The 56,172-nt window shown below is 63.4% G+C and carries 54 protein-coding genes and 1 tRNA gene (2 of these 55 cut by a window edge); 35 read left to right on the top strand and 20 right to left on the bottom strand.

Going from position 1 to position 56,172, the window contains the following annotated elements:
• Both A3A9_RS0123335 and A3A9_RS0123330 read right to left on the bottom strand, forming a co-directional pair.
• Window positions 1–199, bottom strand: partial view of a hypothetical protein gene (locus A3A9_RS0123335; protein WP_245279105.1) — the start only. Its footprint begins 293 nt before the window's first position; the window shows 199 of its 492 coding nt (coding positions 1–199); the start codon lies at window positions 197–199; its stop codon lies beyond the left edge, outside the window.
• A gap of 19 nt (window positions 200–218) precedes the next feature.
• Entirely contained in the window at window positions 219–1,136 is a 918-nt protein-coding gene (locus tag A3A9_RS0123330; RefSeq protein WP_027060943.1) for a class I SAM-dependent DNA methyltransferase, read from the bottom strand.
• Window positions 1,137–1,241: 105 nt separating this feature from the next.
• On the opposite strand from A3A9_RS0123330, the gene A3A9_RS0123325 reads away from it, so the two are divergent.
• Complete coding sequence (locus A3A9_RS0123325; RefSeq protein WP_027060942.1) at window positions 1,242–2,249, top strand: ligase-associated DNA damage response exonuclease; 1,008 nt, start codon at window positions 1,242–1,244, stop codon at window positions 2,247–2,249.
• Window positions 2,250–2,253: 4 nt separating this feature from the next.
• Window positions 2,254–3,855, top strand: coding sequence for a cisplatin damage response ATP-dependent DNA ligase (locus tag A3A9_RS0123320; RefSeq protein WP_027060941.1), 1,602 nt, complete (start codon window positions 2,254–2,256; stop codon window positions 3,853–3,855).
• A 19-nt stretch (window positions 3,856–3,874) separates the two neighbouring features.
• Here the strand turns inward: A3A9_RS0123320 and A3A9_RS0123315 are convergent, their stop codons facing one another.
• Window positions 3,875–5,020: a hypothetical protein gene (locus A3A9_RS0123315; RefSeq protein ID WP_027060940.1), complete on the bottom strand. Its 1,146-nt coding sequence runs from the start codon at window positions 5,018–5,020 to the stop codon at window positions 3,875–3,877.
• A gap of 287 nt (window positions 5,021–5,307) precedes the next feature.
• On the opposite strand from A3A9_RS0123315, the gene A3A9_RS0123310 reads away from it, so the two are divergent.
• A tRNA-Thr gene (locus A3A9_RS0123310) sits at window positions 5,308–5,383 on the top strand.
• A 6-nt stretch (window positions 5,384–5,389) separates the two neighbouring features.
• Here A3A9_RS0123310 and A3A9_RS0123305 read toward each other — a convergent pair.
• Window positions 5,390–5,749, bottom strand: a complete 360-nt coding sequence (locus tag A3A9_RS0123305) for a hypothetical protein (protein WP_245279104.1) — start codon at window positions 5,747–5,749, stop codon at window positions 5,390–5,392.
• A gap of 230 nt (window positions 5,750–5,979) precedes the next feature.
• Between A3A9_RS0123305 and A3A9_RS0123300 the strand changes: the two genes are divergently transcribed.
• The 11 genes from A3A9_RS0123300 to A3A9_RS0123250 all read left to right on the top strand — a co-directional run bounded on the left by A3A9_RS0123300 (window position 5,980) and on the right by A3A9_RS0123250 (window position 15,747).
• Window positions 5,980–7,011 (top strand): YihY/virulence factor BrkB family protein, encoded by a 1,032-nt coding sequence (locus A3A9_RS0123300; protein WP_033838752.1) that lies wholly within the window; start codon window positions 5,980–5,982, stop codon window positions 7,009–7,011.
• Between the two features lie 77 nt (window positions 7,012–7,088).
• A complete protein-coding gene (locus A3A9_RS41850; protein WP_082222185.1) occupies window positions 7,089–8,132 on the top strand; it encodes a glycosyltransferase family 8 protein in 1,044 nt (347 codons plus the stop codon).
• A 92-nt stretch (window positions 8,133–8,224) separates the two neighbouring features.
• On the top strand, window positions 8,225–8,413 hold the full coding sequence (locus tag A3A9_RS0123290; RefSeq protein WP_027032923.1) for a YodC family protein: 189 nt from the start codon (window positions 8,225–8,227) through the stop codon (window positions 8,411–8,413).
• Window positions 8,414–8,526: 113 nt separating this feature from the next.
• A complete protein-coding gene (locus A3A9_RS0123285; protein ID WP_027060936.1) occupies window positions 8,527–8,979 on the top strand; it encodes an EF-hand domain-containing protein in 453 nt (150 codons plus the stop codon).
• Between the two features lie 45 nt (window positions 8,980–9,024).
• A complete protein-coding gene (locus tag A3A9_RS0123280; protein WP_082222184.1) occupies window positions 9,025–9,561 on the top strand; it encodes an RNA polymerase sigma factor in 537 nt (178 codons plus the stop codon).
• 119 nt (window positions 9,562–9,680) lie between these two features.
• Window positions 9,681–10,133 carry a hypothetical protein gene (locus A3A9_RS0123275; protein ID WP_027060934.1) on the top strand — a complete coding sequence of 151 codons (453 nt, stop codon included), beginning with the start codon at window positions 9,681–9,683 and terminating at the stop codon, window positions 10,131–10,133.
• On the top strand, window positions 10,130–10,585 hold the full coding sequence (locus A3A9_RS0123270) for a periplasmic heavy metal sensor (RefSeq protein ID WP_027060933.1): 456 nt from the start codon (window positions 10,130–10,132) through the stop codon (window positions 10,583–10,585). The genes A3A9_RS0123275 and A3A9_RS0123270 overlap by 4 nt, the downstream gene beginning before the upstream one ends.
• Window positions 10,586–10,694: 109 nt before the next feature.
• Window positions 10,695–10,973 (top strand): GCG_CRPN prefix-to-repeats domain-containing protein, encoded by a 279-nt coding sequence (locus tag A3A9_RS0123265; RefSeq protein WP_032926672.1) that lies wholly within the window; start codon window positions 10,695–10,697, stop codon window positions 10,971–10,973.
• Between the two features lie 112 nt (window positions 10,974–11,085).
• Window positions 11,086–12,582 (top strand): DUF1800 domain-containing protein, encoded by a 1,497-nt coding sequence (locus A3A9_RS0123260; RefSeq protein WP_051371088.1) that lies wholly within the window; start codon window positions 11,086–11,088, stop codon window positions 12,580–12,582.
• A gap of 49 nt (window positions 12,583–12,631) precedes the next feature.
• Window positions 12,632–13,870, top strand: a complete 1,239-nt coding sequence (locus tag A3A9_RS0123255) for a DUF1501 domain-containing protein (protein WP_027060931.1) — start codon at window positions 12,632–12,634, stop codon at window positions 13,868–13,870.
• Window positions 13,871–14,058: 188 nt separating this feature from the next.
• Window positions 14,059–15,747: a sulfatase-like hydrolase/transferase gene (locus tag A3A9_RS0123250; protein WP_245279103.1), complete on the top strand. Its 1,689-nt coding sequence runs from the start codon at window positions 14,059–14,061 to the stop codon at window positions 15,745–15,747.
• A gap of 100 nt (window positions 15,748–15,847) precedes the next feature.
• On the opposite strand, the gene A3A9_RS46510 is transcribed toward A3A9_RS0123250, so the two are convergent.
• From A3A9_RS46510 to A3A9_RS0123220, 7 genes are all read right to left on the bottom strand, one after another.
• Window positions 15,848–16,102 carry a GCG_CRPN prefix-to-repeats domain-containing protein gene (locus A3A9_RS46510; RefSeq protein ID WP_082222183.1) on the bottom strand — a complete coding sequence of 85 codons (255 nt, stop codon included), beginning with the start codon at window positions 16,100–16,102 and terminating at the stop codon, window positions 15,848–15,850.
• 158 nt (window positions 16,103–16,260) lie between these two features.
• Entirely contained in the window at window positions 16,261–19,668 is a 3,408-nt protein-coding gene (locus A3A9_RS0123245) for an acyl-[ACP]--phospholipid O-acyltransferase (RefSeq protein WP_027060929.1), read from the bottom strand.
• Window positions 19,669–19,927: 259 nt separating this feature from the next.
• Window positions 19,928–21,517, bottom strand: a complete 1,590-nt coding sequence (locus A3A9_RS0123240) for an indolepyruvate oxidoreductase subunit beta family protein (RefSeq protein ID WP_027060928.1) — start codon at window positions 21,515–21,517, stop codon at window positions 19,928–19,930.
• Window positions 21,510–23,663 (bottom strand): indolepyruvate ferredoxin oxidoreductase subunit alpha, encoded by a 2,154-nt coding sequence (locus A3A9_RS0123235; RefSeq protein WP_027060927.1) that lies wholly within the window; start codon window positions 23,661–23,663, stop codon window positions 21,510–21,512. Before A3A9_RS0123235 ends, A3A9_RS0123240 begins: the two co-directional genes overlap by 8 nt.
• A gap of 106 nt (window positions 23,664–23,769) precedes the next feature.
• Window positions 23,770–24,252 (bottom strand): MarR family winged helix-turn-helix transcriptional regulator, encoded by a 483-nt coding sequence (locus A3A9_RS0123230; RefSeq protein ID WP_027060926.1) that lies wholly within the window; start codon window positions 24,250–24,252, stop codon window positions 23,770–23,772.
• Window positions 24,252–25,826, bottom strand: coding sequence for a phytoene desaturase family protein (locus A3A9_RS0123225; RefSeq protein ID WP_027060925.1), 1,575 nt, complete (start codon window positions 25,824–25,826; stop codon window positions 24,252–24,254). Before A3A9_RS0123225 ends, A3A9_RS0123230 begins: the two co-directional genes overlap by 1 nt.
• 16 nt (window positions 25,827–25,842) lie before the next feature.
• A complete protein-coding gene (locus A3A9_RS0123220) occupies window positions 25,843–26,634 on the bottom strand; it encodes a cyclase family protein (RefSeq protein WP_027060924.1) in 792 nt (263 codons plus the stop codon).
• 119 nt (window positions 26,635–26,753) lie between these two features.
• Between A3A9_RS0123220 and A3A9_RS0123215 the strand changes: the two genes are divergently transcribed.
• The 13 genes from A3A9_RS0123215 (at window position 26,754) to A3A9_RS0123155 (ending at window position 40,611) form a co-directional block, all read left to right on the top strand.
• The gene (locus A3A9_RS0123215) at window positions 26,754–28,328 is read left to right on the top strand and encodes a phytoene desaturase family protein (protein WP_027060923.1); all 1,575 of its coding nucleotides are present in this window, start codon (window positions 26,754–26,756) and stop codon (window positions 28,326–28,328) included.
• A 110-nt stretch (window positions 28,329–28,438) separates the two neighbouring features.
• Window positions 28,439–29,968, top strand: a complete 1,530-nt coding sequence (locus A3A9_RS0123210) for an ABC transporter substrate-binding protein (protein WP_027060922.1) — start codon at window positions 28,439–28,441, stop codon at window positions 29,966–29,968.
• Between the two features lie 90 nt (window positions 29,969–30,058).
• A complete protein-coding gene (locus A3A9_RS0123205; RefSeq protein ID WP_027060921.1) occupies window positions 30,059–31,066 on the top strand; it encodes an ABC transporter permease in 1,008 nt (335 codons plus the stop codon).
• Window positions 31,032–31,907, top strand: a complete 876-nt coding sequence (locus A3A9_RS0123200; RefSeq protein ID WP_152536157.1) for an ABC transporter permease — start codon at window positions 31,032–31,034, stop codon at window positions 31,905–31,907. Before A3A9_RS0123205 ends, A3A9_RS0123200 begins: the two co-directional genes overlap by 35 nt.
• A complete protein-coding gene (locus tag A3A9_RS0123195) occupies window positions 31,904–32,782 on the top strand; it encodes an ABC transporter ATP-binding protein (RefSeq protein ID WP_027060919.1) in 879 nt (292 codons plus the stop codon). The genes A3A9_RS0123200 and A3A9_RS0123195 overlap by 4 nt, the downstream gene beginning before the upstream one ends.
• Window positions 32,775–33,611 (top strand): ATP-binding cassette domain-containing protein, encoded by an 837-nt coding sequence (locus A3A9_RS0123190; protein WP_027060918.1) that lies wholly within the window; start codon window positions 32,775–32,777, stop codon window positions 33,609–33,611. Before A3A9_RS0123195 ends, A3A9_RS0123190 begins: the two co-directional genes overlap by 8 nt.
• A gap of 78 nt (window positions 33,612–33,689) precedes the next feature.
• Entirely contained in the window at window positions 33,690–34,289 is a 600-nt protein-coding gene (locus A3A9_RS0123185) for a VOC family protein (RefSeq protein WP_027060917.1), read from the top strand.
• Between the two features lie 144 nt (window positions 34,290–34,433).
• Window positions 34,434–36,728, top strand: a complete 2,295-nt coding sequence (locus A3A9_RS0123180) for a bifunctional salicylyl-CoA 5-hydroxylase/oxidoreductase (RefSeq protein ID WP_027060916.1) — start codon at window positions 34,434–34,436, stop codon at window positions 36,726–36,728.
• On the top strand, window positions 36,725–37,498 hold the full coding sequence (locus A3A9_RS0123175; protein WP_027060915.1) for an SDR family NAD(P)-dependent oxidoreductase: 774 nt from the start codon (window positions 36,725–36,727) through the stop codon (window positions 37,496–37,498). The genes A3A9_RS0123180 and A3A9_RS0123175 overlap by 4 nt, the downstream gene beginning before the upstream one ends.
• Window positions 37,492–37,962 (top strand): MarR family winged helix-turn-helix transcriptional regulator, encoded by a 471-nt coding sequence (locus A3A9_RS0123170; RefSeq protein WP_027043615.1) that lies wholly within the window; start codon window positions 37,492–37,494, stop codon window positions 37,960–37,962. The genes A3A9_RS0123175 and A3A9_RS0123170 overlap by 7 nt, the downstream gene beginning before the upstream one ends.
• The gene (locus tag A3A9_RS0123165) at window positions 37,959–38,771 is read left to right on the top strand and encodes an enoyl-CoA hydratase family protein (protein WP_027060914.1); all 813 of its coding nucleotides are present in this window, start codon (window positions 37,959–37,961) and stop codon (window positions 38,769–38,771) included. The genes A3A9_RS0123170 and A3A9_RS0123165 overlap by 4 nt, the downstream gene beginning before the upstream one ends.
• A 231-nt stretch (window positions 38,772–39,002) precedes the next feature.
• Window positions 39,003–40,151: an acyl-CoA dehydrogenase family protein gene (locus tag A3A9_RS0123160; RefSeq protein WP_027060913.1), complete on the top strand. Its 1,149-nt coding sequence runs from the start codon at window positions 39,003–39,005 to the stop codon at window positions 40,149–40,151.
• Between the two features lie 64 nt (window positions 40,152–40,215).
• Entirely contained in the window at window positions 40,216–40,611 is a 396-nt protein-coding gene (locus A3A9_RS0123155; RefSeq protein ID WP_027060912.1) for a RidA family protein, read from the top strand.
• A 7-nt stretch (window positions 40,612–40,618) separates the two neighbouring features.
• Here the strand turns inward: A3A9_RS0123155 and A3A9_RS0123150 are convergent, their stop codons facing one another.
• Window positions 40,619–41,713 carry an LLM class flavin-dependent oxidoreductase gene (locus A3A9_RS0123150; protein ID WP_027060911.1) on the bottom strand — a complete coding sequence of 365 codons (1,095 nt, stop codon included), beginning with the start codon at window positions 41,711–41,713 and terminating at the stop codon, window positions 40,619–40,621.
• Between the two features lie 120 nt (window positions 41,714–41,833).
• Here A3A9_RS0123150 and A3A9_RS0123145 point away from each other — a divergent pair, with 120 nt between their 5' ends.
• Complete coding sequence (locus A3A9_RS0123145) at window positions 41,834–42,595, top strand: HpcH/HpaI aldolase family protein (RefSeq protein WP_027060910.1); 762 nt, start codon at window positions 41,834–41,836, stop codon at window positions 42,593–42,595.
• A 64-nt stretch (window positions 42,596–42,659) separates the two neighbouring features.
• Here the strand turns inward: A3A9_RS0123145 and A3A9_RS44870 are convergent, their stop codons facing one another.
• Window positions 42,660–42,887 (bottom strand): hypothetical protein, encoded by a 228-nt coding sequence (locus tag A3A9_RS44870; protein WP_027060909.1) that lies wholly within the window; start codon window positions 42,885–42,887, stop codon window positions 42,660–42,662.
• Between the two features lie 112 nt (window positions 42,888–42,999).
• Here A3A9_RS44870 and A3A9_RS0123135 point away from each other — a divergent pair, with 112 nt between their 5' ends.
• The 4 genes from A3A9_RS0123135 to A3A9_RS0123120 all read left to right on the top strand — a co-directional run bounded on the left by A3A9_RS0123135 (window position 43,000) and on the right by A3A9_RS0123120 (window position 46,432).
• Entirely contained in the window at window positions 43,000–43,797 is a 798-nt protein-coding gene (locus A3A9_RS0123135; protein WP_027060908.1) for an ABC transporter substrate-binding protein, read from the top strand.
• Between the two features lie 158 nt (window positions 43,798–43,955).
• A complete protein-coding gene (locus A3A9_RS0123130) occupies window positions 43,956–44,630 on the top strand; it encodes an amino acid ABC transporter permease (RefSeq protein ID WP_027060907.1) in 675 nt (224 codons plus the stop codon).
• Window positions 44,631–44,673: 43 nt separating this feature from the next.
• Entirely contained in the window at window positions 44,674–45,954 is a 1,281-nt protein-coding gene (locus tag A3A9_RS0123125) for a cysteine desulfurase-like protein (RefSeq protein ID WP_027060906.1), read from the top strand.
• Between the two features lies 1 nt (window position 45,955).
• Window positions 45,956–46,432, top strand: coding sequence for a GNAT family N-acetyltransferase (locus A3A9_RS0123120; RefSeq protein ID WP_051371086.1), 477 nt, complete (start codon window positions 45,956–45,958; stop codon window positions 46,430–46,432).
• Window positions 46,433–46,466: 34 nt separating this feature from the next.
• Here A3A9_RS0123120 and A3A9_RS0123115 read toward each other — a convergent pair whose 3' ends face one another.
• The 6 genes from A3A9_RS0123115 to A3A9_RS45295 form a co-directional block, all read right to left on the bottom strand.
• Entirely contained in the window at window positions 46,467–47,294 is an 828-nt protein-coding gene (locus A3A9_RS0123115; RefSeq protein WP_027060904.1) for a dipeptide ABC transporter ATP-binding protein, read from the bottom strand.
• A complete protein-coding gene (locus A3A9_RS39265) occupies window positions 47,291–48,142 on the bottom strand; it encodes an ABC transporter ATP-binding protein (RefSeq protein ID WP_082222191.1) in 852 nt (283 codons plus the stop codon). Before A3A9_RS39265 ends, A3A9_RS0123115 begins: the two co-directional genes overlap by 4 nt.
• Window positions 48,142–49,026 (bottom strand): ABC transporter permease subunit, encoded by an 885-nt coding sequence (locus A3A9_RS0123105; protein ID WP_027060903.1) that lies wholly within the window; start codon window positions 49,024–49,026, stop codon window positions 48,142–48,144. The genes A3A9_RS39265 and A3A9_RS0123105 overlap by 1 nt, the downstream gene beginning before the upstream one ends.
• 26 nt (window positions 49,027–49,052) lie before the next feature.
• Window positions 49,053–50,060 carry an ABC transporter permease subunit gene (locus A3A9_RS0123100; protein WP_027043625.1) on the bottom strand — a complete coding sequence of 336 codons (1,008 nt, stop codon included), beginning with the start codon at window positions 50,058–50,060 and terminating at the stop codon, window positions 49,053–49,055.
• Between the two features lie 45 nt (window positions 50,061–50,105).
• Window positions 50,106–51,704 carry an ABC transporter substrate-binding protein gene (locus tag A3A9_RS0123095; RefSeq protein ID WP_027060902.1) on the bottom strand — a complete coding sequence of 533 codons (1,599 nt, stop codon included), beginning with the start codon at window positions 51,702–51,704 and terminating at the stop codon, window positions 50,106–50,108.
• A gap of 166 nt (window positions 51,705–51,870) precedes the next feature.
• On the bottom strand, window positions 51,871–52,197 hold the full coding sequence (locus A3A9_RS45295; RefSeq protein WP_202596405.1) for a hypothetical protein: 327 nt from the start codon (window positions 52,195–52,197) through the stop codon (window positions 51,871–51,873).
• On the opposite strand from A3A9_RS45295, the gene A3A9_RS0123090 reads away from it, so the two are divergent.
• From A3A9_RS0123090 to A3A9_RS0123080, 3 genes are all read left to right on the top strand, one after another.
• On the top strand, window positions 52,158–54,173 hold the full coding sequence (locus A3A9_RS0123090; RefSeq protein ID WP_027060901.1) for a long-chain fatty acid--CoA ligase: 2,016 nt from the start codon (window positions 52,158–52,160) through the stop codon (window positions 54,171–54,173). The two genes, A3A9_RS45295 and A3A9_RS0123090, sit on opposite strands and share 40 nt — an antisense overlap.
• A gap of 50 nt (window positions 54,174–54,223) precedes the next feature.
• Complete coding sequence (locus tag A3A9_RS0123085) at window positions 54,224–54,901, top strand: class I SAM-dependent methyltransferase (RefSeq protein ID WP_082222190.1); 678 nt, start codon at window positions 54,224–54,226, stop codon at window positions 54,899–54,901.
• Between the two features lie 134 nt (window positions 54,902–55,035).
• Entirely contained in the window at window positions 55,036–56,037 is a 1,002-nt protein-coding gene (locus A3A9_RS0123080) for a serine hydrolase domain-containing protein (RefSeq protein ID WP_027060899.1), read from the top strand.
• A 42-nt stretch (window positions 56,038–56,079) separates the two neighbouring features.
• Here the strand turns inward: A3A9_RS0123080 and A3A9_RS0123075 are convergent, their stop codons facing one another.
• On the bottom strand, window positions 56,080–56,172 hold the 3' end of the coding sequence (locus tag A3A9_RS0123075; protein ID WP_027060898.1) for an HAD family hydrolase. It continues 630 nt past the right edge of the window; only the last 93 of its 723 coding nucleotides appear in the window; the start codon falls outside the window, past its right edge; its stop codon occupies window positions 56,080–56,082.

The raw sequence follows: 56,172 nt of genomic DNA, 5'->3' as shown, positions 1-56,172 counted from the left end.
ACATCGAATTGCCCACGCAGCCGGCGGTTGCCAGGCAAGAGGCCAAGATCATCATGTTCCAGCGCATCTGATATGCTCCCTCCTGATATCCCGCGCGCCCCGTTTTACCCGCGCACGCGAATCGGGCTTTTTCGCAGCAGATGCTTAGCAGAGACTGGCGGGACCATACCCCTTTTGGGGGCAGGAAGGATCGCCGCATTGGCCCGATTGTGAACGCTTCAGGCTGCGTGGACTTTGCCGGCCACAACGACCAGCCCGTCGACCGGTTCCCGACGATCCTGCCGGATCACGGTTGTTTCCAAGGATAGGATCGAAAACCCGTTGGCGGCCAGGATTTCACGCACATAGGCTTCCGAATGAGCGTAGCGGCGCGATGGCTGCAACAAGAAGTCGCCACTGCCACCCAACCTCTCGACGGAAAAGGCGAACAGACCATCCCCGGCAAGCAAGCCGGCAATCGTCTTCAAAATGCCGTCGAGCGCGCCGACATAGATGAAGACGTCGGCCACTGTCACCAGCTCGGCTTTCGGGCCGGCATAGGAAAAATCCCGCAGATCGGCCTTGCCCAGGAAATCGTAGACGCCCTTGGTCCGCGCCTGCTTCAGCATTCCAGTCGAAATGTCATAGCCTTCCAGCCGGTCGGCAATCGGCCGCAGCCTCTGCCCCATCAGGCCGGTGCCGCAGCCGAGATCGAGCGCCAGCGGGAAGCGACCTGGCCTTGCCGTTCGAATGGCTTGATCCAGCAACTCAGGCAGCCGGTAACCCAGCCTGTCGACCAGTGATTCATCGAAGCTCTCGGCATAGTGGTCGAACAGTGTCTCGACGAAAGCGCTGGGGAGCGCGTCGGACGCCGGCGCCTTGCCGATCAATTGCAGGTTCAGCGCAGCACCCTGACGATCCGTCGGATCGAGTTGCAGCGACACCGTCCATGCCTGCGCGGCCAGATCCGAAGCACCCGCCGCCTGCTGCATTTCGCCAAGGCGGAACCAGCCCATCGCCCATTGCGGGGTGAGTTCCAGAGCACTGAGCAGCAATTCCGCCGCCGCCGCGTGATCGCCATCGGCATGCAGCATCTCGGCATAGTCGGCGCGGCGATCGGCGTTCAAGTCACCGGACGAGGCCTGGAGCGGTTTCATGGCGATGGGTCCTGCCGGCGGATGGAGCCGACGGTGCTGTATGCGGGTGTCAGCAGTCTCTGACAACAGGCTTCCCGCCGCGGAATTATATCCTATCTTGGCATAATGCGCGCCAGCGACCTGCTTCATCCCCGGCCCGAGGGCCTCTATTGCCCGCCGGGCGACTTCTTCATCGACCCGGTGCGGCCGGTGAACCGGGCGCTGATCACGCACGGCCATTCCGACCATGCGCGTTCCGGCCACCGCTCGGTGCTGGCGACGCAGCAGACGCTCGACATTATGGGTCTGCGCTATGGCGAGGATTTTGCCGGGACGACTCAAGCAGCACGCCTCGGCGAGACCATCGCCCTCGACGGCGTCAGTGTCAGCTTCCATCCGGCCGGCCATGTGCTGGGCTCGGCGCAGATATCGGTCGAACATCAGGGCATGCGCATCGTCGCCTCCGGCGACTACAAGAGGCGCAGGGATGCGACCTGCGCGCCGTTCGAGCCGATCCGCTGTGACGTGTTCATCACCGAGGCGACCTTCGGCCTGCCGGTGTTTCGCCATCCACCGGATACGGAAGAGATCGCCCGCCTGCTGAAATCGGCGGCGCAGTTTCCCGAACGCTCGCATCTGGTCGGCGCCTATGCGCTGGGCAAGGCGCAGCGGGTGATGCGGCTGTTGCGCGACGCCGGCTATGACAAGCCGCTCTACATCCATGGCGCGCTGGCCAGGCTCAGCGAGTACTATCAGAGCCAGGGCATCGATCTGGGGATACTCGAACCAGCGACGGTGGAGGGCGGCAAGCAAGATTTCGCCGGCGCCATCGTGGTAGGCCCGCCATCAGCCTTCGCCGACCGCTGGGCGCGGCGCTTTCCCGACCCGATCTCGTGCTTCGCGTCGGGCTGGATGCGCATCCGCCAGCGCGCCAAGCAAGGCGGCGTCGAGCTGCCGCTGATCATCTCGGACCATGCCGACTGGGACGAACTCACGACCACCATCAAGGAGACCGGGGCCGAGGAGATCTGGGTGACGCATGGCCGCGAGGAAGCGCTGGTGCGCTGGTGCGAACTGGAAGGCATCGCAGCAAGGCCGCTGCATCTGGTGGGGTACGAGGACGAGGGCGATTGATGGCATGAACCGCTTCGCCGAACTTCTCGACCGGCTGGTGCTGACGCCGTCGCGCAACGGCAAACTGACGCTGCTGGTCGACTATTTCCGCTCCGTGGAAGATCCGGATCGCGGCCTGACGCTGGCCGCCATCACCGGCGATCTCAATATCGCCGCGGTCAAGCCGGCGATGCTGCGCACGCTGGTCACCGAGCGCATGGACCCGGTGCTGTTTGGCTATTCCTACGACTATGTCGGCGATCTCGCCGAGACGGTGTCGCTGGTCTGGCCGCAAACGCCGGGAAATATCCCGAACCGCGAGCCGACGCTCAGCGAGGTCGTCGCAAAACTGCAGGCGGCAAGCCGCTCCGACGGACCGAAGGTGCTGGCGGGGTTGCTTGACAGTGCCGGCATCTCGTCGCGCTTTGCCATCATCAAGCTGGTCACCGGCGGCCTGCGCATCGGTGTCTCGGCGCGGCTCGCCAAACAGGCGCTGGCGGATTTCGGCAAGGTCGATGTCGCCGAGATCGAGGAACTCTGGCACGGGCTGTCACCGCCCTATGCGGCGCTGTTCGCATGGCTGGAAGGCAAGGCCGACAAACCCCGGAATACGGCATTGGCGCTGTTCAGGCCGGTGATGCTGTCGAACCCGGTTGGCGACGGCGATCTCGAAAAACTCGATCCGGCGGATTATGCCGCCGAGTGGAAATGGGACGGCATCCGCGTCCAGGCGGTGGCGGAAGGTGACATCCGCCGTCTCTATTCGCGCACCGGCGACGACGTCTCCGGCGCCTTTCCCGACCTCGCCGACGCGATGAATTTTTCCGCAACGCTGGACGGCGAATTGCTCGTCGGCGATCCGCGAGAGGCGACAAGAAGCTTCTCCGACCTACAGCAGCGGCTGAATCGCAAGACGGTGACACCCAAGATGCAGCAGCAATATCCGGCCTTCATGCGCTGCTACGACCTGCTGCAGATCGGTGACGAGGATTTGCGCGCGCTCTCTTTCCGCGAGCGGCGTGGCCGCCTCGAAGCCTTCATGAAAACGCTCGACCCCGGCCGCTTCGACCTGTCGCCCTTCGTCACCTTCACGGGCTGGCAGGCGCTGGAGGCGCTGCGCCGCGCGCCACCGCATCCGATCATCGAAGGCGTGATGCTGAAGCGCTGGGATTCGCCCTACGTCGCCGGCCGGCCGAAAGGACCCTGGTTCAAGTGGAAGCGCGATCCGCACACGGTGGACGCCGTGCTGATGTATGCCCAGCGCGGCCACGGCAAGCGCTCGAGCTTTTACTCCGACTACACGTTCGGGGTCTGGTCCGGGCCTGAGGGCGAGGAGGAACTGGTGCCGGTCGGCAAGGCCTATTTCGGCTTCACCGACGAGGAGCTGAAGCAGATCGACAAATATGTCCGGGACAACACGGTCGAACGCTTTGGGCCGGTGCGTTCGGTACGGGCGGACCGCGACAATGGCCTGGTGCTGGAAGTCGCCTTTGAGGGGCTCAACCGCTCGACCCGGCACAAATCCGGCGTCGCCATGCGCTTTCCCCGCATTTCACGGCTGCGCTGGGACAAGCCGGCCAAAGAGGCCGACCGCATCGAGACGCTGCAGGCGCTGCTCGACCGCTAGACGCCCGAGGCGGACGTCCTTACGGCTCGATCGAGACGCGAATCTCGTAGATGTTGACCGCCTTGCCCTGCTTGTCGAAATCGGAATTGACGGCGATGGTTCCCGCCGAACCCGGATGCTTGTCTGGGAATTGCACGTCGAACAGATATTCGTTGCGCTGCTGGCCGACCGCGTAGCGCTTGCGGCCGCAATCGCCGAGTTCACCAAAATTGCAGTCGACGGAGATCTGCGTGTCCTTGCCGTCCTCGGCACGGGCGATGATATCGAACACGGCGTGCTTGCCGGCGAGCTTCTCCAGCACGCCCTGCCCGACATCGAAAGCGACCGCCGAACCGGAGGGGCCGGACTGGATGCGCAGGAACGGCCCGCCGTCGTCCTTCATCACCTCGGCCTTGGCATCCGACGGCGCGGCGACATGTGTCGGGTCGGTCGGTGAAAACACATTGATCCAGTCGCGCGACTGGTCCGCCGCACCGGGCTTGGCCGGCGCGTTGGCGCCGTCGGCCGGCGTGAAATCGTCGCCTTCGACGGTTGGCGGCGCCTCCGGCGGTGCCGTGTCGAGCTGCGCCGCTGTCTTGAACACGCCGGTCTGTATGGCGAAGAACACGCCGATGCCGATCGCCGCAAGCAGCGTCACCGTCAAGAAGATGGCGGTCAGCGGCAGGCGGCGTCCGCGAATGCGGCGCTCATCGCGATCGGGGGCCACTTCGCTCGCAACTCCCGTGGCGGCAGGCGTGGACATGTCGATCGCCGGCGCACCGGGGAGGGTCGCGTCCGGCATGATGTCGGGAACGACCGGCAGCACGCGCGAGCGCGCCGCGTCGGATGCGGGTTGCCCGGGTCCGTCGACAGCGACAGCGGGCGATGGCGTCTTCTGACCGATCTCGATCGCGGGCGCCGCAGTGGCCGAAGACCCGGCCGCCGGTGAATCGACCTGCGGGCCGCCATCCGGCACCGCCGGCAGGAACTCGGATTCGATTTCGGTGATTTTCTCCTGGATCGACTTGCGGCGCTTGATGGCGACTTCCACGGTCACACCGGGATTGGCCTGGAGCGCACGGTCGAGCGCGGCAAAGGCCGACCGATAGACCCTCTCGCGGAACGCGCGGTCCTCGGCATTGCCCTTCTCCATGGCGTTCCGGATCGCTTTTTCGATCGCGTCCAAGCGAAGTCCCTCTGCAAATTCCCCAACTTCCCTGATGGTTAGCGGTAGGCGACCAATCAATCAACGGGCGGGCGGCGCATTCTGCCTCGACGGGCCGTCCAAAGTCCATCTTGGCGATGTTCCGGCAAACAAAATCGGGCTACGTCGGCGATTCCAGCCCGCAGAGACGCGCAACCCCCCGGTTTCGATCGCGGCGAACGCTCATGCATGATTTGCCAAGTCGCATCTTGAATTCGTGGCCGGTTGAGTCTATCACCCAGCCCATCTTGGAGGCTCTGGCCTCCCGGGCCGCTTTAGCTCAGTTGGTAGAGCACCGCATTCGTAATGCGGGGGTCAGGTGTTCGAGTCACCTAAGCGGCACCAGAATTCTTAAGGCTTTGCCGACCCGAGTGATCCACCTTCCTCATCGATTGCCTCGGCGATGTATTCCCTGAGGTCACCGACCTCCTCTTGAATGTCCTCAGCCGCGATGCCTTGGTTCTTCGCATCGGCGATGCACTGGCTGGCCAGTTCCTGCGCGACGTCAACGCCAGCCGGGACCAGGGTCGGCTGTTCGACAACGTGTTCTTCGATCCAATCTCCGACGAAATGCGCGGCTCGGTTGACGATGAGGTCGGCGTCTTCGGAAAGGTCCGCCTCGGTCTTCAGATCATCCTTGGTCAACGCCTTCATGGGACTCACCTCAAAATGGACTTGGCTGCAACGTTCACGGGCCGCCAAAAGATGCATCGGGCTGGCGAAAAATCACCGTCTCTCGTGTCGGGCTCTCAATTCCGAGGGTGCCAACACTGCATCGCGGGGAACAGTTCGTCCTTTCGCAGCGTTACAGGGCACGCTTTGGATATCTTTCCGAGCAAGGAGCGGGGCTATGACGGGCGAGGCATCCAGCACTCCAGTCGAAATTGAGTAAGGAGCGCCGCGTGGCTTCGAAGGCGACAAGGAGCCCGCAGCCGACCGGCATGCGATCCTCGTTGATCGACGCAGAAGCGGTCAGTCGCGCCGCGTCAACGACGCAGGACGACAAGGCGACCCTGCGGTCGGAGCACGGAGATCGTGGGCGCGACGCGGCCTGGCCGTCACAAATCCCGGCACTCGGCTGGAAAGATATCTTCTGGCGGCTTTGGGAAGAATTCAACAAGGACCGCGTCCTGCTGGTCGCTGCCGGGGCCACCTTCTACCTGCTGTTGGCGCTGTTCCCAGCGCTCGCCGCATTCATCTCGATATACGGCTTTGTCGCGGATCCGGTCACGGTTGCCGACCATGTCGCCTATCTCAGCGGATTGCTGCCGTCGGGCGGGCTCGACCTCATTCGCGATCAGTTGCAGGCCCTGGCCAGGCAGAAATCCGGCACTCTCGGCACCGGTTTCTTTGTTGGCCTCGGCATAGCGCTGTGGAGCGCCAACAGCGGGATGAAGGCGCTTTTCGATGCCATGAACATCGCCTATGAGGAGCGCGAGAAACGCAGTTTCATAATGCTCAACCTGAGGTCGATCCTGTTTACGGTCGGAGCGCTGCTGATCGGTATGGTGATGTTGCTGACGGTGGGCGTGGTTCCAGCGCTTTTGCGCTTCTTCTACCTTGATGCCTGGAAGGAGACGCTTGTCGCGGTATCGAGATGGCCGATCCTGGTCGGCGCCATGCTGACCGGCATTTCCCTGCTCTATCGCTTCGGGCCGAGCCGCGAACACGCGAAATGGCGATGGCTGAGTTGGGGCGCCTTGATTGCGACGGTGGCGTGGATTGCGGCTTCCTGGCTGTTCTCGTTCTACCTGCAGCATTTTGCCAACTACAACGCCACATATGGGTCGCTTGGCGCCGTTGTCGGCCTGATGATGTGGACATGGATTTCGGTCATCATCCTCATCGCCGGCGCGGCAATCAATGCCGAGATGGAGCATCAGACGGCAGTCGATTCGACCACCGGCCCGGCCCGGCCGATGGGCAAGCGCGGCGCTGTCGTTGCCGACACGTTGGGCAAGATCGCGGATTGATGTGTTACTGCACAACAGTCCGTACGAACGGCTGCTGCAGCGTCCCGCGCATGGCGCTGCTGCAATGCGGATAATGCGTGCAGCTTGACTCCTCATCCAACGCACAGCGATATGCACGATGCCAGACGGGGTTGGTCAGTTTGCAAAAGTCGTGTTTCTTCTTCGCTGCGGACAGCAACTACTTCCCGTATGCCTGCCTCGCGGCACTGCGCGTAACCAATGTCTCTGCCCCGATCGACGGGTTCATCCTGCAGATGGGCGTCGGCCGCGACGATCTCGAAATCGCGCGAAAGCTGCTTGGTGACCGGATCAGCTTTATCGACGTTTCAACGTACCTGTCCGACTTCGCCGCAAAGAATGGCAGGCTTGGGCTTTCCGCCTACATTCGCCTTTTTACCGACGAATTGCCTGAGTTCGCGTCCTATGACCGCATTGTCTATGTGGACTGCGATATCCTTTTCAACCGCTCGATCACGGATTTGGCCGACACCGGACTGAAGGCGCCGCTTCTCGCCGCACATGATATTCCGTCCTATTTCGATATGACCTATCGGCGAAGGCTGCCCTTGCGGCCGGGTGCCCCCAAGTTCAATTCCGGCGTGCTGGTGTTCAACATGCCGTTGGTGCGAAGCGGTGGCTTTTTGGCCAGCTCCCGGCGATTTGCCGTCGACCATCCCGAGCTCTGCCAGGCCTTCGATCAGGATGCCCTGAATGTTGCCTTTGAAGGGCAATGGCAAACCATGCACCCTACCTGGAATGTCATGACCAATTTCAGTGGTCAGATTCCCTTCCGTCAGGCCTGTGCCAGGCATTTCAGCTGGGGAAAGCCATGGTCGGACAAGCCTCTTGGTGTCGAGCCGGAAGCCTTGGCTATTTATCGCGGGTTGGCGAAGGGGACGCCATGGTCACCTCGCTTCGACCGGCATGCCTGTCATGTCGGGAATTTCATCAAGCGGTTCGGCCGGACGTTCGATCCGTTGATCGGCTTTCTGACCAAGGACGAAAAGCTGAAACGGCGATCGCGTTTCGATGCCATCAAGACCAATGATTTGTTCGCATCCCATGCGGATCAGGAACTCCTGGCCGTGCAGTATCCGGAGAAGGCGGCGGGCTATACCTAATAGCGCGCGTTCAAGGCCGGCAAATCATATCCGGCATTGTCGAGACCGGGGTTTGGTGGGACACTCCCTGGCCTCAGCACGGGAGGTCCAAAATGCCCAACACTTTCAAGACCGGAGACGTCGTCAAGCTGAAGTCGGGAGGCCCGAAGATGACGGTCAGCGATGGCGCCGCTTCGGGCATGTATCTCTGCCACTGGTTCAACAAGGATGGCGACGTGTGGACCCCGCAGCATGCGGGCTTCAAGTCGGAACAGTTGGTAGCCGCCGACCAATCGACGTAAATCGGGGCGATCGACCCAGGCGACCGACGGATTTCCCCCGTTGCGGCGTTTAACGGTTGAAGCGTGACCATGGCAAAGGCTGTGGCCAACGCGCCAACCGGAGATGCCGAAGCATGAAATACCGTTTGATCCTTGCCGCTGCCTTGAGCCTGCTGACCGTCGCGGCTCTCGCCCAGACAGCGACACAGCCTCCGGTCACCACGCCTCCCGCTGCCACGCCTCTTGGCGCCACGCCCCCCGCCGCTGCCGCGCCAGAAGCCAAGTCGGAACTCACGCTGGCCAAGTTCCAGAAGCGGCGGGAGAGGGCGATCATGGCCGCCGACACGGACGGCGACGGCAAGATCAGCCTCTTGGAGTGGGAGGCCTCTCGGGCCAAACTTGACGCCAAGGGTGACCCCGCCAAATCCTTCGCGCGCATCGATTCGAACCATGACGGCTTCATCGATCGCGCCGAACTGGATGCCTTTTTCGCCAAGCGCTTCGCCAAGCTGGACAAGAATGGCGATGGCGTGCTGACGCCGGACGAGATGCCAAGCCACAAATCCGCTCTCAAGCCGGCGCAATGACCAAGAGGCTATGACGCGCAATGGATATCGGGAGTGCGCCAGCCGATGAGCGCCGATCCGGACGAGGAGCTTGTTCGTCGGGTCGGTGCTGGCGATCCCGCGGCGGTGCAGGCGCTGGTCGCGCGCAAGCTGCCGCGCATCCTTTCGCTTGCCGTGCGCATGTTGGGCGACGCGGCGGAGGCCGAGGACGTCGCGCAGGAAACCTTTGTGCGTATCTGGCGTCATGCCTCGAGCTGGCGGCGCGGCAATGCGCGCTTCGACAGCTGGATCCACCGGGTGACACTCAATTTGTGCTACGACCGGCTGCGCCGGCGCCGCGAATGGGTGACAGACGAATTGCCGGAAATGGTCGACCCTGCCCCGCTTCCCGACGCCGGCGAAGAGCCGCATCGGATCGAGCAGGCCTTGCAGGCAATCGCGCCGCGCCAACGCGAGGCGATCATCCTGGTCTACTATCAGGAGATGTCCAACATAGAGGCGGCCGCAACGCTCGAGATCAGCGTCGATGCGCTGGAGAGCCTGCTTTCGCGCGGCCGGCGGGCCTTGCAGATGATCCTGGCCAAGGACGGCGTCCGTGACTGAGAAGAGCGCGACCATCAATGCCAGCCATTCATCGCGCCTTGCAAGCGCCGGCTGGGGGCCGGTTTGTCGCGTTTCCAAACCGCGTGGGCACGCGGAACCAATGGGCAAGGGGAAGACAAATGGCTGAGGATACTGAAGACGGACCGGCAATGGACGCCAGGCGTTTCGCGGCGCTCGCCGAAGCCTATGGCGGCGATTTGCGGCGCTGGCCGGAAGCGGAGCGTAAAGCTGCCACGACCTTTGCTTCAGACGAGGCGGGCCAGGCCATCTTGAAGCAAGCCGGCAGGCTTGACACCCAGCTCGACAGCCACAAAGTCCCACATCCCGGCAAGGCGCTGCATGACACGATCCTGCGCGTCGCCGACCGGCACCTCGTCCAGCGCCGGCGACAGCGGTTCTGGTGGCTGGGCCTGGGACTTGCCGGTGTTGGCCTGGCCGGCGCCATCGCCGGACTGGCCCTGGTGACCGTCGTCACGCCCGAGGTTCAGCCCGACCACTATGTGCTCGATGCCAATGCGACGGCGTTCGGCGATGCCGGACCCGAGGCCGACACGATCGAGGAAGACCTATGAGCACAGGCCGTAACCTCGTCATCGCGTCGGTGGTGCTGAATGTCTTCCTGGCCGGTGCGCTTGCCGGCGGGGCTGTCTGGATAAGAAGCGGCAAATCGGGCCAGGGCTATTCGCTGGAAGCGGCCGGCGGCAGGCTTCCCGACCAGCAGCGCATGCTGTTCCGCAAGGCACTGCGCGAAATCCGCCGCGAGTCGCGCGACATCATCCTCGACGGCCAGCAGGCCAGGCGCGAGGCGGCCGATTTGCTGCGCCAGCCCGTCCTTGACACCGCAGCCCTGTCGGCGGCGCTGGAGCGGGCCCGCAACGCCGACATCACGGTGCGCACGAGGCTGGAGCAGCGCATCATAGAGTTCGCGGCGGCAGGTTCCGCCGACGATCGGAACGTGCTGGCGGAGGGGCTCGCAAGACGCGGCGGGACGCAGCCATCGACGACGCCAAAAAAATCGCCCTGACGACCGACGGAAAATGCCGACGGGGCCCGTTTAACAAATGAAGGGCAGAACCTGCCGGACCATCTGGCACCGACAGGTTTTCAATCTCGGACAACTTCGGAGCATGGTCATGAACTATCTGACAAAATACGCGATCACCGCCGCTCTCGCGGTGACCGGAACGGTTGCTACGGTTGCGGCATCCTCGGCAATGCCACTGGCGCCGCTTGCCGGCCCGGCTCTGGTCGAGCACGTCGCCTGGGGTTGCGGGCCTGGCTGGCATCCCAATCACTGGGGCCGCTGTGTCCCCAACCGTGTGGTGGTCTACCCGCACTATTACTATGGGCCCGGCCCCGCCTTCTACGTCTGGCATCCGCATCACCACTGGCATCGCTGGCATCACTGGTAAGGGCTACAGGGCCGGCCACGCCGGCCCCCACGACCCCAGTTGAACAAGCACGAAACGGCTCGAACGGGCTTCTTGCGTGTTGTGCAGGAAGCCCCAGCAATGGAGAGCTGACTTGGCTATCCCGGCGCCCAATTCCCCGCCAGATCCAGCTCTCGTTGCCTCCAACCGCTTCGGGCTTGGAGCAAGGCCGGGCGACCGCGCCAGGATTGCCGGCGACCCGCGCGGCTACCTGAAGGCCGAACTGCGGCAGCCCGACATCGCGCTGATCTCGCTCGATGATCCGGCCTATGCCGGCCTGCTGGGCAGCACGTCAGCCATCCACGCCAGCATGGCGGCAAATTTCCAACGCAAGCTCGACCGCGAGCATATGGCCACTGCCCCAGCGCAGCCGGCGACGGCGAGCGTGCAGGCGATGTCTGCCCAGGCCGCATCGGCCCAGGTTACGCCGGCCCAATCCGTACCGCCGCCCGCAGCTCCGCCCAAACCGGCACCGCCAATCGAGGCCACGCTGTTTCGCGCCGAGGCCCAGGCGCGCTTCGACAAGGCCTTGCGTGCCGAGGCCGGCTTCGTCGAACGTCTCGTCTATTTCTGGTCGAACCATTTCTGCGTCTCGGTAGCGAAGGACAACATTGTGCGGGCCAGCGCCGGTGCCTTCGAACGGGAAGCCATCCGCCCCTTCGTGCTCGGCCACTTCGCCGACATGCTGATGGCGGTGGAGCGGCACCCGGCGATGCTGTTTTATCTCGACAACCAGCAATCGGTCGGGCCGGACTCTCGCGCCGGCAAGAACCGCCAGCGCGGGCTCAACGAGAACCTCGCCCGCGAGATCATGGAGTTGCATACGTTGGGCGTCGGCAGCGGCTATACCCAGGCCGATGTCACCAGCTTCGCCCACATCCTGACCGGTTGGACGATGGCCGGACGGGAAGGACGGCTGGGCGAACCCGGCAGTTCCGTCTTCAACGCCAACGCCCATGAGCCGGGCGACGCGGTGCTGCTGGGCAAGACCTATCCAGCCGGCGGCATGGGCCAGGCCGAGGCCGCGCTCAACGACATCGCCAGTCATCCGGCAACGGCACAGCACATCGCCACCGAGCTCGCCCGCCATTTCATATCGGACGAGCCGCCGCCGGCGGTGGTCGCGCGGCTCGCCAAGGTGTTCACCAAGAGCGACGGCAATCTCAGGGCACTGGCGTCGACCCTCATCGACATGCCGGAGGCGTGGTCGACGCCCTTGGCCAAGATGCGTTCGCCCTTCGACTATATCGCCGCCATCCGCCGGGCAACTGGCCCCGGTCCGGCGATCGATCCCGGCCAGTCGCTCAACTGGCTCAACGCGCTCGGCGAGCCGCTCTGGCAGCCGCCGGGGCCGAACGGCTTTTCCGACCAGGCGGACAGTTGGGCATCTGCCGAAGGCATGAAAATCCGCCTCGATATCGCCTGGCAGGCGGCCCGCCAGGTCAAGGACATCGGCAATCCCAACGACATGCTCGACGCCGTCGTCGGCCCCTCCGCCTCGCCGGAGACACGGCAAGCTATCGCCCGCGCCGAGTCCAAGCAGCAAGGCCTGGCGCTGCTGCTGATGGCGCCGGAATTCCAGAGACGATAGTGCCCGCCAAGATACCCCCGGCACCGACAACTCCAGTGGAGACCACGTCATGAGCCTGCTGTGTGAAACCCCTCACCCGTCCCGCCGCGCCATGCTGATGACCGGCGGCGCGCTGTTTGCCTGGGCCTATCTGCCGCGTTTCGCCCGGGCCGCCGACAATCGCGATCCGCGCCTGATCGTCATTGTCCTGCGCGGCGCGCTTGACGGCCTGTCGGCGGTCGGTCCGGTCGGTGATCCCGACTATGCCGGCCTGCATGGCGATATCGCTCTCTCGCTCACCGGCCCGCATGCGGCGCTGCCGCTGGATGGTTTCTTCGCGGTCAATCCGGCAATGCCGGTGTTCGCCAGGCTGTTCAAGAAAAAGCAGGCCGCGGTGGTGCACGCCGCCGCGACGGGCTATCGCGAACGCTCGCATTTCGACGGCCAGGATGTGCTGGAAAGCGGCTTTGCCGGCCCCGGTCATGTCGCCACCGGCTGGCTCAACCGGGCGCTGGAAAACCTGCCGGCGGGTGATCGCGTGGCAACGCTTGGCGGCTTGGCCGTCGGGCCTTCGACGCCGCTGGTGATCCGCGGCGCAGCGCCCGTGCTCGGCTGGGCGCCGCAATCGCTGCCGGCGCCGGCCGGCGATCTCGCGACCCGGGTTCTCGACCTCTACCAGCATCGCGACCCGGTGCTGGCGGTGGCCCTGCGAAAAGGCCTCGACGCCGACAAGATGGCGTTCGACGACCAGATGGGCTCCAAACCGATGAAGCCGAAGGGTGGCCTCGACAGCGCCGCCGGCATGCGGCAGGCCGCGCAAGGCGCCGCCAGGCTGATCGCGGCCGATGATGGGCCACGGGTTGCCGCACTCGCCTTCGACGGCTGGGACACGCATGTCAATGAGGGCGGCGCGACCGGACGGCTCGCCACCTTGCTCGGCGGCCTCGACGGCGCTTTCGAGGAGTTCGAAAAGGGCCTCGGCGAGCGTTGGAAAGACACGGCAATCGTCACCATCACCGAGTTCGGGCGCACGGCGCAGGTCAACGGCACCGTCGGCACCGATCACGGCACCGGCACGGTGGTGCTGCTCGCCGGCGGCGCGATCAAGGGCGGCCGCGTCATCGCCGACTGGCCGGGATTGAAGCCGGCACAACTTTACGAGCAACGCGATCTCGCCCCGACCAGCGATGTCAGGGCGGTGCTGAAAGGGCTGCTCGCCGACCAGTTCGGGCTGTCGGCTGCCGTTCTTGGCGACAAGGTGTTTCCGGAGTCCGCCGCGGTGACGCCGATGCGAGGCCTCATTGTCTGAAGCGCCACCGCGAACTTGAAACTCACGCCGCATGGTCCGGCATTAAGGTTAAATTCACTATAGATTTGTTCTTGCAGCGCAAATAATCGAAGAGTTTCCCAAAACTATGCTGAGGCATATCAATGGGAAAATTTGCAGCTCAGCTTCAACGTCTCTTTTGGCTACTCTGCCATCCGGTGACGTTGGCCGTGATCAGTCTTGCTGGTGTCTTCGCCGCCAACCGGGCCGAGCACGAATGGCTTTCGGTGCCCTTCTCGCTGGCGCTGGTGGCGGCCCTTGCCGGACTTCTGTTCCTGTCATCGGGGCGCCTTGCCTTCTCCGTCTATCTCGCCTGGATGGGCATCGCCTTCGTCACCGTGGTTTCGGCGATCAAGTTCAGGATGAAGGGTTTTTCGCTGCACTTCTACGACGCGGTCTTCGTGTCGAGGGATCCGGAAGTGTACCGCTTCCTGCTCGGCTCCTACCTCTATCTGATCCTGCCGGTTGTCATTGCGCTGGTGCTCGGCATCGCGGCCGCGATCCTGTTGTTCCGGATCGACCGAAGGATTGGCTGGCCGGTGTCGGCACGCGTTCTGGTCATGGTCGCGCTCGCCATTCTGGTGCCACTGACCTTTCCGGCCGAGGCGTCGAAGGACCGCTATTTCTACTATATGCAGGGCCGGCACATGTCGGCCTTCTTCGTCTCGCTGCTCGATCTGCGCAACCTGGTTGTCGAGCAGGCATTCGAAAAGCGCCTGCAGGCCGTTGCCCCGCAAACACCTTTCACCGACACGGTCGACTGCGGTGATGAGGCGAACCTTCCGGATATCTTTTTCGTGCTGAGCGAAAGCCAGTCCGATCCCGGCAACTTTCCTCAGGTGAGCAGCGGGGCAGGCTTCCTGCAGAGGTTCGCCCCCAGGGCAGGCACGCCGCATCCAATGCAGGTCGAGACCTTTGGCGGCGGCACCTGGATCACCAATCTGTCGCTGATGACTGGCCTTTCAGCCGCCGATTTCGGCTGGCGAAGCCCGTATCTGACGATCACGCTGCAGGACAAGGTGGCCGGCGCCCTGCCGGAGGTGCTGTCGCGCTGTGGCTATCGAACCGCCGTCATGACGCCGATGGATTTCACCTTCGTCAATGAAGGGCCGTTCCTGAAATCGATCGGCTTCGAGACCGTGCTCGACATCAAGGACATCGCGGCGCCCTTCTATCATCTGCGCGACGTCTTCTACTACCATGCGGCCGAGGCGTTCATCGCCAGACATCGCAAGGAGGACGGCCGCCCGCTGTTCCTCGAAATCCAGACCATGTTCCCGCACTCGCCCTATGAGGGCCGGATGGAGCCCGACCTGAAGGTCGCCGACGAGCCTTTCTCGGGGGATTTCCAAGTCAACGAATATCTGCGCCGGATAGCTGTGGCGCGTGGTGACTTCCAGGATTTCCTCGACGACCGCAAGGCGGATGCCGGCAAACGCGGCGCCGTGGTGCTCGAGTTTGGCGACCACCAGTCGTCGGCGACCAAGCCGTTTGTCGATGCCATCGCCGGCGACGACGCCCTGGCCATGCCGGATTCGATTGCCTACCGCACCTTCTACACGCTCACCACTTTCAACCACCCGCTCAGCCATCCAATGCCTGAGATGGCGCCGCTCGATGTCGGCTTCCTCAGCGCCAGCCTGCTCGATGCCGCCGGCCTGCCGATGTCGCCTGTCATGACCGACCTCGTGCGCCTGCGCGACCATTGCGCCGGCAGCTTCCATGGCTGCACGGATCGCGCCGCAGTGGATGCGCATCTGCGCCGGCGCGTCGATTCAGGCCTACTGCATCTGTTCCCGCAAGCCACCCCACTGCGTGTCCGTGCCCAACAGCTTCAATCAGTGGCCGCCGCCCGTTAACACGGCGCAATGGAACCCTGGTGGCGTCACAGGGGACGCCACCTTTGGCGAAAACGCCGATACCGCTTTGGAGGCGGCGCCGCGTCGATCCGCTCCGTAATTACCAGTGGTGGTGCCAGTGGTGGTAGTGATGGTACCGCCAGTGTCCCGGCCGGACTATTATCACGCGACGACGGTTGGGCACGCAATTTCCCCACCGGTTCACGTGCCAGCCGGGGCCGCATCTCCAGCCGACGCTTTCGATTGGCAACGGAGCGGCGCTAGGCTTTGCCATGGGCAGGGCCTGCGAGCCGACGCTCGAAAGCGCCAATGTGCCTGCTGCGACTGCGATTGGCAGAATGTATCTGGTGAGCATAGTCTGTCCTCCAAGGTTCCACATTCACGAGAACGTTATAGCACCCCGCAGGCTGAAGCCGTGCGAGTGGTTCCATCACATATTCGTTAGCGGACAGAGCGCTCGCCAAGCGACGACGCCACGGTCCTCAGCGCGGCGTCGCCTCGTCGTCGCCTCGATCAGGCGACCTCGACCTTGGCGGCGGGCGCGTCCTCTCCCCGCACCAGTTTGGTCACGCCGGCGAAGTCGAGCTTGCCCGAACCGAGCACCGGCACTTTCGGGACGACGCGCACTTCGGCGGGCACCATCAGGTCCATGGCGCCATTCGCCTTGGCGAAGGCCAGGAAGTCCGCGCGGGTCGCGTTGGCGGCCTCGGTAATCAGAATGAGCTTCTCGCCCTTGCGCGCATCCGGCACAGAAGCAACGGCCGACAACGAGCCTTTCCACATTTCGCCCGCCAGCGCCTCGACCGCGGCCAGCGAAATCATCTCGCCGCCGATCTTGGCGAAACGCTTGGCGCGGCCGCGAATGGTGATGAAGCCGCCCTCATCGATAGAGACGACGTCGCCGGTGTCATGCCAGCCGTCCGGCAGCGTTTCGAGCACGCCCGGCTTCTCGGCGCGCAGATAACCCGCCATGACATTGGGGCCGCACACGAACAGCCGCCCGCCATCGTCGACACCGGGCACCGGGTCGAGGCGGTATTCCATGCCCGGCATGATTTTGCCGACGGTTCCGGAACGGTTGTACATCGGCGTGTTGATGGAGATCACCGGCGCGGTCTCGGTGACGCCATAACCTTCCAGGATGCGCACGCCGAACTTTTCCATATAGGTCATACGCGTGGACGCCTTGACCGGTTCCGCACCGGCAAAGCAATAGCGGATCGAGCGGAAGTCGTAGGGGTGGGCGGTGCGCGCATAGCCGCTGAGGAACGTATCGGTGCCGAAGATGATCGTCGCGTTGGAGGCGTAGATCAGTTCCGGCACGATGCGGTAGTGCAGCGGCGACGGGTAGAAATAGACCGGCACGCCCGAGATGAGCGGCAGCACCATGCCAGCCGTCATGCCGAAGGAATGGAAGATCGGCAGCACGTTGAACACCTTGTCGCCCGAATGGAAATCGATGCGCGAGGCAGCCTGGGCGGCGTTGGCCAGGATGTTGCGATGCGTCAGCACCACGCCCTTCGGCGTGCCTTCCGAACCCGAAGTGAACAGGATCACCGCCGGGTCGTTGGGCAAGCGCCGCGCGCGCGGCGTCGACTTGCGTAAGAGGCCGAGCAGCTTATCCTTGAGACCGATGGTTTTGCGCAGATCGTCGAGCCAGACGATGTCGACCGAGCGGCCGATTTCCTCGACCACCGCGCCGAGCTTTGCCTGCTCGACGAACGCGCGGGACGTGAGCACAGTCCGGACTTCGGCGGCCTTGCAAGCGGACAGGATGTTGGCGGCGCCAGCCGTGAAGTTGATCATCGCCGGCACCTTGCCGGCCGACATCACACCAAGCAGCGTGGCGCATGAGCCGTTGGCATTGGGCAGCATGATGCCGAGCGTCTGCTGATCGGCATAAAGGTTCTGGAATTTCTCGCCAAGCACGGCAGCGGCCGTGAGCAGCTTGCCGTAGCTCAGCGAACCGGTGACCGGATCCTGCACCGCAAGCTCTCCCATGCCGCGTTCGTTCGCTGTCTGGATGATCTTTTCCAGGACCGTCTTGTCGATATCCTGGGTGCGGAAGACGAGGTCCGACATCACCTGATAGAGAGCCGCCCCTGCCGCGGCGCGGCGTTTGCGGCCCTTCAATTCCGGCGGCACTTCGAGCTTGACCGGTTCCAGAATGGTCACCTTGACCTTCGGGAACAGCCGGCGGCGAACATGCTGCGACGACAGCCGCGAGAAGTAACTCTTCTCCAGCCCGTCGATGCGCACCGGCACGACCATCGAGCCCGTCTTGTCGGCCACCATGGCGGCGCCGTCATAGACCTTCATCAGGCCGCCGGTGACGGTGATGCGGCCTTCGGGGAAGATGACCAGCGGATCGCCGCCCTGCACGACCTTGATCAGCGTGCGGGTCGACATCGGCTTGGCCGGATTGAGCGGCAGAGCGCGGGCAAGCTTCATGAACGGCTTCATCCACCAGGCCTGGGCGATGGTGTAGTCGATGGCGAAGACCGGCTCTTCATCGGTCAGCGTCAGCGCCAGCGGGCCATCGAGGAAACTGACATGGTTGAGCGCCAGGATCGGCGCTTTGCCGGCCGCCTTGAGGTTGTCCATGCCTTCGACCTCCAGGCGCAGGAAGGCGCGGAACAGGATGGAGACGAAATCGCGGAACGCATTGGTCGGAAGGAATTTCAGCATCAGCCAGGCGGCGACGGCGTTGGCCACGGCGAGCCCGAACAGAATGCCGCCGGTGGAGACTTTCGTCTGGATCACGGCGACAAGAATACCGCCGACCGTCATGAAGCCGGCATTGACGATGCTGACGGCAGCGACAACGCGGGCGCGGCGCGCTTCAGGCGACCAGGCCTGTACCGCGGCGAAAGTCGGCACCACGAGGAAGGCGCTGGCGATGGCCATGCCGGCAAGGTCGATCGCAACACGGATCGTGTTCGGTCCGGCGAAGAACAGGGCAAGCGTCTCGGCCCTTGGCGAAGGCTGCATGCTCCAGATGGTCCAGGCCAAATGCAGGCCGAACAGCGCCAGCAGCGCCGTGCCGACCGGTGCGGGCAGAAGCACGATGCGCCCTTGCGACATCCATGCGGCAATGGCGGAGCCAATCGCGATGGAGACGGCAAACACGGCGAGATAGACGGTGACGGCGATCTCGTCGCCGCCGAGGGAATCCTTGATCAGCGTCGGCAGGATCGACAGCACGATGGCACCGATCAGCCAGAACCATGAGGTCATCAGGCCGGCGCGCCAGATGCGCGTGTCGGTGCGCAATTCTGAGACCTGACGCCATGTCGAACGGAAGATGTTCTTGTCGATGACAAGCTCGGGCGCCGCCGAACCGGTGGACGGAATGTAGCGGCTGACGAACCAGCAACCGACGGCGAGCGCCATCATGATCGGTCCGAACACCGTGACGCCGATGCCGTCGGCTGAAACCACGCCACCGGCAATGGTGCCGCCGAGGATGGCGGCAAACGTAGCCGACTCGATCCAGGCGTTGGCCTTGGGCAGTTCCTTGCGCTCGAGGTGATCGGGCAGGATGCCGTATTTGATCGGTCCGAACAGCGCCGAGATGATGCCGAACATCAGCAGCGCCGTCATCAGCACCGGGATCGACGAGAGCGCGATACCGGCGACGGAGACAGCAGCGGCGGCAATCTCTGCGAATTTGAGCCTGCGCGCGATGAGCGCTTTGTCGAACCGGTCGGCAATCTCGCCGCCAAGGGCGGACAGAAGCAGAAAAGGAGCCATGAAGACGGCCCCCGCCAAGGTGACCAACGAGGCCGCCTGACCGGCCGCCAGCGTGAAGAGGATCAGGAACACCAGCGTGTTCTTGAGAAAATTGTCATTGAAGGCGGACAGGAACTGCGTCCAGAACAGAGGCGCAAAGCGCCGGGACAACATCAGATGCGTGTTCATGGCGATTTCCATTTGGCGGAACCCTGCGACGGTGTGCCTGGGCTCTGCGGGTTGAAGGCGCTGTTTCAAACTCAGTGATAGTCTTGAGCTGGTTAAACTTCCTTACTGCGCTTGATGCCCATCCATGGCTTTCTGTTGACCAGAAATGAACATCGTTCACAATTGCACCCTATCAGATTTTGAACATTGTTCAAGCGGAAAATGAACAGCGTTCACCTCGCCTGAAAACGAAGCCTGCGGCCGGTGATATCTGTCAGGGTTAGGGCGCTCCAGTGGCCGGATTTGATCCGAGCGTCGCCACCGTCTTCAGCGCGCCGTCGAGCATGTCGCCCTTCTCGTCCTTCAGTGCCATCTCGCGCAAACGCCGGATCCAGTCGGCGGCGTCGGCACGCCCCTTGACGAGATCGAGCGCCGACAGCACCCGGTTGAATTTCGACTGGGCGCGGACATGGGTGTCGCTATAGCCCTTGATCAGCCGGCGGCAGTTGAGGATCTCGACGGCGAGCGCATAGTCCTGGGCCACATATCCAAGTGCCAAGGCATACCAGCGATCGACATGGGTCATCTCGACCTTGTGGCGCAGCAGGCTGCGGCGCCAGCGGCGCAGGCCGCCGATGAACCACAAAGCGGCGAAACCAGCAAAGCTGTCGGTGCGGATGCGGCGGCCATGGTTGATGCGGCGGTCGAGAAAGGCGGCAAGTTTCGGCCGGTTCTCGATGTAGCTGCCCAGCCCCGCCGGCAGCGTACCGCAGAATTCCTCGATGCGCGGATGGAAATATTCGGTCACCTGCAGGATCGAGCCGTCCTTGACGCCGACCTCCTTGCGCACGCGTTTGTCGCGCGTCGAACGCGTTTTCAGATCGGCAACGCGGATCATGTCGTCGTAGCACAGCGCGTTGGCGAGATGCTTGGCGGCAGCAATGGACAGCGCATGGGCATCGTCGGTGCTCTCCAGCGCAACGGCCTTGTCCAGCCGGTCGAGATACTCGCGCCCGTAGGCGATGTCCTGATAGTCGACGACCTTTCGCAGGCCGCGGAGCGCCATGTCCCGCACGGCCACGGGCATCAGGTCGATGCGGGCGGCCAGGGCCTGCCAGCCCTGCAACAGGTTTTGCGGGCCGGTCACACGCCCCGCGCCCAGGGCGGATTCGACAATCGCCGGCTCTGCCACCTTTTGCGCCGGCGCCGCAGTGCCGCGCGCGCGATCATAGGCGGCGCCGAAGGCAGCAAGGCTGGCCTTGACGCCTCGGCCGCCGGCACCGATCGCCTGCTCGTAGCTTTCACGCGTGAACGGCAGTGCATCGGAACCGGCCAATGCGCCGAGCAGGCTGGCCGAAATCATCGAGCCATTGTCGGCGGCGATCTTTTCCATGTCGAAAGCGATGAAGCGTTTCGATGCGGCCTCAGCCGTTGCATGCACCTTGGACGACGAGGCCCGGCCATCGCCCGGCTCGATCTTCTCCGACACGGCGGCAATGCGGTGCGAGGAAGCGATCAGCGTGGTGCGTTCCGGGGTGACGAAGCCCCTGATGATGGCGCGGCCGGCCTCCATCAATTCGGCGGCGATCAGGATGTCGACGTCGCCTTGTGAGGGCGACAGCGCGAAGACTGGCAGCCGGCCGGTGTCACGGGCCATCTCGATGTAGTAGATCGTCGCACCGGTGCGCTGGGCGACGCCGGCGACCGAGGTCGACTGCGCAACGTAGCCATTGCGCTCGGCGACGTCGGTGATCCAGTCGGCCAGCACGCCGCCGCCCTGGCCGCCTACGGCAAGCACGGCGAGCTTGATGACGCGCTCATCATTCTGGGCGCCGGCCCGGGCGCGAAAGGGCGGGACAGCGTCAAGCATCGGCGAAGGTCAGGCGCCGGCTTTCGCGTCGGCGCTGCAACAGGCCGATGGTGGCGCGTCGCGCGGATTCGAGGAAGCGGTCCCAGCGGCTCGGATTGTGCACGACATCGGCGCGGTAGAAGGAGGGGCAGAGCACCGCCGCATCGGCAACCTCGCCGCAATTGCCGCAGCCGACGCAGCCCTGGTCGATACTGGCGACCGGATCATCGCGCAGCGGATCGTCGAGCGACTTCACCGACAGCGACGGGCAGCCGGACAGCCGCATGCAGGCGTGGTCGCCGGTGCAGATGTCCTCGTCGACGCCGAACTTCGGCTTGACGACCCTTGTCCCGCCCTTGATCGCCTGGTCGACCAGCGGCTTTTCGCGGCGCTGGCGGTTGAGCATGCATTCGGACGAGGCGACGATGACCTTCGGCCCCTTCTCGTCCGTCGTCAGCGCCTCGCGCAGCGTGTCCTGCATCTTGGTGACGTCATAGGTGCGATCGACATGGCGCAGCCATTTGACGCCCATGCCTTTCACCGCCTCGGTGATTGGATGCTTTGTCGACTTGGTCTTGTTGCCGGCGCGGGAGGAAAGAATGTCCTGGCCGCCGGTGGCGGCTGAATAGAAATTGTCGACGATGACGATGACGCCATCGTTCTTGTTGAACACCGCGTTGCCGATCGAGGAGGTCAGGCCGTTGTGCCAGAAGCCGCCATCGCCGACGAAGGAGATCGAGCGGCGCTTGGCATCGGGCGAATTGAACGCCGAAGCAGAAGCCGGCCCGAGCCCGTAGCCCATGGTGGTGGCGCCGAGTTCAAAGGGCGGCATGATCGAGAACAGATGGCAGCCAATATCGGAGGCAATGTGGTGCTTGCCGAGTTCCTGCTCGACCAGCTTTGTCGCGGCAAAAATCGGCCGTTCCGGGCAGCCGATGCAGAAGCCTGGCGGACGTCCCGGCACGACGTTGATCAGATCCGCAGTGTCGACGCCGTCGCCGACCTTGTTGGGCGCGCGCACCTCGCCCGGCAAGAGATGCGGCGCCTCGGCGCGCAGGAAGGTGCCTATGCCGTCGAGCATGACCTGACCGGTATATTCGCCGGCCATCGGCAGATACTCCTTGCCGACCAGCCTGGTGCCGCGCCCCGCCTTGTGCAGCATGGCGGCGAAAGCCTGTTCGATATAATTGGGCTGGCCTTCCTCGACGACGAGCACCGCCTGCTTGCCTTCGCAGAAAGAGAGGAACTCATCGTCAATCAGGGGATAGACGGCGTTGAGCACGTAGAGCGGCACGTCGGTCTCACCATAGGTGTCGGCAAGGCCGAGACGCTGCAAGGCGCGGATGACGGAATTGTACATGCCGCCCTGCATGACGATGCCGACCGAGCCATGATCCGAGCCGAAGAATTCGTTGATCTTGTTCTTGCGGATGAAATCGACCGCAGCCGGCCAGCGTCTTTGCACCTTTTCCTTCTCGTGCAGGAAGGAGGCTGGCGGCAGCACGATGCGGCCGGTGTCGCGGCGCGGCGCGTCGAGCGCATCAGCCACCGTCATCGGCGGGCGCTTGTTGTCCTTGGCGATGAAATGGCCGTGCACGTGGCAGCAGCGGATGCGGACCTGCAGCATCACCGGCGTGTTGGAAATCTCGGACAGTTCGAAACCGTCCTCCACCGCCTTGACGATCGACGGCAGGTTCGGTCGCGGGTCGAGCAGCCAGACCTGGCTCTTCATGGCGAAGGCATGGCTGCGCTCCTGCATGATCGAGGAACCCTCGCCATAGTCCTCGCCGACAATGATCAGCGCGCCGCCGGTGACGCCACCGGAGGCAAGGTTGGCGAGCGCATCCGAGGCGACATTGGTGCCGACGGTCGACTTGAAGGTGGCGGCACCGCGAATGGGGTAATGCACCGAGGCGGCGAGCATCGCGGTGGCGGTCGCTTCCGAGGCGCTCGCCTCGAAATGCACGCCGAGCTCGCTCAGAATATCCTGCGCGTCGGCCAGCACATCCATCAGATGGCTGATCGGCGCGCCCTGATAGCCACCGACATAGCCGACGCCGCATTGCAGCAGCGCCTTGGTGATGGCGAGAATGCCTTCGCCAGCAAATTCCTCACCGGCGCCGAGCCGGAGCTTTTCGACTTCCTTGGCAAAAGACCGTTCGGCCATTTTTCCAACCTTCCGTTGCCGACCGATGCGGCCGGCGCGTACGTCTAGAGTCCTTGTTTATGCATGTCGTTTCCCCAAAACCGGATCCACTTTTGGGCGACATGCATTAGATGTCGTGCTTGCGAATGTTCTTCAGCATCTTCAAAAGCGTGGCGATGAGTGCCGCATATTCGGCATCGTCGATATCGTCGAACATCGCCTCGAACGCGTCATGCATGGCCGGCCAGGCGCGGGTGAACTCGGCGCGGCCTTCGTCTGTCAGGAACACATGGCGGATGCGGCTGTCGGTGACGCCCTGCTCGCGCCGCACGAAGCCTTGCCCCTCCAGCGTGTCGAGCGTGCGGCTCAAGGTCGACTGTTCGATGACCGTATAGACAGAAAGATCGTTGACGGTGACGCCGTCAGTGACCGACAGGACAGCCAGCGTGCGGACCTGCGAAATGGTCAGGCCCTGCTTGCGGAAATCGTCGCGCAAGGTGGCGTTGTAGCGGCCCATGATGCGGTTCATCAGATAGGGCGCGAATTGCTGCAGGCCGATCTGGCCGAGGGTCGAAATGCGCTGGCGTTTTTCCGGAGGCTTCTGGTCCATCAGAGCCTCCCCGCCAGGAGAAAGCCGGAGCCGCCGCCGAGGCCCGCGCCCGGATGGGTCGAGGCGCCGATATGATAGAGGTTTTTGATGCCGGTCTGGTGGTTGCGACTGGTCTTGAACGGCCGCCACAGGAAAGACTGATCGAGGGTCGAGGAACCGCCATAGGGGTCGCCGCCGACCAGATTGATGTTCATCGCTTCCAGATCGGCCGGCGAGTAGGCGCGGCGCCCTATCACGCTGTCCTCGAAGCCATCGATGTGGCTGGCGAGGATCGCTTCGGCGCGGTCGGCATAGGCTTCGCGCAGTGCTTCGTTCCATTGCCCGTCAGCAGGCGCCTGCAGCGTGCCGGCGGCATCGCCCTTGATATGCCGGGGCGCCTCGGGGAGTTGCAGCCACAGGATCGCTTTTCCCTCCGGACAACGCGACGGGTCGAGCGCGTGCGGCTGGCCGACGCAGATGGTCGGCACCTCCGGCAGCATGCCGCGTGCCGCTTCGTTGCAGGCTTTCGAAACGCCATCCAACCCAGGCGTCAGGTGCAGCAGCGCCACCTTGTCCAGCCCTTCGCTGCCGCGCCAAACCGGCGGCTTGTCCAACGCGTAGTGGATTTGGAAATTGCCTTTGCCGTAGCGATATTTCCGCGTCGCCTCGACATCGGCTTTGGGAGCATCCGCGCCGAGCAGCCGGCCGTAAAGCTGTGTCGGCGTAACCGAGCAGATGACGTTCTTGTTCGCCGTGATGATTTCGCCCGACGCCAGCCGAACGCCGGTCGCGCGGCCATTGATCTGAACAATTGAGGCGACATCGGCTCCGGTGCGGATGTCGCCGCCACGTTCCCGGATCAGGGCTTCGAAGGCGGCGAGCAGGTTCTTGGCACCGCCCTTGACGATCGGCGCGCCGGCCGCCTCTAAAGCGAAGGCGATGACCTTGGCGATCTGGCCGGAGAAGGTATCCTCGGGGCCAAGTCCGGCATGCAGCACCCAGGGCGCCCACAGCGCGCGGATGGTCTCTGACTGGTAGGTACTTTCCAGCCAGGCGCGCGCCGGCACGAGGGCTTCGCCGAGAAAGGCGGCAAGGCCACGCGGGCCACGCCTCCAGGCGTCGCCGGCCAGCAGCTTCGCTGTGGGATAAGACCACAGGCTACCGCCGAGCAGACCGAACAGCAGGCCGGCATTGCGTTCGATGCCGCCGACATCGTCCGCGTGCCTATCACCATCGCCGGCGGCGAACGCGTTGAGGGCGGCGATATTGGCGGCGCGGTTCGTGCTGAGCACGGCATGGCTGCCGTCCGGCCGCAGCACGCCGGTCGGCGTGCCGGTGTGGCAGAACTCCAGCCCGTGCCGGGCCAGATCGCCGCCCAATGCAGCAAAGGCCGGCGAGGTGATGAACAGCACGAAGGTCGTCGCCATCACATCATGAATGAAGCCGAGCGCGGTGATCGCCTCGGTGCGCATGCAACCGCCGATGCGGTCGTTGCGCTCAAGCACGAGCACCTTGGCGCCCTTGGCGCCAAGCATCGCCGCGCAGACCAGCGCGTTGATGCCGCTGCCGACGATGATGTGATCGGGCTGGCTCACCTCGGCGTGCTTTCGCTTAACCTTTCGCGACGAGCGCCAGCGCGCGGATCGGGCTGCCGGTGCCGTGTTCGATCTTGAGCGGCGCCGCGATCAGGATGGCGCCCTTCGGCGGCAGTTGGTCGAGGTTGCAGAGGCTGGCAAGCCCATAGCGGTTGGCCTTGTGCATCAGCGTGTGTGCCGGGAATGGCGGCTCCATGCCGCCGGCCTTGCCGGCATCGGTACCGATCGTCTCCGAGCCCCAGCCCTTGATGTCCTTGCTGATCAGGAACTGGATCGCTTCCGCCGTCGGGCCCGGCGTGTGCGGGCCGGTCTCGTTGGCGTTGAGGAACTCGGCTTCCGAACCGTTGCGCTTGTACCAGTCGGTGCGCATCACCACCCACTCGCCGGCGTTGATCGCGCCATGCTTGGCTTCCCATGCCTTGATGTGGTCGACGGTGAGCAGGAAATCGTGATCGGCTGCAGCTTCCTTGGAGCAGTCGATGACGTTGACCGGGCCAACGAAATTCTGCGCCGGAATGGTGTCGGTGGCGCCGTCCGGATAATCCTTGCCGCTGATCCAATGCTGCGGCGCATCGAAATGCGTGCCCGAATGTTCGCCGAGTTTCAGCCAGTTCCAAGCCCACCAAGGACCGTTCTTGTCGTAACGGGAGATGTTGTGGATCTCGACCTTCGGCGTGTCGACGGCGAGTTCCGGCGGCAGCTTGATCAAGGGCGTGTCAGGACCGAGCGGCGCCGACAGGTCGACCACCTTGATGGCGCCTGAAAGCAGCTGGCCGGCAACTTCGCCGAGGAGTTTTTGGGTGTCCATTGTCTCTGTTCCCTCTTTGTCAGTGATGATCAAGGCTCGTCTCGGCCCTTAATATCCTACTAGACGAAAACATATGCATCTGCAATTATCTTTAAGCATAAAGGAAAATGGAACGGGGCGTGAGCGAGTTCGACGCCATCTTTGTCGGGGCGGGCCACAACAGTCTGGCATGCGCCGCGCATCTGGCGCTCAAAGGCTGGAAAACCGGGATTTTCGAGCGCAGTGCAACAATCGGCGGGGCCGTCCAGACCGGCGAATTCACCCTTCCAGGCTTCCGTCACGATTTCGGCGCGATGAATCTGAGCCTGTTTGCGGGCTCGGCCTTCCACCGGAAATATGCAAATGAATTGAAAGCGCAGGGGTTGGAGTTCGCGCCCGTCGCCGATTGTTTCGCTAGCGCCTTCCCGGATGGACGTTGGTTCGGCGTCAGCAATGATCTGGAAAAAACCGCGACGCGCATGGCTGCCTTTTCAGCCGCCGATGCCGTGACTTGGCGCAAGCTGGTTGCCGCCTTCCCGGCCGAGGCCGAGCATCTGTTCCGGCTGCTGGGCTCGCCGATGAGCGCCCGCGCGCTTGCCGGCACCGCCTGGAACCTGTGGCGCAAGAAGGGCATGTCCGGCGCGCTCGACACCGGCCGACTTTTGCTGTCCTCACCCCGCGCCTGGCTGGAGGAAAATTTCGAGTCGCCCCACGTGCGAGCGACGCTCGCCACCTGGGGCATGCATCTCGACTTCGCCCCCGACATCGCCGGCGGTGCGGTGTTCCCCTATCTGGAATCGATGGCCAACCAGAGCTTTGGCATGGTGCTGGGCAAGGGTGGCGCCGACACCATCATCCGTGCCCTGTCGGGCATGGTCACATCGGCCGGCGGCAAGATTGTCGCCGGCGCCGAGGTTGCGGAGATCACGGTTTCCGGCGGCAAGGCAACCGGCGTGCGGCTCACATCCGGCGAGACGCATACCGCGACCAGGGCGGTCATCGCCGGTGTCGCGCCCAAGGCGCTGACCGGCGGACTGCTGCCCAACGGTTCGGGCGACGCCGGCTTCGACACGGCGATGCAAAAATTCCGCTACGCGCCGGGCACGATGATGGTCCACTTGGCTTTGGACGATCTGCCGAACTGGCGCGCCGGGCCTGAGCTTCGGCAGTTCGCGTACGTGCATCTGTCGCCCTCACTCGATGCCATGTCGCGCACCTATCAGCAGGCGATGGCGGGCATGCTGCCGGACGAGCCCGTGCTGGTTGTCGGCCAGCCGACCGCGATCGATCCGTCGCGCGCGCCTCAGGGCGAGCATGTGCTGTGGGTACAGGTGCGCATGCTGCCCTCCGAAATCCTGGGCGATGCCGCGGGCAAGATTGCGCCCGCGCATTGGGACAAGGTCAAGGAGGCCTACGCCGACCGTGTCCTCGATATTATCGGCACCTATGCGCCCGGTTTGCGCAACAAGATCCTCGGCCGTTCAGTGTTCTCGCCCATCGACCTGGAGCGCGAGAACCCGAACCTCGTCGGTGGCGACCAGGTCTGCGGCAGCCACCATCTGGCGCAGAACTTTTTGTTCCGCCCGGCGCGCGGCTATGCCGGCTGGAACACGCCGGTCGCCAATCTGCATCTCACGGGCGCCGCGACATGGCCGGGTGCCGGCACCGGTGCCGCCTCGGGCTTCATGCTCGCGCAACAGCTTGGCGGGAGGTAGCTCCAAAGATTTCATGAAGGCGACGAGAGGCAAGGCGCTGCTGCCCACGAAGCCTGAACCAATGGCCTGACACTGCCGCGCAAAGACAACAAACAACAAGGGGAACGACCATGACAATCAACAGACGCGAATTGCTGGGATACAGTGCCGCGGCACTTGGTGTGGCGGCAGTCGGCCTGCCACAGATCGCCAAGGCGGCGGCCGGTGAACTGACCATCGCCTACAACGTCAACCTGCCGTCCTGGGATCCGACCACCGGACCCTCGGCGGTGAACCCGACGATCCAGGGCCTCTACCAGTCGGTCTTCGACCAGTTCATCCCGCAAAAGCCGGACCTGTCCTTCGCGCCGGGCCTGCTCACTGAATGGGGCTGGAACGACGACCGCACCAAGGTGATGATGACGGTGCGCGAAGGCGTGACCTGGCATGACGGCTCGCCTTTCACGCCCGAGGACGTGGTCTGGTCGCTGCAGCGGGCGGGTGACGAAAAGACCGGCAACCCGATCCAGTTCGTCTGGAAGAACGTCAAAAATTTCAAGATCGACGGCAACAAGATCACCGGCGACGTCGTGCAATTCGACCCGGTCTATTTCAAATGGATGTCGTTCCTGACCGGCTACATTCTGCCCAAAGCCTATTACGAGAAGGTCGGCGCCGAAGGTTTCGAGAAGGCGCCGATCGGCACCGGCCCCTACATGGTCGAGAAGTTCGAGCGCAACGCGTTTCTGCGGCTGAAGGCCAATCCGACCTATTGGGGCGGCAAGCCGGCCTTCGAGAATGTGACGATCAAGTTCGTCACCGACGCGGCGAGCCGCGTCGCCGAAATCGAGTCCGGTTCCTCGCAGGTGACGCTCGAAATCCCGTATGAGGAATATGACCGGCTGATCGCCAAGGACGGGCTGGCCGGCTCATGCAAGAACGTCTCGGACATCGGCATGATCTTCTTCAACAACAAGGACGCCATGCTGGACAAGAATGTCCGCCAGGCAGCCGTGATGGCGGTGGACAAGGAGCTTCTGGTCAAGCGGTTGCTGCGCGGCTATGGCCAGCCGATCGCGACGCTGGAGACGCCGGAATACGCCGCCTACGACCCGTCGATCAAGGTCGAGCACAATCCGGAAAAGGCCAAGGAACTGCTCGCAGCCTCCGGCTACTCACCGAAGAAGCCGGCCAAGATCACCATCCAGACCACCAAGGGCTTCAAGCCCAAGGATTACGAGATGGTGCAGGCGATCGTCGGCATGTGGCGCAAGGTCGGCATCGAGGCGACGATCGAAGTCTACGAGATCGCCAAGCACTACGAACTGCGCGCCGCCCACAAGCTGGCACCGGCGGCCTTCTACAATTGGGGCAATGCCATCGGCGATCCGACCACGTCGACCGGCTTCGCCATGTTCGGGCCGTCGCCGCACTCGTCGTGGAAGACCGACGACCTCGATGCCAAGATCGGGCCGCTCTGGGGCGAGAAGGACGAAGCCAAGCGCATTGCCGGCTGGAAGGCCGTCGACAAGTACATCGCCGAGCAGGCCTATGTGCTGCCGGTGCTGCAGTTCGCACAGCCGGTCGTGCATGCCAAGGGCGTCAAGGTGGTGCAGCATCTTTCCGGCGCGCTGCTGCCGGCACTGATGACGCCGGCCTGATATCGGCCTGGAATTGCCGCGCGCCGTCGTTGCTGACGGCGCGCATTTCCATCGGGCATACGAGCCCCACGGGCTCCTGCAAAGATTTACATGCTCCTGCAACGATTTCTGATCCGTCTTCTGACGATGCTGATCACGCTGTTCGGCGTGGCCGTCGTCGTCTTCGTCGTGATCCGCGTCGCGCCCGGCGATCCGATCGCCATGATGCTGCCGCCCGGCGCGACGGATGCCGACATCGCACGGCTGCGCGCGCTCTACGGGCTCGACAAGACCATCGTGCAGCAATTCTTCATCTGGCTGTCCGGCGTTGTCCGGGGCGATTTCGGCACCTCGATCTCGCTCAGGCAAGACGTGCTCGGCCTTGTCTTCAACCGGCTGCCGGCAACGCTGGAACTTGCCATCGTCGCGCTGCTCATGGCGGTGGCGCTTGGCGGCACGACGGCGATCATCGGCGCGCGCGAACGCGGCACGGCGGTCGAGGCCGGCATCGACATCGCCAGTGGTGCGGCGCTTTCCATTCCGGATTTCCTGTGGGGCCTGGTGCTGATCCTGCTGTTCGGTGTGCTGGTGCCGATCTTCGACATTTCAGGCCGCGTCTCGCCGCAGCTCGACTTGCCCTTCGTCACCCAGTTCTACCTGTTCGAGAGCATTCTGCGCCTGCGCCTCGACCTGACCTGGGATCTCCTCAAACATATGCTCATGCCGGCGGTGGCGCTGGCGTTGCCGCTGGCGGCGATCATCTCGCAATTGCTGAAACAGTCGCTCAAGGAAGTGCTTGACCTCGACTACGTCGTGCTGGCGCGGGTGAAGGGGTTTTCGGAAACGCAAGTCATCCTGCGCGAGGCGCTTAAGAACGCCGCCTTGCCGACGCTGACCCTAGTCGGCGTGCAGTTCACCTTCCTCATCGGCGGCACCGTCATCGTCGAACGGCTGTTTTCCTATGAAGGCCTCGGCAACATGGCGATCGATGCCGTCATCAACCGTGACCTGCCGCTCATCCAGGGCATCGTGCTGGTCTTCGCGCTGCTGTTCGTGCTGATCAACCTCGCCGTCGACATGATGTATGCGCTGCTCAATCCGAGGCTGCGCCGTGGATAAGCCAAGCACCTCAAGGCGCGGACTGAGCCCCAGGCTGTGGCTGGCCGGCGGCTGGCTGCTGCTGGCCTTGCTGGCGGCAATCTTCGCGCCGCTGATCGCGCCGCAGGATCCGCTGGCGCAGGATTTGATGCTGGAGCGGCTGCCGCCGTTCTGGCTCGATGGCGCCGAGCCCGGCTATTGGCTGGGCACCGACAGCCTCGGACGAGATCTCCTCTCCCGGCTGATCTTCGGCGGCCGCATCGCCTTCATCGTCGCCTTTTCCGCCGCGATAGCAGCCTGCCTCGTTGGCTCGACGCTCGGGCTTATCGCAGGCTATTTCGGCGGCTGGGCTGATCGCATCATCTCGCGCATCGTCGATGTCTGGATGGCGTTTCCGCCGGTGCTGTTCGCCATCCTGCTGGTGGCAGTGCTCGGCACCGGCTTGAGCTCTGTCATCCTGGCCATCGCCATCATCGACTGGACGCGATTCTGCCGGGTGATCCGCGCCGAGGCGATGGGCCAGTCGCGCATGGACTATGTCGAGAATGCGCGCATCGCCGGCTATGGCCGCATCGGCATCATGCTGCGCGAGGTTCTGCCCAATGTAGTGCCGTCGATCGTGGCGCTGCTGTCGCTGGAAATGGGCATCGCCGTCATCGTCGAAGCGATCCTGTCCTTCGTCAATCTGTCGATTTCCACCGACGACCCGACCTGGGGCGGTATCATCGCCGAGGGGCGGCTGTCGATCCATCAGGCCTGGTGGGTGCTGGTGTTTCCGCTGATCACGCTGATCCTCACCGTGCTCTCGTTCAGCCAGTTCGGCGAGGCGCTAAAGACGCGCTTCGACCCGGTGCTGCGATGAGCACCTGTCTTGACATCACCAATCTGAGCGCGGTGCTGCCGAATGGCGAGCGCGTGCTGCGCTCGGTATCGCTCTCCGTGCTACCCGGCGAGGTCCGCGCGCTGGTCGGCGAGAGCGGCGCCGGCAAGACAATGATCGGCAAGGCGGTGCTTGGCGTGCTGCCATCAAGCGTGCGCATCGTCGAAGGCGACATGCTGCTCGAGGGCGAGGACCTCGGCAAGTTGCAGCCCAAGGCACGACGCACGCTGATCGGTGCCCGCACGGCGCTGATCCCGCAGGACCCGCTGACCGCGCTCAACCCGTCGCGACGCATCGGCCCGCAAATGACCGACCGGCTGGTGCGCATTCTCGGCTGGACCGTCGAGAAGGCCGATCAACGCGTCCGGCAATTGCTGGATGAGGTGCAGATCCGCGACCCCGACCGGGTGCTGAGAAGCTATCCGCATGAACTCTCCGGTGGCATGCGCCAGCGCGTGCTGATTGCCGCTGCCTTCGCCGCCGAGCCACGGCTGATCGTCGCCGATGAGCCGACTACGGCACTCGACGTCACTGTGCAGAAGCAGATCCTGCGGCTAATCGCTGCGTTGCAGCGCGAGCACGGCACGGCGATCCTGTTCGTGACTCACGATCTCGGCGTTGTCGCCAAGATCAGCCAGAAGGTGTCGGTGCTCTATGCCGGCAAGGTGGTGGAAGAGGCCGAAACCGCAACTCTCTTCGCCGCGCCGCAACATCCCTATACGCGGGCGCTGATGGCGGCGACGCCGCGCTACACCGACCCGTTCGCTTCGCTGAAGCCGGTGGACGAGGCGGTGCTAGCCGGGCTTGCCGCAGAGATCACGGCTGCCGACAAGGCGTGGAGGCGGCCGCATGGCTGAGCCCCTGTTTTCCGTACGCGGACTGAAGGTGGCGCTGCCCGACATGACGCGCAAGCCGCTGATCGGCCGCGCACCTTTGGCCGAGATCCTGAAAGGACTCGACTTCGACCTGCCCAGCGGCTCGGTGACGGGCATTGTCGGCGAATCCGGTTCCGGCAAGTCGACGCTTGGGCGCGCTTTGGTGCGCCTGCTGCAACCGAGCGCCGGCAGCATCAGCTTCGAGGGCCGCGATATCACCCACCTGCCGGAGGCGGAGTTGCGACCGTTGCGCCGTGACCTGCAGATGATTTTCCAGGATCCGATGTCATCGCTCAACCCGCGCCGCACCATTGCCAGCATCATCGCGGCACCGCTCAAACAGAACGGCCTTGGCGACAATCTCAAGAGCCGGATCGCAGAGGCGCTGCAACGGGTCGGCCTGCCCCAGAGTTTTGCCAGCCGCTACCGCCACGAACTGTCGGGCGGGCAGCGCCAGCGCGTCGGCATTGCGCGCGCACTGGCGCTGTCGCCGAAATTCGTTCTGGCCGACGAGATCGTCTCCGGGCTCGACGTCTCGACGCAGGCGCAGATCCTCACCTTGCTGGAGAAGCTCGCGGCGGAGATGGGGCTGACAGTCGCCTTCATCAGCCACGACCTGTCGGTGGTCCGGCGGCTGTGCCAGCAGGTCATCGTCATGCGCGAAGGCGTCATCGTCGAGGCCAGCGCTACCGATGCGTTGTTCGATAATCCACGGCAGGCCTACACGCGCGATTTGATCGCGGCCATTCCACTGCCTGAAATCGACGCGGGCTGGCTGGATATTCCGTCCGCCGGCAAGGCGCCGACATGAATGAATACGCACGCCGACAAGCGGGCCTCGGACGTGCGATCGCCAAATGAACAGGTCCCGCCAATGAGGAGGACTGACATGAAGACTAAAATCGCACTTGCAACGCTCGCCGCCGCTGTCCTTGGCAGTGCCGGCATGGCCTCGGCGGATTCGATCCCCGGCATGCGCGGCCACGACCATACCGGCATCACCGTTCCCGACATGAAGCAGGCGGTCGACTTCTTCACCGAAGTGGTCGGCTGCAAGAAGGCAATGTCGTTCGGCCCGTTCGCCGACGACAAGGGCACGTTCATGCATGATCTTCTGGGTGTCGATCCCAAGGCTGTCATCGAGCAGGTCACCATGGTTCGCTGCGGCTATGGATCGAACATCGAGCTGTTCAAATACACCGCGCCCGACCAGAAGGATTTGACGCCGAAGAACAGCGACATTGGCGGCTTTCACCTTGCCTTCTATGTCGATGATGTCGCTGCCGCCAAAGCCTATCTCGACGGCAAGGGCGTCAAGACACGAATGGGGCCTCTGCCGGTGAAGGAAGGGCCGGCCGCCGGCCAGACCATACTCTATTTCCAGGCGCCCTGGGGGCTGCAACTGGAAGCGATCAGCTATCCCGACGGCATGGCCTATGAGAAGGGTGCTGAGACGGTGCTATGGAGCCCGAAGAACCCGGACAAATGATCGGCCGGCGCACGCTTGCGCAACGACACGCAAGCGCGTCGCCCGATATCCGCATAATGATTTCGACATAAAACTTTAAGCTTGAAATATCTTACCACCGGCGCGATACTCGCAGATGCAGCAAGCGAAGAGGAGATCGCAGACATGAAGGTTGCGGTTCTCGGCGGCGGACCAGCCGGCCTCTACTTTGCCATCTCTATGAAGCTGCGGGACGCCGCTCATGATGTGACGGTGTTCGAGCGCAACCGCGCCGATGACACGTTTGGCTGGGGCGTCGTGCTGTCGGCCGAGACGCTCGAGAACCTCGCCAAGAATGACCCGGTCAGCGCCGTCTGGATCAAGAAGCATTTTGCCTATTGGGACGACATCGCCGTCATCCATGACGGCGTGCGCACGGTCTCGTCAGGCCATGGTTTCTGCGGCATCGGCCGCAAGCGGCTGCTGGTCCTGCTGCAGCGCCGCGCCCGCGAACTCGGCGTCAAGCTGATGTTCGAGACCGATATCGCCGACCCTCGCCCCTATATGGAGACGCATGACCTGGTCGTCGCGGCCGATGGCCTGAACTCAAGGGCGCGCAACACCTTCGTCGACATCTTCAAGCCCGACATCGACACCCGCAAATGCAAGTTCGTCTGGCTCGGTACCAACCAGAAATTCGACGACGCCTTCACCTTCATCTTCGAGAAGACCGAACATGGCTGGGTGTGGGCGCACGCCTACCAATTCGACAGCGACACAGCGACCTTCATCGTCGAGTGCAGCGAACAGACCTGGGCTGCCTTCGGCTTCGGCGCGATGACGCAGCAGGAATCGATCGCGGTGTGCGAGGGCATCTTCGCCAAGCATCTTGGCGGCCACGCGCTGATGACCAATGCCAACCATATCCGTGGCTCGGCCTGGATCAATTTCCCGCGCGTGCTGTGCGAACGCTGGTCGTACAAGAACCTGGCCTTGATGGGCGATGCGGCGGCATCGGCGCATTTCTCGATCGGCTCCGGCACCAAACTCGCCTTGGAAAGTGCCGTGGCGCTGGCCGAGTATGTCGAGACCGAGCCGGATCTTGAAGCCGCCTTCCGCAGATATGAGGATGCCCGCCGCACCGAGGTGTTGAAGCTGCAATCGGCGGCGCGCAATTCGCTGGAATGGTTCGAGGAGGTCGAGCGTTATCTCGGTCTTGATCCGGTGCAGTTCAACTATTCGCTGCTCACCCGTTCGCAGCGCATCAGCCACGAGAATCTGCGACTGCGCGATGCCGAATGGCTGGGCGGCGCGGAGGAGTGGTTCCAGCGCCAGGCGGGTGCCGGCGGTAATAGCCTTAGGCGTGCGCCGATGTTCGCGCCGTTCAAGCTGCGCGATTTGAGGCTCAACAACCGCGTCGTTGTCTCGCCGATGGCGCAGTACAAGGCCGTCGACGGCTGCCCGACCGCCTGGCATTTCACCCATTACGCCGAGCGCGCCAAGGGCGGTGCCGGCCTCGTCTATATCGAGATGACCTGCGTCAGCCCGGAAGGGCGCATCACGCCCGGCTGTCCCGGCTTCTATGCAACAGAACACGAGGTGGCGTGGAAACGGCTGGTCGATTTCGTCCACACCGAGACAGAGGCGAAGCTCTGCGCCCAGATCGGCCATTCCGGCGCCAAGGGCTCGACCCGGCTCGGCTGGGAAGGGACCGACATACCGTTGGCCTCGGGCAACTGGCCGATCATGGCAGCATCGGCCGTGGCGTGGTCGCCGCAGAATCAGGTGCCGAAGGCGATGGACCGCGCCGACATGGATTTGGTGCGCGACCAGTTCGTCGCCTCGGCCGAGATGGCGGATCGCTGCGGCTTCGACATGCTCGAGATTCATGCCGCGCACGGTTATCTCCTGTCGTCCTTCATCACGCCGGTCACCAACCGGCGCACGGATGAGTATGGCGGTTCGCTTGATAATCGCATGCGCTATCCGCTCGAGATATTCCGCGCCGTGCGCGCGGCCTGGCCAGCGGGAAAGCCGATCTCGATGCGCATTTCGGCCAATGACTGGGTCGGCATCGAAGGCGTCACACCGGCCGACGCGGTGGAGATCGCGCGGCTGCTGCATGAGGCCGGCGTCGATATCTGTGACGTCTCGGCAGGGCAAACTTCAGCGTTGGCGAAGCCGGTCTATGGCCGCATGTTCCAGACGCCGTTTTCCGACCGCATCCGCAACGAGGTCGGCATGGCGACGATGGCAGTCGGCAACATCTATGAGCCGGACCATGTCAATTCGATCCTGATGGCCGGCCGCGCCGATCTGGTGGCGCTGGCACGGCCGCATCTTGCCGACCCCTACTGGACGCTGCATGCGGCGGTGATGCTCGGCGACCGTGGCGTGAAGTGGCCGGATCCCTATCTGCCCGGGCGCGACCAGCTCTACCGGTTGGCCGAGCGTGATGCCGCCGCGGGGCTGAAAGTATGACGACCGCAACAGCAATCCCCGGCAAGCATGCGCTGGTCACTGGCGGCGGTTCCGGTGTCGGCCGCGCCATCGCGCTGGCGTTGGCTGGCGCGGACATTGACGTGACCATCTGTGGTCGCCGCGAGGCTGAACTTGCCAAGGTGGCCGGCGAGAGCGACCGCATCTTCGGCATCAGCGCCGACGTCACAGATGAGGCGGCGATGGCCGCGCTTTACGAAACGGCGGAAGCGGCGCGCGGGCCCTTCGACATCGTCGTTGCCAATGCCGGCATGGCCGGCAGCACGCCGGCACACAAGACCACGCTCGCCGACTGGCAGAGGACGCTCGACGTCAATTTGACCGGCGCCTTCCTGACGGTGAAGCCGGCACTGGCCGGCATGGCCACGCGCAAGGCGGGGCGGATCGTCTTCATTGCCTCGACAGCAGGCCTGAAAGGCTACGCTTATGTTGCGCCTTACGTCGCGGCCAAGCATGGCGTCGTCGGCCTGATGCGGGCACTTGCCGCCGAGACGGCGAAATCCGGCGTCACCGTCAACGCTGTCTGCCCGGGCTTCGTCGAGACCGACATGCTGGAAGAATCTATCCAGCGCATCATCGAAAAGACCGGCCGCTCGGCCGGAGAGGCGCGGACAAGCCTCGCCTCGACCAACCCGCAGGGCCGCTTCATCCAGCCGCAGGAAGTTGCCGCCGCTGTGCTCTGGCTGTGTAGCGACGCGGCTCAATCGATTACCGGACAGGCGATCTCCATCTCGGGAGGCGAGACATGGTAGCCGGCCCCCTGCCCGCGCCGTCGGGACCCGGCAAGGACCGCCTGCGCCTGTGGATCAGGCTGCTGCGCGCCTCGCGCACGATCGAAGCGGAACTGCGTGAGCGCCTGAAGAAAGAATTCGATACCACGCTGCCGCGCTTCGACGTGATGGCAGCCCTCTACCGCGTGCCGGAAGGCATGCTGATGAGCGACCTGTCACGCTTCCTGCTGGTGTCAAACGGCAATGTGACAGGCATTGTCGACCGGCTGGTTTCGGAAGGGCTTGTGGCGCGCGCGCGCCGCAATGGCGACCGCCGCACCTCGATGGTGCGGCTGACCGACGAAGGCACCAAATCCTTCGCCACTATTGCCGCGGCGCATGAGGGCTGGATCGGTGAATTGCTGGGCAAGGTCAGCGAGGAGGATGCACGCCGGCTGACCGGCATGCTGACCTCGTTCCGCAGCAACTGGGAGGGACGCGAATGACGGGGATGGCCAACCTCAAGCCGAAGCATTTCCTGTGGGAAGTCGAAGGCAAGATCGCCAAGGTCCGGCTCGACCGGCCGGAGCGCAAGAACCCGCTGACCTTCGACAGCTATGCGGAACTCCGCGACACATTCCGCGACCTCGTCTACGCCGACGATGTCGACGCCGTGGTGTTCCTCTCCAATGGCGGCAATTTCTGCTCTGGCGGTGACGTCCACGACATCATCGGCCCGCTGGTCAAGATGGACATGAAGCAGCTCCTGGCCTTCACCCGTATGACCGGCGATTTCGTCAAGGCGATGCTGAATTGCGGCAAGCCGATCATCGCGGCGGTTGACGGTGTCGCGGTCGGCGCCGGCGCCATCATCGCCATGAGCTCCGATATCCGCATCGCCACACCCGAAGCCAAGACCGCCTTCCTGTTCACCCGCGTCGGTCTCGCCGGCTGCGACATGGGCGCCTGCGCGATCCTGCCGCGTATCATCGGCCAGGGCCGCGCCGCCGAACTGCTCTACACCGGCCGCACCATGACGGCAGCGGAAGGCGAGCGCTGGGGGTTCTACAACAGGCTGGTCGATGCCGCGGCGCTCGAAGCCGACGCGCTCGACATGGCGGCGCGCATCGTCTCCGGCCCGACTTTCGCGCACGGCATCACCAAGACGCAGCTCAACCAGGAATGGTCGATGGGGCTGGATCAGGCGATCGAGGCCGAAGCCCAGGCGCAAGCGATCTGCATGCAGACGCGCGATTTCGAGCGCGCCTACAAGGCATTCGTGGCCAAGGAGAAGCCGGTGTTCGAGGGGAATTGAGGATGCGCGCTTTGATAGAGACGTCGGCGGGACAGCGCCCCCCTCTGTCCTGCCGGACATCTCCCCCACTTGGGGGGAGATCGGCTGTCATCATCGCTGTCGCTAATCTCCAGCGTCGAAAGAGAGGCACCGGCGCCGAAGCTGCCAATCTCCCTCCTTGTGGGAGAGATGTCCGGCAGGACAGAGGGGGGCGCCGTAGAGCGCAATGCTCCTTGGACTGCGGAGGCCAACATGCCTGACCGGTCCTTCCTCTCCTGGCCCTTCTTCGAAGGCCGCCATCGCCAGCTCGCCGATCAACTGGAATCCTGGTGCGCTAAAAACCTCCCCGTCGATCACCACGACGTCGATGCCGCCTGCCGCGAACTGGTGCAAAGGCTTGGCCGCGACGGCTGGCTGAAGCCGACAGCTGTTGACACCGACAATCCCGAACCACTCGATGTCCGCACTCTGTGCATTACCCGCGAGACGCTTGCCCGCCATGACGGGCTCGCCGATTTCGCCTTTGCCATGCAAGGGCTCGGCACCGGCGCGCTCAGCCTGTTCGGCACGCCGGACCAGCAGCAATGGCTGGCCAAGACCCGGGCCGGCAAGGCTATCTCCGCCTTCGCTTTGTCGGAGCCTCGTTCCGGGTCGGATGTCGCCAACACCGAGATGACTGCGACGCGCGACGGCGACAGTTACATTCTCACGGGCGAGAAGACCTGGATCTCCAATGGCGGCATTGCCGACCTCTACATCGTCTTTGCCCGTACCGGCGAGGCGCCGGGCGCCAAGGGGCTTTCCGCCTTTCTCGTGCCTGGCGATGCCCGTGGCCTTGGAATTGCCGAGCGTCTCGAAGTGATCGCGCCGCATCCGCTGGCGCGACTGTCCTTCGATGCGGTTCGGCTGCCGGCTTCATCCCTGATTGGCAAGCCCGGCGACGGCTTCCGTATCGCCATGTCGGTGCTCGACGTGTTCCGCTCGACCGTCGGCGCGGCGGCACTCGGCTTTGCCCGCCGGGCGCTCGATGAGAGCATCAAACGGGTGGCCGAGCGCAAACTGTTCGGCGCGCCGATGGGCGAGTTGCAGATGGTACAGGGCCATATCGCCGACATGGCTCTCGACGTCGACGCGGCGGCTTTGCTGGTCTACCGCGCGGCCTGGACCAAGGACATGGGTGCGGCGCGGGTAACACGCGAGGCGGCGATGGCCAAGCTGTTCGCCACCGACAGGGCGCAAGAGGTGATCGACAAGGCCGTGCAACTGCATGGCGGCGACGGCGTCCGCAAAGGCCACATCGTCGAGAGCCTGTATCGCGAGATCCGCGCGCTGCGCATCTACGAGGGTGCCTCCGACGTGCAGAAGGTGGTGATCGCTAGGCAAGTGATGGGCGCAGCCTGACGGCGAGACATCGACGGCATTCGATTTTTGAGACTTTGTTTTTGGAAATACCGGGAGGCTTGAAATGCACAGGATTTTGCAGCCGGAAGGCTGGGCCAAACCGGTCGGCTATGCCAATGGCGTCGCCGCGCGTGGGCAGCTCATCTTCGTCGGCGGACAGGTCGGCTGGAACGGGCAATGCCAGTTCGAAACCGACGACTTTGTCGGCCAGGTGAAGCAGACGCTTCAAAACATCGTGGCGGTGCTGGCCGAGGCCGGTGCTGAGCCGCGGCACATCACCTCGATGACCTGGTATTTCACCGATAAGGCCGAATACCTCGCCAACCTCAGGGGTATCGGCGAAGCCTATCGCGAGGTGATCGGCCGGCATTTTCCGGCGATGGCCGCCATGCAGGTGGTGGCGCTGGTCGAAGACCGCGCCAAGGTCGAGATCCAGGCTACGGCCGTCATTCCAGAGTAATCTGCGGTCATTGTCCGCGAAGCCCGGCCTGCCTGAGCAGCGGCAACACGTGGTCGCAAAAATAGGGCAGCTCCTGCGTGTAATTGACGAAGGACAAGGCGATGCCCTGATAGCCGTGTCCGGCAATGGCGGCCATGTCGGCGGCGATCGTTTCCGGGGTTCCAACCAAGGGATAGGTGCCGGCGCCGCCGGCGAAGCGCTGGCGGTAGCGGTCATAGGCGTGCGGGTCGTGCGACTGCGAGAATTCCTTCTTGCCGGCCATATGGGCATCGACCGCATCGTGGTCGGCCATGGAAAGGGCATAACGCGTGTAATAAGCCTGCGCCTCTTCCATCGTCGGGCGGCAGACGACATGCGCCACGGTGTAGACGCCGACATTCCTGCCGACCTTGTCGGCCCGTTCGCGGATGTCGACGACATGCTTGCCGGCATCGCTCATCTCGGAAAAGGTCGTGAACAGATAGTCGCATCGGGCGGCGGCGAAATCGCGGCCGGGGCCCCCAAACGCGGCGTTCATGGTCACCGGACGCGGAACCTGAAGACTGGCCGGCCGGCTGACCGCTTCCTTCAGGCGATAATAGACGCCTTCATAGTCGAGCGGGTCGTTCGACGCATAGAGCCGCTCCAGGATTTCAATCCATTCCGCAGCCTGCTCATAGCCCTTTTCGACCAGCGGCGTGCCGAACATGCCGAATTCCTTCGGGTTCCAGCCGCAGACGATGTTGAGGCCGGCGCGGCCCTGGCTGATGTGGTCGACCGTCGCCAGTGCCTTGGCGGCATAGAGCGGATGCACCAGCGGCACATGCACGGTCATGAACAGTCCGATCTGTTCGGTGGCCACGGCAAGAGCCGCTGCCCAGGTGAAGGTTTCAAACGACCATTCGCGCACCTTGTTGCGGCCGCCAAAGCCGCGCCAGCGTGCGATCGGCAGCATGAACTCCAGCCCGGCGCGATCGGCGATCTGCGCCGCCGTCAGATTGTCCTGCCAGCTAGCCGTCCAGCGCTCTGGAACATCGGTGATGGCAAGCCCGCCATCGGCATTGGTCGAAAAGACGCCGAGCTTCAGTTTGTTCGGGCCATGCAAGGGATGTGGTTTGTTCATGTCGCGACCTCCCGGCGAAGATCGCACGCTACGGCTCCGCGAAAATATTTCAAGCATGAAATAGCTTCGCCTTGCGATGGTTTGCCGGTATGAATTCGGCGGAATGAGAAAGGGATCGGCATGAGCGAGTTTCGTCAGAAATGCATAGGCAGGACAAACCTCGTCGGTTCCTTCGCCGCCATTCCGCATCCCGTCGCGGTCGAAGTGATGGCGCAGGCCGGCCTCGATTTCCTCTGCATCGACTGGGAGCATGCCCAGATTTCGCGCGACATGATCGAGGCCATGGTGCGCGCCGCCGACGTCCATCGTGTTCCGGCCATGGTGCGCGTTCCCGGCCATGCGCCTGAAGCCATCCAGGCGGCACTGGACAGCGGCGCGCAAGGCGTGCTGGTGCCGCGCGTCTCGACCGCCGCCCAGGCAGCGATGGCCGTCAAAGCCTCACGCTATCCACCACTGGGCGAGCGTGGCGTCGGACCCGGCCGCGCTGCCGGCTACGGCTATCGCATTCCCGAATATCTTGTCGGCGCCAACGACAGAACCGTCGTCGCGGTCCAGGTCGAGACATCGGAGGGGCTGGCCAACATCGACGCGATCGCGGCCGTCGACGGCGTCGATGTGATCTTCGTTGGCCCTGGCGATCTTTCGGTGTCGATCGATGCAGTCGGACCGCAAGGCGCCGACAAGCTCAATGCGGCGATCGCAACAATCATCGGCGCGACGATCGCACACGACAAGGCAGCCGGCATATTCTGCGCCAGCCCACAGACTGTCAGCCGATGGGCAGCCATCGGCGCGAGTTTCTTCGTGCTGGCAAGCGATACGATCTTTCTGGGCGCCGGCGCCGCGGCCAACTCTGCCGCCGCACGCGACGAATTGGCATGAGACGGACGCCGTCAGGCAAAAAAGGCCTGTCGCCGGAGCAACAGGTTGGCCAAGCTTTTTAAGCTTAAAACTTTCGCCTTGAAAAGCGCCGCACTTTGGATAAGCATTCAAAGTCGATGGCGACTGCCATGCCGGAGGGGCTTGCCGGCCAGTCCATCGTGATGCTCCGGGTGGGAAGGGTCCAGTCCTTGTCGTTCATGCTGCCCCAGTCATCGTCCAGCGCGCGCCATGCTTCGATGGCGTGCGTGCCCGGATTCGTCATCTGCACACCGAGAACATCGTCCGCGCGCACATGGTCGCCGCCATGAATTGACGCCCCGCTGGGAGGTGGGGCGGCAAGAAACCGTGCGGGGCCAGCTCCGCCCGATCAACAACCAGAGGGGAACACCCCAGAGGGAACACCAATGAAGCTCAACCGTCGCAATCTCATCCTGCTCGCAGCCGCCATCGGCATCGCCGCCGGCCCTGCCACCTCTTACGCCGCTGATGTGCTGAATGTCGGCGCCTACCCGACCAATCCGCCCTTCGAGTACAAGAACGAGAGCGGCACCTTCGAGGGCTTTGAAGTCGACATCGTCAACGAAGCAGCCAAGCGCATCGGCATGACCACCGACATTGCCGACCTCGGTTTCCAGGCGCTGTTCGCCGCTGTCAGCTCGAAGCGCATCGATGTTGCCATCTCGTCGATCACCATCACGCCGGAGCGGCTGAAATCGCTGTCGTTTACCCAGCCCTATTATGATTCCGACATGGGCATCGCGACGAAGACCGACAGCGCCGTTAACACCGAGGCCGACCTCAAGGGCAAGGTCGTCGGCGTGCTGTCCGGTTCGACCGGCGAAACCTGGGTCAAGGCGCATCAGGAAGCTGACGGCTACAGCGACGTGAAGGGCTACGACACGCAGCAGAATCTTCTGCTCGACCTGAGCGCCGGCCGCGTCGACGCCGCCGTCAGCGACATTCCTGGCATGCAGTACTCCTTCACCAAGATGAAGGATCTCACCGTCAAGCAGCGCATCAAGACCGGCGAACAGTACGGCCTGATGCTGAGCAAGGACCATCCGCTGCTCGGCAAGCTGAACGACGCGCTGAGCGCGATGAAGAAGGACGGCACGCTGGCCGCGATCCACAAGAAGTGGTTCGGCAGCGACGCGCCGGCCGACTCGTCGACCGTCAAGGAAATGCCGCTGCCGAAGGCCTGAGCGACACTCCGCGCTGAGATCGTGCCGGCTTTGCAGGCCGGCACGTTTCATTTCATGCACCAGCGGCGACGGTTTTTCGCAAAGAGCGCTCCGCGCTCGGCGCAGCATACTGGTTTTAACTTGAGCACCCTTTTGCTCCAGGGTTCGGGAACGCTCCCATGTCGCTGATCGACACCTTCTTCAATCCCGATGTCATCATGTCCAGCCTGCCGGCGCTGTTGCGCGGCTTCCTGAACACGCTGCTGCTCGGCCTGCTCAGTATCGGCATCGGCATCCCCGTCGGCCTGTTGATCAGCCTGCTGCGGCTCTATGGGCCGAAGCCGGTACGGTGGCTGGCAGTCGGCTACACCGACATTTTTCGCGCCCTGCCGGTGCTGGTGGTGCTGATCCTGATTTACTACGCCCTGCCGTTTCTCGGCATACGCCTGTCGTCCTGGGCTTCGGCGGTGACGGCATTTGCCTTCATCATGTCGGCCTATTCGAGCGAGGTGTTCCGCTCCGGCATCGAAAGCATTCCGCGCGGCCAGTTTGAGGCGTCGCAGGCGCTTGGCCTGCCGTTCCTTTTGACCTTGCGCAAGGTGGTGCTGCCGCAGGCGATCCGCGTCGTCATCCCGCCGATGACCAGCAATTGTGTATCGATGTTCAAGGACACCTCGCTCGCCTCCACCGTGGCGCTGCCGGAACTCTTGAAGGAAGCGACCAACGCGCAGTCGCTCTACGCCAACCCCTCGCCGCTGATCGGCGCCGCACTTGTCTATCTCATCTTCCTCTGGCCGATGGTCCGCCTCGTCAGCCTGCTCGAGCGCCGCTTCCAGACCGAGAAGACGCGCTGACCCCGCCAACCATCCGCAAAAAACACTTCGCAGGAGACCACCCTTGAGCAATCCCCAGACCGCCGCCGGCGACTTCCCGGTTGCCACCATCCGCGCCATGTTCCCCGCCTTGCAGCGAGCTGGCGATTTCATTTTCCTGGACAACGCCGCCGGCGCGCAGATCCCGCAGAGCGTGCTCGACGCGGTGACCAACCATCTGGTTTCGCACAATGTGCAACGCGGTGGCCGCTATGGCCGCAGCGTCACCGTCGACCAGTCGGTCGCCGACGCCCGGACAAGCGTAGCGCTGCTGATCAACGCCTACAGCCCGGCGGAAATCTGCTTCGGCATGAACGCCACCTCGTTCATCCGCCTGGTCAGCCTCGGCATCGGCCAGATGCTTGCCAAGGACACAGATGAGGACCGCGACGAGATCGTCATCACCGACATGGACCATGACGCCAACATCGCCACCTGGCTGGCGCTGGAATCCGCCGGCGCCAAGTTCAAGTGGTGGCGCATGCGCGAAGACGGCAATCTGCATGTCGACGATCTCAGGCCGCTTGTTTCCGACCGCACCCGCCTCGTCGCCTGCACGGTGACCGCGCATTCGATCGGCTCGATCGTCGACGTCGCATCCGTGGCTGACATCGCACACGCGGCTGGCGCGGAAGTGTTCCTCGACTGCGTGCACTACGGGCCGCATGGGCTGATCGACGTGCAGGCCTGGGATTGCGACTACCTCGTCTGCTCCGGCTACAAGAATTTCTCGCCGCATATGGGATTCCTGTGGGGTCGCTTCGAAACGCTGAAGCGGCTGCCGACTTTCCGCGAGGATTTCATCCCCAACGAGCCGCCCTACAAGGTTGAAGCCGGCACCTTCATCTACGAGAATGTGGCGGGCATGGATGCGGCGGTGCAGTATCTGGAACTGATCGGCCGCAATCTGGCCCCCTCCAACAACCGTTCCCGGCGCGAAAACATCGTTGCCGGCATGGGCGCCATCCGCGACTATGAGCTGCTTCTGGCGCGCGAGATGCTTGGCGTGCTGAAGGCTTGCGGCGCGACCATCTATGGTGTCGCCGACGAGACCCGCATCAACGAACGCGTGCCGACCTTCTGTTTCAACATCGGCAAGCTTTCACCGCAACGCATCGTCGAGGAAATGGCCGAGATGCAGATCGGCATCCGCGATGGCCACATGTACGCACCACGGCTGATGAAGCGCCTCAACCTGTCAATGGACAGCGGCGCCATCCGCGCCTCGCTTGTGCACTACAACACGGTCGAGGAGATCCGCCGCTTCGGCGAAGCACTGCGCACCATCATCGCCAAGCTGTCGTGAAATGGCTGGTCCTGGCGGCTCCGATGATCTGGACACGGATGGGGCAAGGCCTCTGGTTGTCCTCAGCAACCCCACGCCAGATGATATCGCCGCGCTCGAGGATCAGCTCTACGGCTTCAACGTTGCCGCGACCGGCATAGATGACGGCCGCTATTTGTCGATATTCCTGAAGAGGGACGACGGCACGATCTATGCCGGTCTCCACGGCCATAGTTGGGCGGGCGTATGCGAGATCAAGACGCTATGGATCGCCGACAGCGAGCGCGGCAAAGGCCTCGGCTCACGCCTTCTCGCCGAGGCTGAACAGGAGGCGCGGCGACGTGGGTGCCATGTCATCCACCTCGCGTCCTTCACCTTCCAGGCGCCGGACTTCTATGAGAAGCATGGATTTCAGCGGCTTGTGCAACTTGAGGACTTTCCGCGCGGTCACGCCAATGTCCTGCTTGCAAAGACGCTGGCGCCTGAGGCGCCAGTCTAGCTTGCCTTAGCCAGAAGGGGGGCAACGGCGGAGATCAGGCCGCCTTCTTCTTGGCCAGCCTCGCCTTGATCGAGGCGACATCGGCGCGCGGCGTCGCGGCGAACAGCGTCCTGGTGTAGCTGTGCTTGGGGTCTGAAAAGACCTCTTCGCGCGAGCCGTATTCGACCGCCTCGCCGAAATACATTACCATCACGTCGTCGGCGATGTAGCGCACCACGGACAGATCGTGGCTGATGAAGACATAGGTCAGCTGGAACTCGTCCTGCAGGTCGGCGAGCAGGTTAAGCACTTGCGCCTGCACCGAGAGATCGAGCGCGGAAACCGGCTCGTCCAGAACCAGCAGGCTGGGGTTGAGCATCAGCGCGCGGGCAATGGCGATGCGCTGGCGCTGGCCGCCCGAGAACATATGCGGATAGCGATTGTAGTGCTCGGGTCCGAGACCGACCTTCTTCAGCATCTTCATCGCCAGGTCGCGCCGCTCGGCGGCCGACTTGTCGGTGTTGATCAAGAGCGGCTCGCCTAGAACGTCGCCGATCTTCTGGCGCGGGTTCAGCGATCCATAAGGGTTCTGAAAGACGATCTGCACCTTGCGGCGCATCTCCTTGGAGAGCCCATCCCTGGCGATGTCGACCTTGTTGCCGTCGATGAACAACTCGCCTGACGTCGCAGGATCGATCAGCGTGATGATGCGGGCGAGCGTGGACTTGCCGCAGCCCGATTCGCCGACGATGGCGAGCGTCTTGCCCTTCTCGACGCTGAAGGAAACGCCCTTCACCGCATGCACGGTGCGCGCGCCGCGAAACAGCCCGCCGCCGACATGGTAGTCGCGCTTGATGTCCTTGCCTTCGACAACAATGGTCATGCGCTGGCTCCGGAAGGCGCCGGCTCGAACAGCATGTCGGAGACGGTCGGCAGCCTGTCACCGACAGCATTTTCCGGCAAGGCCGCAAGCAGCGCGCGCGTGTAGTTGCTCTTCGGCGATTCGAACAGCGACAGCACGTCGGCCTCTTCCATCTTGCGGCCCTTGTACTGGACGATGACGCGGTCGGCGGTCTCCGCCACCACGCCCATATTGTGGGTGATCATGATCAGGCCCATGCCGTATTTGGCCTGCAGCGAGACCAGCAGATCGAGGATCTGCTTCTGAATGGTGACGTCCAATGCAGTCGTCGGCTCGTCGGCGATCAAGAGCTTCGGATTGCAGGCGATGGCGATGGCGATCATGACGCGCTGGCACTGGCCGCCCGACATCTGATGCGGGAAGGAGCTCAGCCGTTCGGCCGGCTCGGGAATGCCGACCTGCTTCAACAACTCGATGGCGCGGGCCCGGCGCTGGGCCTTGTCCATGCCCATGTGGAAGCGCAGCACTTCCTCGATCTGGAAGCCGACCGTGAAGCACGGATTGAGGCTGGCCATCGGCTCCTGGAAGATCATCGACATATCCTTGCCGACGATCTTGCGCCGCTCGGCAGGGCCCAGTTTCAGGAGATCGCGTCCGCCAAAGCTCATCTTGTCGGCGGTAACCTTGGCTGTCCACGGCAACAGGCCCATCACGGCCAGCATCGACACCGACTTGCCGGAGCCGGATTCGCCGACGATGGCGAGCACTTCGCGCTCGTTGACATGCAGCGAGACGCCATCGACGGCGCGGAACGGGCCGGACGCAGTCTGGAATTCGACGACGAGGTTCTGGATGTCGAGCAACGCCATCATGACCTCCTGAGCTTGGGATCGAGCGCGTCGCGCAGGCCGTCGCCGACAAGGTTGATGGCGAGCACGGTGATCAGGATGGCGAGACCGGGGAAGGTCACCACCCACCAGGCGCGCAAGATGAATTCGCGCGCCGAGGCAAGCATGGTTCCCCATTCGGGTGTGGGCGGCTGCGCGCCGAGGCCGAGAAAACCAAGGGCTGCCGCTTCGAGAATTGCGTTCGAGAACGACAAGGTCGCCTGGACGATCAGCGGCGCCAGGCAATTGGGCAGGATGGTGCGAAGCATCAGCCTGATATGGCCGGCGCCGGCGACCTTGGCGGCGACGACATATTCACGGCTTTTCTCCGCCATCACGGCCGCCCGCACCAGCCGGGCGAAATGCGGCTGCAGGACGAGCGCTATGGCCAGCATCGCATTGAACAGGCCGGGGCCAAGGATGGTGACCATCACCAGCGCCAGCAACAGCGACGGGAAGGCCAGGATGAGGTCCATGACGCGCATGATCGCCACGTCGACCCAGCCGCGAAAATAGCCGGCCAGCAGGCCGAGCGTGATGCCGCCGGTGAGCGCCAGCGTGACCACGACGGCGCCGATCAGCAGCGAGAAGCGCGCGCCGTAGAGCAGGCGCGAGAGGATGTCGCGCCCGACCGCATCGGTGCCGAGCACATATTGCGTCGAGCCGCCGTCCTGCCAGGCCGGAGGCCGCAGGAATGCGGTCTTGTCCTGGATGTCGGGTGCATAGGGCGCGAGCAGCGGCGCAAACAGCGCCGCCAGGACCAGCAGGATGAAGACAAACAGGCCGATGACGGCGCCGCGGTTCACCGAGAAATAAAACCAGAAGGTCCTGAGACCGGCGAGGCGATCCGGGTTGCCGGCGGCCATCGAGGCGATTTCGGTCGACTGGCTCATCACGCCGCCCTTATGCGTGGGTTGATAACGGCATAGAGCACGTCGACGATCAGGTTCACGGCCATGACGATAAGCGCGATCAGGAGCAGGCCAGACTGCACGACAACATAGTCGCGCTTGGATATGGATTCGACCATCCATCTGCCGATGCCCGGCCAGGAGAAGATCGTTTCGGTAAGGATGGCGCCGGCGAGCAGCGTACTAACCTGCAGGCCGATAGTGGTGACCACCGGGATGAGTGCATTGCGCAGGGCATGCACACCGATGACCCGGGCCGACGAAAGCCCTTTGGCTCGGGCAGTCCGCACGTAATCCTCCCCCAGCACCTCGAGCATGGCGGAGCGCGTCTGGCGCGCTATCACTGCCAGCGGAATGGTGCCGAGCACAATTGTCGGCAGCACCAGATGGCGCAATACCGAGCGAAATGCGTCCCATTTGCCGTAGAGCAAGGTATCGATGGTCATGAAGCCGGTGATCGGCTTGAAGAAGTACTGCAGGTCGATGCGGCCGTTGACCGGTGTCCAGCCGAGATAGCCGGAGAAAAAGATGATCAGCAGCAGGCCCCACCAGAAGATCGGCATGGAGTAGCCGACAAGCGCCGTGCCCATCAGCGACTGATCGAACCACGAGCCGCGCTTGATCGCCGCGAAAATGCCGGCCGGAATGCCGAGCACCATGGCAAAAATCATGGCGAAAAATGAGAGTTCCAACGTCGCCGGGAAGAGCGTCTTGAACTCTTCGAGCACCGGGCGCTTGGACGAAATCGAGACGCCGAAATCGCCGGTCACGACCTCACCGACATAGCGCGCATATTGCTGCCAGATCGGCAGATTGTAGCCGAACTGCTCCTTGAGCTCTTCGTAACGCGCCGGCGCCACGCCGTGTTCGCCGGCCATGGCAAGGATCGGATCGCCGGGCAGCAGCCTGACGAACGCAAAGGCGCAGATCGTGATGCCGACAAGCGTCGGGATCAAAAGTGCAATTCGGTGGAGGATATATTTTAGCATGATGTAGGGGGGCGGCGCCTCATTGCGCCGCCCCGCTCTATAGTCTTATTCGGCCTTGTCAACGCCGTCGAAGCGGTGAATGCCGAGCGGGTCCATCATGAACCCGCTGACATTCTTGCGCACGACTGCGTAGACTTGGCTATGTGCCAGCAGGAAGGCCGGAGCCTGCTTCTGGAAGACGACCTGCGCCTGCTCATAGAGCTTCGAGCGCTCGCCCTGGTCGCTGGTCTTCTTGGCCTTCTGGATCAGATCCTCGAAGTCCTTGTCGCACCAGCTGGAGTAGTTCGACACACCGATTGCGTTGCAGGCGAAGAGCGTGGCGAAGAAGTTGTCCGGATCGCCATTGTCGCCGGTCCAGCCGATCTGGAAGGCGCCTGGACGGTCCTTCTTCTTGCCTTCCGAGCGATACTTCGTCCATTCGTAGTTGACGATCTCCGCCTTGACGCCGACCTTGGCCCAGTCGGCCTGGATCAGTTCGGCGGCGCGCTGGAAGTTCGGGTTGTATGGGCGAACGCGGTCGGAAGCCCAGAGCTGGATGTCCGTCAGACCGGCAGCAGCCAGAACTTTCTTAGCCGCATCCGGATCGTAGGCGTCCGTCTTCACATCCTTGTTCCACGACCACATCGTCGGCGGGATCAGGTTTTCGGCAGGCGTGGCGCCAGCATCCTGGAACAGCGACTTGATCAGCGATGCCCGGTCGATCGCCTGGTTGAGCGCGTGGCGAACCTCGGGCTTGTCAAGCGGCGGGATGGTTGTGTTGTAGCTCATATAGCCAATGTTCAGGCCGGCCTGATCCATCAGGGTCACGTCCTTGTTGGCCTTGATCGTGCCGATGTCGGCCGGGTTCGGATAGGGCGCGATATCGCATTCGCCGGCCAACACCTTCTGGATGCGGGCGGTCGCGTCTGGCGTGATGGCGAAGACGAGATCGTCGATCTTCTCCTTGCCCTTGAAGTAGTCCGGGTGGGCCGCATAGCGGATGACCGAATCCAGCTGGTAGTCGACGAACTGGAACGGACCGGTGCCGATCGGTTTTGTGGAGAAATCGGCCATCTTGCCGGACTTCTCCAGCTGGTCGGCATATTCCTTCGATACGATCGACGCGAAGTCCATGCCTAGATTGGCGAGCATCGGCGCGTTCGGCTCGGTCAGCGTCAGCTTGACGGTGAGGTCATCGACCTTTTCCCACTTGGCGACGTATTTCGGCATGTCCATGCCGGTGTAATAGTCCCAGGTCAGGTTCGGCAGGTACTTGTCGCCGTTCCAGGGATTCTGCTTGTCGAACTGGCGGTCGAAGGAGAAGACCACGTCATCCGCATTGAGATCGCGGGTCGGCTTGAAATAGTCGGTGGTCTGGAACTTCACGCCCGGATGCAGATGGAAAGTATAGACCAGTCCATCGTCCGAGATTTCCCACTTGTCGGCGAGGCCAGGCTCGACCTCGGTGCCGCCGTGCTTGAACTCGACAAGACGCGAATAGACGGTACGCGACGAGGCATCGAAATCGTTGCCGCCGGTCGTCGTACCCGGGTCGAAATTGGCCGGTGACGCTTCCGAGCAATAGACAAGCGTCTTCGCATTGGCCATGCCGCCCAGGACGCTTGCAGCCAGCAACGCGGCCGCAAAAGCGAGTTTCTTTTTCATTGAGCACTCCCTGATGTTCTTCCAAGCCCCTCTATCAGGCTCGCGAAGCGCGCATATAAGCACCGTTTTTCCGGCTTTGGAACACCCCGTTTGCTTACCCCTCGGGAAGCAGGAAAAAAATCCGCGATTTTGCTAAATGACAGAATAAATTAGCAGTTTTTTCCATTCACGGGATTGTTAACGACTGCATTTTTTTATTGATCTGGCATCTGGCGACATCGACGACGCGCGGCGTCTCCATCCGACATCGATGGGGAAAGATGCCTTTCCAAGCGTCGCCGGCGGGAAAGATTTCGGCGGCAAATCTTTCGGCGCCTTGCCGCGAGGGCAAGACTTGCACCGTCGCCGATAGAGGCAATACATAGATGGACATGCTGGCGGCAGCGGAGGACGTCTCTGTTATCTCAGGGCGAGCGCGGCGCAGGCAAACAAGAACGACCCAGGGAGGGACTGTTGGCAAAAGCATCAAAGACGACGGCGCCAGCGAAATCATCGGCCAAGGCAGCTCCAAAAGCAGCTGCCGCAACCGTCAAGCCGAAAGCGCCAGTCGCCAAAGCCGCCGCGGCCAAGCCGAAGGCAGCCATCTTGCCCGTGAAGACGAGCACAAAGCCGGCAGCAAAAGCCCCGACCAAACCTGCGACCGGAAAGACGACGTCCGCTGCAAAGCCGATGGCGAAAACTTTAGCGACCAACGCAGTGGCATCGAAAGACAGTGCAGCGAAAGCCTCGCCAGCCGCGAAGCCCGTCGAGGCCACCGCCAAGCGCCTGCCGAAGGCGCTCACCGAGCTTGCCGCCGGGTTACCGGAGAAGCCGTGGCTGAAGAGCTATCCGAAGAACGTACCGGCCGAAATCGGCCCCTTGCCCTACAGCTCGATCGGCGATTTCCTGGTCGCCGCCTGCAAGCAGTTTTCCGCCCAGCCGGCCTTCACCTGCATGGACAAGTCCGTCAGCTTCACCGATGTCGAGCGGCTGTCGGCGGCGTTCGGCGCTTATCTGCAGTCGAAGGGTCTGCAGAAGGGCGCGCGCGTCGCCCTGATGATGCCGAATGTGCTGCAATATCCCATTGCGATGATGGCCGTGCTTCGTGCGGGCTATGTCGTGGTCAACATCAATCCGCTGTACACGCCGCGCGAACTGGAGCACCAGCTCAAGGATTCCGGCGCACAGGCCATCGTCATCCTGGAAAACTTCGCCAACACCTTGCAGGCGGTGATCGCCAGGACAGCGGTCAAACATGTCGTGGTGGCGGCCATGGGTGACATGCTCGGCGGCCTCAAGGGCACGATCGTCAATCTGGTCGTGCGCCGCGTGAAGAAGATGGTGCCGGCATGGTCCCTGCCCGGTCACGTCAAGTTCAACGCTGCCGTGAAGGCGGGATCCGGCGGCAACTTCAAGCCGGCCAAGGTCGAGGCCAGCGATGTCGCCTTCCTGCAATATACGGGCGGCACCACGGGTGTCTCGAAGGGCGCCACGCTGCTGCACAGCAACGTGCTCGCCAATGTCGTGCAGAACGCGCAGTGGATGGAAGACGCCTATACGATCAAGCCGAAACCTGCGCACCCGAATTTCATCTGCGCGCTGCCGCTCTATCATATCTTCGCGCTGACGGTGAACGCGCTGATGGGCATGCAGCAAGGCGCCCGAAACGTGCTCATTCCGAACCCGCGCGATATTCCGGGCTTCGTCAAGGAGTTGAAGAAATATCCGGTCCATGTTTTTCCCGGCCTCAACACGCTGTTCAACGCACTGCTCAACAATGAGGACTTCCGCAAGCTCGACTTCAAGCCGCTGGTGCTGACGCTGGGCGGCGGCATGGCGGTGCAGAAGGGCGTCGCCGAACGCTGGAAGGCGTTGACCGGCTGTCCTGTCACCGAAGGTTACGGACTTTCCGAAACCTCGCCGGTGGCCACCGCCAACAAGTTCAGCGCCGGCGATTTCACCGGCACGATCGGCCTGCCGCTGCCCTCGACCGAGATTGCCATCCGCGACGATGACGGCAACAATCTGCCGCTGGGCGAGGTCGGCGAGATCTGCATCAGGGGACCGCAGGTGATGTCGGGGTACTGGAACCGGCCTGACGAGACCGCCAAGGTGATGACCAAGGATGGCTACTTCAAATCGGGCGACATGGGCTTCATGGACGAGCGCGGTTACACCAAGATAGTCGACCGCAAGAAGGACATGATCCTGGTCTCGGGCTTCAACGTCTACCCGAACGAACTCGAGGAAGTCGTGGCGATGCATCCGGGCGTGCTCGAAGTGGCTGCGATCGGCGTGCCGGACGAGCATTCCGGCGAGGTGCCGAAGCTTTTCATCGTCAAGAAGGACCCCGCCCTGACCGCTGAAGCCATCGTCGCTTTCTGCCGCGAGAACCTGACGGGCTACAAGCGGCCCAAATACATCGAGTTCAGGACCGAATTGCCGAAGACGCCGGTCGGTAAGATTTTGCGGCGGGCGCTGCGCGAATAGTGAGGGCTGCCGACAACGATACACCAGGCAACGGGGCCTCGGACGGGGACTTGCGCCTCGATCCCGCGGAATTCATCGAAGCCAATCTGCGGCTTGCTCCGGTGCCGGCGCTTCCAGAAATCCGGCTCTACACGGCCCATCCAGGCAGCGGGTTGAGGCGGCTTCTCGGCTTCGAAGACGACAACGATACCGACAAGGGCACGCCCGAACCGCAGCCGCCCTACTGGGCCTATGCGTGGGCCGGCGGCACCGTGCTCGCACGCTACATCCTCGACCATCCGATGACGGTGGCGGGCCGCCGCGTGCTGGACCTGGGGGCGGGTTCAGGCATTGTCGGGATTGCCGCCGCGAAGGCCGGGGCGCGCGAAGTCATCGCCGCCGAAATCGACCGCAACGGCATCGCCGCGATCCGACTCAATGCGGCTGCGAACGGGGTCGAGATCGCCATTTTAGACAAGGACATCACAGCGGGTCCGCCGCCAGCGGTCGACCTAGTGCTTGCCGGCGATGTGTTCTACGGCCACGAGGTTGCTCTGCGGGTTATCCCGTTCCTCGATCGCTGCCTGGCAGCCGGCATCGAGGTTCTGGTCGGCGATCCCCGTCGCGTCGACCTGCCGCTGACGCGGTTGCGGTTGCTGGCCGAATATCAGGTGCCGGATTTTGGCGACGCGAAGGGTGCTGCGACCAGACCGAGCGGTGTTTTTCGCTTCGAGCAGGAAGGGCATTAACGCTGGAAGCGAAGCCCCAGTCGCTGCCGATGACTGGGGTGGACCGTCTGCATACGCTCACCTTTTGTTATGCGCTGTGTTCGAATTTGTTCTCCAATGTAAAATCCGGCCGAGGGTGACGATTCGGAGGAGAAATGGCAGGGGACCGAGCACTGTCCGCCAGGGATAGCCAGATTTTTCCGGAGATGGAGTGGGCCGAAGTATCAGCGGCAAGCCTCGGTTGGTCCACCCAGCGCCTCGCCGCTCTTGCCCACGATTTGGCCGACGATCGCTCAACAGCCCTGATGGTCATCGCTGGCGGAAGCGTCATTTTCCAATGGGGTGACGTGGCTCGGAAGTCGAGCGTGGCCTCCGTGCGGAAAAGCCTGATCAACGTCCTCTATGGCATCTATATCGCGGAAGGCAGGATCGATCTGAACGCGACGCTCGCGGATCTGCATATCGACGATTTTCAGCCGCTCACACAAACTGAGCAACAAGCCACGGTCGCGGACCTCCTGCGCGCCCGGTCAGGCGTCTATCTGCCCTCGGTCTACAATACGGAGCATGGGCGACCGGAACGCGGCAGCCATCCACCCGGTTCGCACTGGTTCTACAACAACTGGGATTTCAACGTGCTCGGAACGATACTGGAGCGCCAGACGGGCCAGACCGTGTTCGAGGCGCTTGCCACGCGAGTAGCGGTTCCTCTCGGAATGCAAGACTTCGAAAGGGGGGACGGTTACTACCTCGGAGGCCGGGAATCCCTGCACCCCGTCTACAAGTTGAGCATGACCGCCCGTGACCTCGCGCGAGTTGGCCTGCTCTACCTTCGCGGTGGCCGCTGGGGAAGGCGCCAGCTCGTCCCTGAGAGCTGGGTTCGGGAAAGCACTCTCCCACAATCGGACATCGGAGAAGGGAGAGGCTACGGCTACCTCTGGTGGACGGCAGCGGCCAATGCGCCCGGCGACAGCATGAGTGTCCGTGCGCCGAGTTTCTATGCGAGCGGCTTCGGCGGGCAGTACATCGTCGTTGTTCCAACGCTTGATCTCGTCGTCGTGCACAGATCGGCGAGAGTCGATCACGGCATAGACGATGTTCGGATGGGAGATATTCTGCGCCTCGCCCTCGCAGCCATGCCAGACCGAGGCCGGTGACTTGGGAGAAAGCCAGAGCTTACTTGCCCTCCAGCCTCCCCCTCAAACCGTCTCCCTGACCCGCGCCGAAAGGAAATCCGGCAGGTCGGCAACCGAATCCAGGATGACGTCGGCGATCTCGGCCAGCGATTCCCG

The organism is Mesorhizobium loti CJ3sym (assembly GCF_000472785.1).
In the GTDB taxonomy this organism is placed as follows: Bacteria; Pseudomonadota; Alphaproteobacteria; order Rhizobiales; family Rhizobiaceae; genus Mesorhizobium; species Mesorhizobium loti_E.
This window is presented reverse-complemented; position numbering and strand designations above follow the sequence as displayed.

Excerpts from the sequence above, each read along its gene's own strand:
- A3A9_RS0123155 (WP_027060912.1), top strand. The coding sequence starts at position 40,216 with ATGCACAGGATTTTGCAGCCGGAAGGCTGGGCCAAACCGGTCGGCTAT.
- A3A9_RS0123145 (WP_027060910.1), top strand. The coding sequence starts at position 41,834 with ATGAGCGAGTTTCGTCAGAAATGCATAGGCAGGACAAACCTCGTCGGT.
- A3A9_RS0123115 (WP_027060904.1), bottom strand. The coding sequence starts at position 47,294 with ATGACCATTGTTGTCGAAGGCAAGGACATCAAGCGCGACTACCATGTC.
- A3A9_RS0123270 (WP_027060933.1), top strand. The coding sequence starts at position 10,130 with ATGAGCACAGGCCGTAACCTCGTCATCGCGTCGGTGGTGCTGAATGTC.
- A3A9_RS0123205 (WP_027060921.1), top strand. The coding sequence starts at position 30,059 with ATGCTCCTGCAACGATTTCTGATCCGTCTTCTGACGATGCTGATCACG.
- A3A9_RS0123275 (WP_027060934.1), top strand. The coding sequence starts at position 9,681 with ATGGCTGAGGATACTGAAGACGGACCGGCAATGGACGCCAGGCGTTTC.
- A3A9_RS0123210 (WP_027060922.1), top strand. The coding sequence starts at position 28,439 with ATGACAATCAACAGACGCGAATTGCTGGGATACAGTGCCGCGGCACTT.
- A3A9_RS0123265 (WP_032926672.1), top strand. The coding sequence starts at position 10,695 with ATGAACTATCTGACAAAATACGCGATCACCGCCGCTCTCGCGGTGACC.
- A3A9_RS0123325 (WP_027060942.1), top strand. The coding sequence starts at position 1,242 with ATGCGCGCCAGCGACCTGCTTCATCCCCGGCCCGAGGGCCTCTATTGC.
- A3A9_RS0123135 (WP_027060908.1), top strand. The coding sequence starts at position 43,000 with ATGAAGCTCAACCGTCGCAATCTCATCCTGCTCGCAGCCGCCATCGGC.
- A3A9_RS0123240 (WP_027060928.1), bottom strand. The coding sequence starts at position 21,517 with ATGCTTGACGCTGTCCCGCCCTTTCGCGCCCGGGCCGGCGCCCAGAAT.
- A3A9_RS0123120 (WP_051371086.1), top strand. The coding sequence starts at position 45,956 with ATGGCTGGTCCTGGCGGCTCCGATGATCTGGACACGGATGGGGCAAGG.
- A3A9_RS0123245 (WP_027060929.1), bottom strand. The coding sequence starts at position 19,668 with ATGAACACGCATCTGATGTTGTCCCGGCGCTTTGCGCCTCTGTTCTGG.
- A3A9_RS0123100 (WP_027043625.1), bottom strand. The coding sequence starts at position 50,060 with ATGCTAAAATATATCCTCCACCGAATTGCACTTTTGATCCCGACGCTT.
- A3A9_RS0123150 (WP_027060911.1), bottom strand. The coding sequence starts at position 41,713 with ATGAACAAACCACATCCCTTGCATGGCCCGAACAAACTGAAGCTCGGC.
- A3A9_RS45295 (WP_202596405.1), bottom strand. The coding sequence starts at position 52,197 with ATGATTTCGCTGGCGCCGTCGTCTTTGATGCTTTTGCCAACAGTCCCT.
- A3A9_RS0123230 (WP_027060926.1), bottom strand. The coding sequence starts at position 24,252 with ATGGACCAGAAGCCTCCGGAAAAACGCCAGCGCATTTCGACCCTCGGC.
- A3A9_RS0123175 (WP_027060915.1), top strand. The coding sequence starts at position 36,725 with ATGACGACCGCAACAGCAATCCCCGGCAAGCATGCGCTGGTCACTGGC.
- A3A9_RS0123095 (WP_027060902.1), bottom strand. The coding sequence starts at position 51,704 with ATGAAAAAGAAACTCGCTTTTGCGGCCGCGTTGCTGGCTGCAAGCGTC.
- A3A9_RS0123290 (WP_027032923.1), top strand. The coding sequence starts at position 8,225 with ATGCCCAACACTTTCAAGACCGGAGACGTCGTCAAGCTGAAGTCGGGA.
- A3A9_RS0123105 (WP_027060903.1), bottom strand. The coding sequence starts at position 49,026 with ATGGCCGCCGGCAACCCGGATCGCCTCGCCGGTCTCAGGACCTTCTGG.
- A3A9_RS46510 (WP_082222183.1), bottom strand. The coding sequence starts at position 16,102 with ATGCTCACCAGATACATTCTGCCAATCGCAGTCGCAGCAGGCACATTG.
- A3A9_RS0123160 (WP_027060913.1), top strand. The coding sequence starts at position 39,003 with ATGCCTGACCGGTCCTTCCTCTCCTGGCCCTTCTTCGAAGGCCGCCAT.
- A3A9_RS0123220 (WP_027060924.1), bottom strand. The coding sequence starts at position 26,634 with ATGGACACCCAAAAACTCCTCGGCGAAGTTGCCGGCCAGCTGCTTTCA.
- A3A9_RS0123280 (WP_082222184.1), top strand. The coding sequence starts at position 9,025 with ATGAGCGCCGATCCGGACGAGGAGCTTGTTCGTCGGGTCGGTGCTGGC.
- A3A9_RS0123235 (WP_027060927.1), bottom strand. The coding sequence starts at position 23,663 with ATGGCCGAACGGTCTTTTGCCAAGGAAGTCGAAAAGCTCCGGCTCGGC.
- A3A9_RS0123195 (WP_027060919.1), top strand. The coding sequence starts at position 31,904 with ATGAGCACCTGTCTTGACATCACCAATCTGAGCGCGGTGCTGCCGAAT.
- A3A9_RS0123330 (WP_027060943.1), bottom strand. The coding sequence starts at position 1,136 with ATGAAACCGCTCCAGGCCTCGTCCGGTGACTTGAACGCCGATCGCCGC.
- A3A9_RS0123130 (WP_027060907.1), top strand. The coding sequence starts at position 43,956 with ATGTCGCTGATCGACACCTTCTTCAATCCCGATGTCATCATGTCCAGC.
- A3A9_RS0123190 (WP_027060918.1), top strand. The coding sequence starts at position 32,775 with ATGGCTGAGCCCCTGTTTTCCGTACGCGGACTGAAGGTGGCGCTGCCC.
- A3A9_RS0123185 (WP_027060917.1), top strand. The coding sequence starts at position 33,690 with ATGAAGACTAAAATCGCACTTGCAACGCTCGCCGCCGCTGTCCTTGGC.
- A3A9_RS0123170 (WP_027043615.1), top strand. The coding sequence starts at position 37,492 with ATGGTAGCCGGCCCCCTGCCCGCGCCGTCGGGACCCGGCAAGGACCGC.
- A3A9_RS0123165 (WP_027060914.1), top strand. The coding sequence starts at position 37,959 with ATGACGGGGATGGCCAACCTCAAGCCGAAGCATTTCCTGTGGGAAGTC.
- A3A9_RS0123285 (WP_027060936.1), top strand. The coding sequence starts at position 8,527 with ATGAAATACCGTTTGATCCTTGCCGCTGCCTTGAGCCTGCTGACCGTC.
- A3A9_RS0123320 (WP_027060941.1), top strand. The coding sequence starts at position 2,254 with ATGAACCGCTTCGCCGAACTTCTCGACCGGCTGGTGCTGACGCCGTCG.
- A3A9_RS0123200 (WP_152536157.1), top strand. The coding sequence starts at position 31,032 with ATGCGCTGCTCAATCCGAGGCTGCGCCGTGGATAAGCCAAGCACCTCA.
- A3A9_RS0123180 (WP_027060916.1), top strand. The coding sequence starts at position 34,434 with ATGAAGGTTGCGGTTCTCGGCGGCGGACCAGCCGGCCTCTACTTTGCC.
- A3A9_RS39265 (WP_082222191.1), bottom strand. The coding sequence starts at position 48,142 with ATGGCGTTGCTCGACATCCAGAACCTCGTCGTCGAATTCCAGACTGCG.
- A3A9_RS0123080 (WP_027060899.1), top strand. The coding sequence starts at position 55,036 with ATGGCAGGGGACCGAGCACTGTCCGCCAGGGATAGCCAGATTTTTCCG.
- A3A9_RS0123255 (WP_027060931.1), top strand. The coding sequence starts at position 12,632 with ATGAGCCTGCTGTGTGAAACCCCTCACCCGTCCCGCCGCGCCATGCTG.
- A3A9_RS0123300 (WP_033838752.1), top strand. The coding sequence starts at position 5,980 with ATGCGATCCTCGTTGATCGACGCAGAAGCGGTCAGTCGCGCCGCGTCA.
- A3A9_RS0123305 (WP_245279104.1), bottom strand. The coding sequence starts at position 5,749 with ATGCATCTTTTGGCGGCCCGTGAACGTTGCAGCCAAGTCCATTTTGAG.